The organism is Deinococcus marmoris DSM 12784 (assembly GCF_000701405.1).
GTDB classification, from domain to species: domain Bacteria; phylum Deinococcota; class Deinococci; order Deinococcales; family Deinococcaceae; genus Deinococcus; species Deinococcus marmoris.
On record NZ_JNIV01000030.1, the window covers coordinates 1 to 47,920 of the forward strand.

The window sequence follows — 47,920 nt, forward strand, 5'->3', positions numbered from 1 at the left end:
TTGACTCAAGAGAATGCGGCTGCCCTGCAATGGAAACCAGATGGCCCGGCTGAGAAAGTGATGGAATCTGGAGAATCCGGTTTCATCACTCAGGCCGAGCAAGGTCAGGAGGGCAGAGATGGTGCGCTTGCGGGTGGCAAGGATGGACCCGACAAGCAAGGTTTGAGCAGTGATCCAGGTGGGCTGGGTAAACATCTCGGCAAAAGGGGCGATAACATCGGTGAACCATTTTGGGACTTTGAACATCTCCAAATGGTTTCAGGCGGCGCTGAGATTTCTCTCAGCGCCGCCTGAAAAAATGGACAAAGTCGAACTTAGACCTGACCCTCAAAGGTGGCGAGGTGGACGGGCGCATCGGCGGCGTCTTCGGCGGCTTTGATGCGAATGGTGAGGTCAGTACCGAGCGGGTGGATGTGCGGCTGGGCGGACGCATCGACGGCGACAATGTGGAATTGAAGGTCAGCGCCGACAGCGTCACGGGCCGTTTCTCGGGCCGGATCGACGGCAAGACGGTGGACCTGCGGGTCGACGGTCAGAACCTGCGCGGACGCATCGGCGGCCATCTGGACGGCAAGGATGTGGAACTGGATTGCGGGGAAATTCCCGTGGCCCTGGCTGCCCTGGCCGCCGTCTGCGCGTTCAAGGCGCTGGAAGACGCGCAGAACGACGCCGATAGCGCCGACAGCGATTAAGCTCTGTGCACCTCCACACCGCCCTCTGGCATGATGCTGTCCATGAGGGATCTGGACGGACGCCTGGGCGGCCCCACGGTGGGCTACGACATCAAAGCGGACTGGGACGGCGAACATCTGCGCGGGCGTATAGGTGGGGAGCTGATCGGCAAGGACATGGACCTGGCCCTCCGGGACACCACGCTAGGAGGACGAATCGGCGGTGCGTTCGGCGGCTTTGACGCGCGCGGCACGGTAAATGACCAGCGGGTGGAGGTGAGGCTGGGCGGCGAGTGGGAAGGCGATGACCTTCGGCTGACCCTTACCTCCGGCGAGATCACGGGCCGGTTTTCCGGGCAGACGATGGGCAAGGACGTGCGGCTGCGGGTAGAGGGAACGGCGCTGCGGGGGCGCATCGGTGGCCCGGTAGACGGGAAAGATGTGGACCTTCAGTTCGGGCAGATACCGCTTCAACTTGCCGCGCTGGCCGCCGTGTGCGCTTTCAAGGCGCTGGAAGACGATCAGGGCAGCGCGGCGGCAGGAACGGGTTCCTCCTGAAGCCCTGGCCCGCGCGCCTGCCTTGCCCAACACCTCATTCTTCAGCAACCCGCACATTCCGCTTTCGGGCACCGTGCTACGGTTTTTTGGATATGACCGCTGCAAATATGACCGCCACCAGAGCCAGAACGCTGGGTGAACTGCTGGAACTGCCCGGTTATGCCGGACGCACCCCCTTTGACGGAAAGATCCGACTGGTGCAGGATGAAGTCCGCGAGAACCTAACACGCAAGCTTCGTAGCGGCGAGGAACTTTTCCCCGGCGTGGTGGGCTACGACGACACCGTGATTCCGCAACTGGTCAACGCCCTGCTGGCGCGGCAGAACTTTATTCTGCTGGGGCTGCGCGGCCAGGCCAAGAGCCGCATCTTGCGGGCCATCACCGAATTGCTGGACGACGTGGTCCCCGTGATTGAAGGTGTGGACATGCCCGACGATCCCATCAACCCCATTGGCGCGGAAGGCAAGCACCTGCTGGAAGTCCACGGCATGGAGCTGCCCATTCGCTGGCTGCCCCGCGCGGACCGCTACGTGGAAAAGCTGGCGACGCCCGACGTGACCGTGGCCGACCTGATCGGCGACGTGGACCCGATCAAGGCCGCCCGCCTGGGCACCAGCCTGGGTGACACCCGTTCCATGCACTTCGGGCTGCTGCCGCGCGCCAACCGGGGCATCTTCGCCATCAACGAGCTGGCCGACCTTGCACCCAAGGTGCAGGTGGCGATGTTCAACATCCTTCAGGAAGGCGACGTGCAGATCAAGGGCTACCCGATCCGCCTGGAACTGGACGTGATGCTGGTCTTCAGCGCCAACCCCGAGGATTACACCGCGCGCGGCAAGATCGTCACGCCCCTCAAGGACCGCATCGGCAGTGAAATCCGCACCCACTACCCCACCGACGTCAAGCTGGGCATGGGCATCACCGCGCAGGAAGCCGTCAAGGACGACGCCGTGACCGTTCCCGCCTTCATGGCCGAGCTGATTGAGGAAATCGCCTTCCAGGCCCGCGAGGATGGCCGCGTGGACAAGATGTCGGGCGTCTCGCAGCGCCTGCCCATCTCCCTGCTGGAAGTCGCTGCTGCCAACGCCGAACGCCGCAGCCTGATCGGCGGTGATGAAGCCGTGGTGCGCGTCAGTGACGTGTACGCGGGCCTGCCAGCCATTACCGGCAAGATGGAACTGGAATACGAGGGCGAGTTGAAGGGCGCGGACAACGTCGCCAAGGAAGTGATTCGCAAGGCCGCCGGGGCCGTCTACGGACGCCTGTGCGGCAGCATGGACACCCAGGCGCTGGAAAAGTGGTTTGAGGACGGCAACGTCTTCCGCTTCCCGCAGTCCGGCGATTCCGGCGCGGCCATGAAGGCGACCAAGGAAGTGCCCGGCCTGAGCGATATTGCCAGGGAAGTCGCGGACAGTAGTAGCGACGCCGTGCGCGTCAGCGCCGCCGAGTTCGTGCTGGAAGGGTTGTATGGGCGCAAGAAGCTCTCGCGTGCCGAGGAACTGTACGCCGCCCCCGAAGCCGAAACCCGTCAGCAGCGCGGCGGACGCTGGAACTGAATTCAGCAAGCAGGATAGAAAGTGGAGCCACTGGATTTTTCCTGGTGGCTCCACTTTCTGTCCCGGCTAGAATCGCCCCCATGCCCTATATCAACGTCCGGCTGACCCGCAAGGACATCACCACCGAGCAAAAAGCCCAGATCGTCCGGGAAATCACGGCCACCATGCAGAGCGTGCTGGGCAAGAAGCCGGAGAGCGTGCATGTGGTGATTGACGAGATTGACCCGGAAAACTGGGGCTACGCGGGCGAGTTGACCTCCGTTCACCGTGAGCGGCAGGGGTAATTTAACCGTGTTGCCCCCTGCGCTCACCGAACTGACTGACTACTTCGCGCCGCTTTCTACCTTTCAACGGGAGGAGGGCGGCGCACTCACGTTGCTGACCCCCGGCGTGAACGTACTGGGTCTGAACGCGACGTATCTGCCCGAAGTTGTGCCAGATCTGCGTTCTGCGCTGGCATGGCACGAGATGCAGGAGCTTCCGCCGCTGCTGGCCTCGCTCTCGCCTGTCGCTGGCGCAGAGCAGGTAGCGGCGCTGGAGGTGGGCACCTTCACGCCTGTTGAATTGCAGGACTCCGGCATCGTGGTGGAGCAGATCAGCCGCCTGCACATGCAGAAGTGGGCTGATGTTCTGACTGCGGCACACAGCACGCCCGAGTGGGCTGCGCCGCTGGCCCGGCATCTGGCGGCGCGGCTGGAAGGGCAGCGCGACTACCTGCCGTTGCTGGCCTACGACAGCGCAGGCGCAGCGGTGGGAGCGTTGCTGTGGCGCGGCGTCAATGGAGCGGGGGCGGCACATCTATGGGGCGTGACCGACGAAACTGCCCGTCTGCCGCTGCTGAATGCTGCCTGGGCGCTGGCGGAGGGTTTGCGGGTGTCGGCCCTCCCCGGCGCTGTGACTCTCTCGGAGACCACGGGGGTGTTCTTCGGGGTGAGCGGTGACGAATAAATCCCAATCGCCCGCGCCCATTCCCGCTTTAATGGGGGCGAGATGCGCCCCCTTCCCTTCATCGTCCTGAGCCTGAGCGTCCTGACCCTTGCTGCCTGCGCGCCCCGCACGGCCCAGACCACGGTGATTCCTGGCCCAATCCTTGAGCCAGTCCAGGCCGGGGCGCGCCCTGTACGCCTGGGCGTGGGGCAGGACATGCAGCTTGAGGTCAGCCTGAACGGACGCAGGGTGCCGCCCAGTGAGCTGAACTGGACCAGCAGCGATCCGCGTGTCGTGTCGGTGTCGGGGGGCGGACTGGCGCGGGCGGCCACGGCGGGTCAGGCGTCCGTGCGGGCCACCCAGACCGAATCGGGCCGCATCCTGGCGGAGTTCCTTATGCAGGTCACGGCCCCGCCGCCCGCCACCCCACAGCGCCTGGACGCGCTGACCGGGCAGGTGCTGGAGCTGACCAACGCTGCGCGGGCCAGGGGCCAGAAGTGTGGCGCTCAGAACTTTCCGCCCGCACCCCCGCTGAACTCCGAGGCCCGGCTGGGGGCGGCGGCCCAGGCCCACGCCGCCGACATGGCCGCTCGCAACTACTTCAGCCACGTCGCCCAGGACGGACGGGTGCTGAAGGCCCGCGTCGAGGCTGCCGGATACGGTTGGCGCGCGATTGCCGAGAACATCGCTGCCGGGCAGACCAGCGCCCAGGAAGTGGTCACCGGCTGGCTGAACAGCGAGGGCCACTGCCGCAACCTGATGAACGCCGAGTACCGCGAACTGGGCATCGGACTGGCGCAGAACACGGGCGGCAAACGGTACTGGGTGCAGGATTTCGGAACGCGCTGAGCGGGCGCGGGTTGCTCCGGCGTTGAACCCCCCAGCGTTGCTTCTCGTACCTCCTGATATGCCTGCTGTCTCGCTGCGCCGCTTTGCCCTGGGCCTCCTCGCTGTGGTCCTGCCCGCCGCGCAGGTCGCGTGCGCGCAGGCTGCACCGACGTCCTCCACCGCTGTCCAGTTGCCTTCTCCGGCGGTCTGGCTGGCGTCGGAAGGGTCGCAGGTCTATGCCCTTACCGCCCAATCCGAATTGCTCACCGTTCTGGACGGCGGGGCGAAGGTACTGGCAAAAAACTTCTCCAGCACCTTCATCACCGCCTGTTCGGGCCGGGTGGTGGGTATCAACAATGCGGGGCAGTTGCAGGTGTGGAACGGCAGAACCATCGAGACCGCCCCCAAGACCGATCTGTCCCCACTGGCCCACCCGGTCTGCCTGCCCTCCGGCGTCGTGGCCGTGTCGCGTGCGGGCAATCTGGTGCGGTTTGATCCGGCCACTGGCGGCTGGCGCGAGGCGGCCCGGACAGCCGCCAATGCTCTGCCGGACGCACAACTGACCCTGGCCGATCTGGACGGTCAGGGTGACGCGGTGGTGGCCCTGACCCAGCCCAGCAGCGTGCGTTATAACCACGGCATCCTGGGCGATACGGCAGAGGCCACTGGGATCACCGTGTTCGAGCGTCATGGCCTGGGCGTCTTGGCCCGTCTGAGTCTACCCACCCCATTCGTTTTTGAGGACTTGCAGGCCCGTCCCGTGCGGCTGACCGGGGGCAAGGATGCGCTGGCGGTGGTGCGTTCCAGCCCACGCGGCGGAGCGGCACTGGCGCTGGTCTCAAAGGAGCCGGACGGATTGGGAGTGCAGGCCATCGGCCCGGACTTCGGGCAGCCGAACCGCTGGCTGGCCCCAGCAGTCGGTTTTGGGCAATTGTGGGCCGTCAAAACGCCGCATATTGGGGGGCTGCTGGCGCAGTACGCACAAGCGGGTGACACGCTGAAAGTCTCTCCTCCCTTTGCGGGCGTTTCCAGCCACAGCATCGGCAGCCGCAATCTGAACGCGGCGGTGCTGACCGCGCCGGGCCAGCTTGTCGTCCCGTCTCAGGACCACCGCACCTTGCTGGCGCTGGACTGTCGGGCGGCCTGCCAGGTCACGGGCAAACTGGCGCTCGGGGGCACGTATTCCAGCAACCTAGTGCTGTCCGGTGGTCAGGTCTGGGTGGGCGACAGCAGCGGTAAATTGTATGGCTGGACCGTTAACTGACGCCGCATTGCTGCACAGTGGCGATAGCAAAAGGGGAGAGGCCGAAGTGAAATCAGCCTCTCCCGTGTGCCTGAAAGCTTACTGAAAGAGTTTGGCGTATTCGCCGTAGCCCTCGCCCTCCAGCTTCTCAGCCGGAACGAAGCGCAGGGACGCCGAGTTGATGCAGTAGCGCAGGCCGCCCTGCTCCTGCGGGCCGTCGGGGAAGACGTGGCCCAGGTGCGAGTCCGCGCCCCCGGAACGGACCTCGGTGCGGGCGTAACCGATCTTGTAGTCGGTGTTCTCGGTCAGATTGGCATTCTGGATCGGGCGGGTGAAGCTGGGCCAGCCGCAGCCCGCGTCGTACTTGTCGGCGCTGGAAAACAGCGGTTCGCCCGAGACCACGTCCACGTAGATGCCGTCTCCCTCGGTGTCCCAGTATTCGCCGGAAAAGGCCCGCTCGGTGCCCTCGTGCTGGGTCACGCGGTACTGTTCGGGCGTCAGGCGCTCGCGCAGTTCGGCGTCGCTGGGCTTGCTGTACTGGGGTGCCTTTGTGGTCTCGGTCATCTTCAGAGTCTAGAAGGGGGAGGCGTTTGCAACCGTGGCAGGCCAAACGCTGGGGGCTTGAGACGATCTTGGGACTTCCTGTTCACGGCTACCGGGTCAGGCCAGCGTTTCCAGATTGTCCGGGAGCGTGCCGCCCAGCGCTATCCACGCGCTCAGCAGATCATCCGGCGCAGGCGCGTGCAGATGCAGGGTTTCGCCCGTCATCGGGTGCGGCAATTCCAGAAACTGCGCGTGCAGGGCCTGTCGGGAGATCACTTCGCTGGCGCGGCCATAGACCGTGTCACCCAGAATCGGGCTGCCCAGGTGCGTCAGATGCACCCGGAGCTGGTGCGTGCGGCCTGTACGCGGCTGGGCGCGGACCAGCGCCAGCGTGCGTCCATGCCCGTCCGGGTGGGCGGCCAGCGGCGTGAACAGGGTCTGGGCATCGCGGGCATTCGCGCCGCCCACGGTCATGCGCTGGCGCTGGACTGGGTGGCGGCCCACGGGCGCGTCCACCTGAAGCGGCCCGCCCGCCTTCCAGCTTCCGGCAGCAATCGCCAGATAGCTCTTGCGGGTGTCGCGGTCCTTGAAGGCGGCGGCCAGCCGGGCGTGGGCCTCCACCGTCTTGGCCACCACGATCACCCCGCTGGTGTCCTTGTCCAGCCGGTGGACGATGCCGGGGCGGTAGCCGCCCTCGCCGTCGAAATCCAGTTGCCGGGGCAATTCCATGCGGCCCAGCAGGGCATTGACCAGCGTGCCGCTGCGGACCCCCGGCGCGGGGTGGGTGATCATGCCGGGGGGCTTGTTCACGGCGATCAGGGTATCGTCCTCGAACAGCACGTCCAGCGGCACCTGTTCGGCCTCCACTGCCGCTTCGGGTGGGGGCGGCACCTGCACCGTCAGTTGTTCGCCGCCGCGCAGCTTCAGGCTGGATTTGAGGACTGCGCCGCCGTCCACCTGCACATGGCCGCCCGCGATCCAGCCCGCTACCTGCGAGCGGCTGTGGTCGGTGAGTGCGGCCAGCACGGCGTCCAGACGTCCCGGCGTGGCCTCCAGGTGCAGCGGGGAAGGGGGAGGAGAAGCGTTCACGCCTGACAGTCTAGGCGCTGCCCCGAACTGTGCCCCGGATTGTCAGGCCGGTCTTCATGTGGTCTTTAGGCTCCTGGCAGGGGTGATCCAATCCCCGCAGGCGTGCATATACCCGATTGAGCAATGTTCATGCGGAAGGCCCCAGCGGTCATCCACGGGAACTGGACCCCTCCCGGACTGCCAAGGTCAGGGAGGACGAAGAGGCGATCAACGCCGCTCAAGGGAGGAGTTTCATGCCGGAGAAAGTGGAAATGACGAACGCAGAGATCAGTGGGGGCCAGGCAACGTCACGCCGCAAGTTCATGGGCTATATCGGTCTCGCTGGTGCAGGCGCAGCCCTGGTGGCGTGCAGCCCCCAGGAAACGCCCAAGCCCGTAGAGCTGACCCCTGCCGAGAAAGCTGCCAAGCAGGATCTCGAAATCCTGAACTACGCGCTGGTCCTGGAGTACCTGGAAGCGGATTTCTACCGCCGCTTCGATTCAGGCGACCTCAAGGGCACTCTCAGCGACCCCACCGTCAAGAAGTTTGCTGCTGAACTGGCCTTGCAGGAAAAGGCGCACGTCGATGTCCTGATCGCGACCATCAAGAGCCTGGGCGGCATCCCCGCCGTTCTGCCCAAGTTCGACTACTCCTCGCTGATTCCTGATCCCAGCAAGCTCAACGACGCATTCTTCTTGCAGTTGGCTGTGACCTTCGAGCCAGTCGGAACCCGTGCCTACCTGGGTCAGGCCAACAGACTGACCAATCCGGCTTTGCTGGCCGCCGCCGCCTCCATTCTGGCGGTCGAGGCCAACCACGTTTCGGCCATTCAGGAACTCCGCACCAACCTGGGTCTGAACAAGAAGCCCACCCGCATGACCGATATCGCGCCGCAGACAGACATTAACAACACTGCTGCGTCCTCCTTTGACGCCGATTTCTCCCCGACGCCCACCTTGCTGTGGAAGCCATTGACGATGGCCCAGACCCTGGCAATTGTCGGGCCACTGATCGTCAAGTAGTTTCTGAAACGCGCGCAGTGTTCCTATAAAGTTCTAAGGAACTGAGAAACACAGCGTCGTTCCAGAGTCCCTGAAGCCGGGCTGAGATTCAGCCCAGAGCTATCCACCCAAGACACGAGAGGAGAATTCCACATGACTACCCCTGATCGCCGTTCTTTCCTGAAATACGCCGGAGTCGGTACGGGCGCAATGATGCTCGGCGGGCTGAATATGTCGGCCATGGCCGCCAGCCCCACCACCAAGAGCGCCAAGCAGGATCTTGAAATCCTGAACTACGCCCTGACCCTTGAGTACATTGAGGCCGAGTTCTACGCCGCTTTCAATGTGGGCGGCCCGTACGCCAGCAAGCTCAGCAATGCCCGCGTCAAAGAGTACGCCAAGGAACTGGCCGAACAGGAACAGGGTCACGTTGACTTCCTGATCGCGACCATCAAGAGCCTGGGCGGCACTCCGATTGCCAAGCCTGCGCTGACCTTCGCTCCGCTCATTCCCGACGAGAGCAAGCTGAACGACGAGATGTTCTTGCAACTGGCCGTCCTCTTCGAGCCGGTCGGCACCCGCGCCTACCTGGGTCAGGCCAACAGCATCATGAACGCCGACGTGCTGACCGCCGCCGCCAGCGTTCTGGCCGTGGAAGCCAACCATGTCAGCGGCATCCAGCAGCTTCGTACCTTCCTGGGCTTTAACAAGAATCCCACCCGGACGACGGCCCGCGCGCCCCAGAGTGTGGCCAAGCCCAACAGCACCAATGTCGCCGACTTCGACCCCGATTTCTCCCCCATGCCCACCGCCCTGTGGGAACCGCTGAGCATGGAAGAAGTGGTTGCCATGGTCACCCCCCTCTTCAAGAAGTAAATCACCAAGAACTAAATCACACAGAGCGGTGAATCATCCGTCCTCAGGGGACGCAGGCAAGCCTTCGGGCGGCCCGTCCCCTGTTCTGTTCTCCCACATTCTCACCTGACTGGAGGTTTTTCTCATGCCCAACATCGGCCCCGCAGAACTGATCGTGATTTTACTGGTGGCCCTGGTGGTCTTTGGCCCCCGCAAGCTGCCCGAGCTGGGCAAGAGCCTGGGCCATGGCCTGCGCGAATTCCGCAAGAGTACCCAGGGTCTCAAGGCCGAACTGGACGGCGCGAATATCGTTGCCACGCCCGTCATTCAGCAGCCCGTCACCGTGGCCCAGCCCGCTGCCCAGGTGGCTGCTGCTCCCGCCAGCCCGATGAGTGCCGCCGCCGTCACCCCCCGGAGCGTGGAAGCCTGAGCCGGGTTTCTCACGCCAGCGCCCCCGATCTATAAAGTTGTCCCAATGTAGGCAGCAGTGGAGGGGAGTTCACGTTTGCTAGGCTGATCCTCATTCCATGAATCAACCCCCCCTTCCCCCCGATTTTCCCGACGAGGCACTGATGCAGGCCATGGCGGGCGGGCAGGAAGACGCCCTGCGCGAGCTTCATGAACGGTATGCCCGCTTACTCTATGCTCTGGGTTACCGGATGCTTCGCCAGACCGACGATGTTGAAAGCTGTGTGCAGGACGCGTTCATGAATGCCTGGAAGCACGCAGCGCGCTTTGATCCGGCGCGGGCCAGCGTCAAGACCTGGCTGGTCAGCATCGCACACCACCGTTTTTTGCAGGAATTGCGTGACCGTCCAGAAACTTCGCTTGAAATTGAAGACTGGGACGCTCCCACCACCGCCGCCGATCCCACTGACCGCCTGATGGCGGAACAGGCGGTGCAGGGGCTGGAGCCGGAACACCGCAAGCTGGTCGAACTGGCCTACTACCGGGGTTACACCCACAGCGAACTGGCCGCGCTGCTGGGACTGCCGGTGGGCACCGTCAAATCACGCCTCCGCTCGGCCCTGGGCCGCATGAAGACCCTGCTGGGATCCTCCGGCACCCTCTGACCCTTCCGTCCTCTCTCTACGATTTCTCATTCCACATGCTCAAACTGGAACGCCCACGCTTGATCGTGGCGGTGCTGAGCAGAAGGCAGGTGAACACGCATGTCCATTCATACAGATGATCTGATCGCCCTGGCACTGGGCACCCTGTCGCCGCAGGACGAGGCGCGTGTTCAGGCGGCCCTTCAGGCTGACCCTGCCCTTCGGGCCGAGTACCGCAGCGATATGGCAACCCTGCACGCCCTGCCGGAGCGACTGCCGCCCGGTCAGGTGCCGCAGGGAGCGGCTGACCGGTTGATGGCCCGCCTGAGCGCCGAGAGGCCCGCGCAACTGGCCCGGATCACCGCCCCCAGTGCCAATGTGCCCTTCTCTGAGGTCCGGCCACCGTCCGGCTCAGAGAGTGCGGCCACCCCGAACAGGAACAACTGGACCCCGGGACCGGGTCTGTTGGGCCTGGGGACGCTGGGACTGGCCGCCGCGCTGGCGCTGTTCTTCGCGTTGCGCCCGCCTGCCGATCCACTGACCCGTTACGCGGGGATGCCTGGAGCCGTGAGCCAGCCATTGACTGGCGCGGACAAATCCCAGATCGGCCAGGTGGTGCGCTTGCGTGACGGCACCGCTTTCCTGTACCTGAGCGCCGCGCCGCCGCAGGGACAGGTCTATCAGCTCTGGAAGATCGAGGGCCAGACCCCAGTCTCGCTGGGCGTGATTGACGGTCAAGGCCAACTGGTGCAGGACGCCCCCGATGGCCTGACCCTGGCCGTCAGTGTGGAGCCGCCCGGCGGTAGTGAGCAGCCGACGACAACACCGATTCTGGTGCAGCAGTTGTAGCGGGAAGGCACGAATGGTCAACTTTGAGACCATTCGCGCCTTTCTGTACACCGCAGTCACGTTTGGCAGCGATCTCTGACGCCCGGAAGGGCGATTTTTCATGCACCGATCTCAGTGCAGCCAGTCCTCGCCTACTTCCACCACGTCGCGGCCCGCCAGATCGTCTACCTCGTCGCCGCGTGTGGCCCAGGCGGGGAAAGGGTAGTTGACCAGTACGGGGTTGGGCACGTCCGGCTGAGACACCAGCATGGTGCCGGGTTGCAGAATCCCGGCGCGGGCGCGGAAGCTCTGGGGCAGGAAGCGGTACTCGGGGCGCTCGGCCTCGGCCAGATCCAGGCGGCCCACCACGCGAATGGCGGCGTTGGAGACGATGCGCCGTTCTACCTCGGAAGCGGTCTGCTGCGCGCCGATCAGGATGATGCCCAGCGAACGCCCCCGCTCGGCAATTTCGAGCAGGATGTCCTTGATGGGGCTGCCGTCGTCGCGCGGGGCGTACTTGTTCAGCTCGTCCAGCACGACGAACACGGTGTCCTGCCGCCCGTACTTCTCCTTGTGGTCAAAGACCTGCCGCAGCAGCACACCCACCACGAACATCTGCGCCGGGCCGGACAGGTTGTGAATGTCCACCACGCTCAGTTGTGCGCCGCTCAGGAGATTGGGGCGGTAGCGGGTGGCCTCAGATTCGGTCAAGTCGCCGCGAATCAGGGGTGTCAGGTGCTTTTGCACGCCGCGCAGCCGCCGGGTAAAGGCGCGCAATGTTCCAGGGGCCTGCTTCAGCACCCACTTGGGATCGCCCTCGCCGTCGCGGTCCTCCAGCAGCTTGAACTCGATGTAGGAAATAAGCTGCTCGAAGGTGCGGAGGTTGACGCCGCCCAGATCGCCGAAGTCCAGGTCCTCGGGCGGGGTCTCGCTCAACTCCACCTGCCAGTCGTCCACCTTGAGGCCCGTTCCCTTGTCGGTCTGCGCCCCAGCCAATCGGAACAGTTTTTCCTCAATATTGCCGATCACAAAACCTAGATTCAGGCTGCTGCCGGCGTCCGAGAAGACGTATTGCAGCAGGCGGTTGGCGCAGAACTCGCGCAGGGTGAAGATGAAGGGGGTGATGCCCTCTGAGCGCTGATCGGTATGCGGGACAATCGCGCTGCCCGTGACTCCGGGGCGGGGCGGGGCCAGAAACTGGGTGTCGCGGAAGGGGGTCATCGGCAGGCCCAGCAGGGCGTAGCGGTCACGGCCAAAGCCCTTGCTTGCGCCCGCCTCCGCTTCCTTGTCGGCCACCTTGCGGTTGGGCTTGTCCAGAAACAGCAAATCCTCGCCCTTGACATTGAAAATGATGGCCCGCCCACCCGCGCTGCCCGCCATGCGCCCGCCGCTTTCCTGGGCCACGCGGTCCATCACGCCGCTGCGGAAGATGCTGTGCAGCAGAAAGAGTGCATACGAGGTTTTCGTTGCCACACCCGAAATGCCGGAGATGTTGATGTGGCCGCCGCTCTCGCCGTTGACGAAGCGGAAGTTCAGCGGCAATGGCTGACCGTCCGCGAGCAGGCCGCCGGGGAAGCTGGCCTGTCCCATCTTGTCGGCGCTGAGGGCCATCTTCAGATCGTCGCCGCGGGCGTGCCGCACCGTGTCGCCCGGCTGCGGCGGAATGAAATTCTCAGGGTCCACCCGCGTGACCAGCACCCGCGCCGCGTAGCTGACGCTGGCAGGGAGGATGCCGGCCACTACGTCCTCCACATCACTCTCGAAGGTGACGCCCTCATGCCGCTTACGAACGTTGTCCACCAGCCCGTAGAAGCGCACCGGGCGGCCATCGGGCTTCAGGGTCTCCACCACGATCAGGTCATCCAGTTGCACGCTCGCGCCCGCGCTGACGGCGAACCAGAAGACGGTGGGTGTCACGTCCTCGGTGCCCAGCACCATGCCAATGCGGGCGGCTGAGGTTCCGGTCATGCCACGGCCTCCCCGATTTCAACCCGGCCCAGTTCGCGGGCCAGATGCGAGCGGATGCGGCGCGTAACCAGTTCGGCGCTGCCCATCGCGCGGCCCATCGCCTGCTCCAGCGCGGCGGTGGGAATCAGGTTCTGCGGCGCGCGGGCGTCTTTATGGGGCTGGCTGGCCAGTTTGCACAGCAGCCGCCCCGACAGGTTGGCAATGTCCAGCACGCCACGCGGCACAAAATCGCTGTCCTCCGGCGCGTGCATTTCCAGGCGCATCACCCCGGCCAGCGGGTGCTGGTAGAACGGCGGATCGCACAGGCGCACGTACCACGTAAAGCGCTGCTCACGGCCCTCCGAACTCCTCTCGTCGCCCTGATCGCCCACCCGGAAGCGCAGGACCGGGGTGCGTTCGCCGGGCTTCAGCGTGCCCAGCAATCCAATCCGGTCCGCACCCAGGTAATCGGTGTGCAGGGTCTTCACATAGCCCAGCACCGCGCGCCCCGCGCCGCCGATCCGCACCGGGCCGTCCTGCAAGACCAGGGTGTCGGGCAGGGCATTCGGATCATGCTCGTCCAGCGGCAGGGCAGAGGCCAGCCTGTGGCTCAGCTCGGCCTCGGCGTCCAGCATTAGGCGCTGCACCTTGCTCTTTGCGCCTTCCAACTGACTGCCGCTAAAGACGTGCGGCGTGTATTCCAGCCGCCCGGTGTGCGGATTGCGCGGGCTGAGGCGGGTCATTTCCACCGCCGCGCCGCCCTCGTTGCTGTAGGCCAGCACGCGCTGGGCGGCCACTTCCAGCAACTCGGCCTGCCGCGTGCCGTGTGGGCACAGATCGACTGCGCCCGCCACGAAGGCCCCGAAGCCGGCCAGACTCAGGCCACCGGCCTCGTCGTCCAGCAGCAGGCGGGCTTCCATGCGTGGCTTGCCGTCCACCACCAGCACGCGCCGGAGCCGCGCCGGAATATCGCGCGGCGCAATGGCGGCCCATACTTCCGTTTCTGCATTGAAGACCAGCCCGGCGAAGGGCTTCAAAGTAAGCTGTCCATCCTGGGTATCCACAGGCCAGGGGTCGAGACGAATCCGCATGGGGGGCATTGTAGGGCGGGAAAGGGAAACCCCTCAGTCTGCTTCGCAGCCAGCTCCCCTCAAAAGGGAGCCAAGGAACGCTGCTGGCCGGGCAATTTCGCAACTCTTGCCTCCATTCCAAGGGGAGGTGCCCCAAAGGGGCGGACTTGCAAAGCTGCGAAGCAGAGGGGTTCGCCTTCCATCGTAACGTCTGGCTACCGCCCGCTCGGAGAAACCAGGGCCAGCAGCGCGTCCAGACTCAGGGCCAGCAATCCGGCCAGCACCGCGCCGATCAACACCAGTCCCGTATTTTGCTGAGATAGCCCATTGATGATCAGGCTGCCCAGGCCGCCCGCGCCCAGCGCCGCGCCAATCGTGGCCGTGCCGACGTTGTAGACCGTGCTGGTGCGGATTCCGGCCATCAGTACGGGGAGGCTCAGGGGCAACTCCACCCGCATCAGCCGCTGCCGGGGCGTCATGCCCACGCCGCGCGCCGCGTCCAGCACGCCTTTGTCCACCGCCAGCAGCCCCGCGATGCCGTTGGACACCACCGGCACCAGCCCGTACAGCACCAGCCCCAGCACGGTGGGCGGCAATCCCAGCCCCAGCGTCGGCACCGCCAGCGCGAGAATGGCGATGGTGGGGACGGTCTGGCCCAGGCCCGTCACCGTCTCGGTCAGGCGCATCAGGGCGGCGCGGCCCGGACGGGTCACGAACACGGCCAGCGGCACCCCGATCAGCAGCACGATCAGTTCTGCGCCCAGCACCAGTTGCAGGTGGATCAGGGTCAGCCGCCACAGGGGGCGGTCTCCAGTTTCAGGCGGAATCCCTGCCGATAACGGCGCGAACAGGTTCGACAGCACCCCCGGAATCAGGCAGATCATGAGCAGCGCGGGCCACAGCATCGCCAGCCACAGCGCGGAGGCGGGGCTGTGCGTCCTGGCAGCGCGGGCGACAGTCATCCCGCCTCTTCCAGCGCCTGCCAGGTCAGGACGCCCTCAATCTGCCCATTCGCGTCCAGCACGGCCAGAGCGTCCGAACGCTGGCCCAGCATGACACTCAGGGCGCTACGGACATTCAGCGAACCGCTGATCTGCGACAGGCCCGTGGCGTCGCCCGGCTGGGCCAGTTGAGAGGCGGTCAGGCCAGCCAACTGGCGCAGCAGCGCGTCCTCGCCCAGGAACTGTCGCACGAACTCGCTCTCGGGGTGGCGCACCAGATCGTTGGGCGTGCCGAACTGCGCCAACTCCCCGCCGTTCAGCAGGGCCACCCGGTCTCCCAGGCGCAGCGCCTCGTCGATGTCGTGCGTGACCAGCACAATGGTTTTTTGCAAGCGCCGCTGGATATCCAGAAACGCCTCCTGCAACTTGTCGCGGGCCAGCGGGTCCAGCGCGCCGAAGGGTTCGTCCATCAGCAGCACCGGGGGATCGGCGGCCAGCGCCCGCGCCACGCCCACCCGCTGGGCCTGCCCGCCGGACAACTCGTGCGGATGTTTGTCGGCAAATTGCCCCGGCTCCAGGCCGACGAGGTCCAGCAACTCGCGCGCCCGCTCCCGCGTCTGCGCCTTCGGACGGCCCAGCAGATCCGGCACGGTGGCGACGTTTTGCAACACGCTCAGGTGCGGGAACAGCCCGATCTGCTGGATCACGTAGCCGACCCCCCGCCGCAGGTCTTCCGGGCGCTGGGCCATGATGTCCTGCCCGTTCAGCATAATTTTGCCGCCCGTCGGCTCGGTCAGGCGGTTGATCATCCGCAGTGTGGTGGTCTTGCCGCAGCCCGAAGGCCCCAGCAGCGCGGTAATTTTGCCGTCTGGAAAGACGAGACTCAGATTCTTGACGGCGTAGAAGGTCTCGCCGGAGGTCTCGTTGACGTACTTCTTTTCCAGGTTTTGAAGTTCAATCATGGCTGGCTCCGGGGAGTTGGGGGGTGCTTGGGAGGAACCTGGGCAACTTGTGTGATGTGGCGGCCTGCCCGGTGGCCCCCCCTCCCAGCCTCCCCCACGAGGGGGGAGGAGCTAACAACCTTAGACCCTCAGACCCTTTGACCCTTAAACCGCGCCCGCGCCTCATCCCCGCCCCCACTGCCGGGTCAGCAGGACTTCCAGGCCGCGCAGCAGGGCGTCCACGCCAATCGCCAGCAGCGCGGCGGGAATCGCGCCCAGCAGGATCAGGTCGCTGGCCGCCGTTTGCAGGCCGCTGAAGATGAAATAGCCCAGTCCACCCGCACCGATCAGTTGCGCGATGCTGGCCACACCCACCAGCAGCACCGCTGCCTGCCGGATGCCAGACAGCCACACGGGCAGCGCCAGCGGCAACTGCACCCGCCAGAAGCGCTGGTTGTCGGTCATGCCCATGCCACGCGCAGCGTCCAGTGCGCCGGGTGAGACGCCACGCAGGGCCACTAGTCCGTTCCTCAGCACGGGCAGCAGTGCGTACAGGGTCAGCGCCGTCAGCGCTGGGGCCGTGCCGATGCCGCTCACCCCCACCTCGCGCAGGAACGGGAACGCGTTCGCCAGTGCGCCCAGCGGCGCGATCAGCAGGCCCAGCAGCGCCAGACTGGGAATGGTCTGGACCCCATTGGCAAAGCCCAGCACCGCCTCCGCCGCGCGGGGCCGCCGCGACGCCCACACGGCCAGCGGCGCACCGATCAATACTGCCAGCCCCAGCCCCGTCAGCACCAGCTTCAGGTGCTGCCCCACCTCCTGCAAGAAGCGGGCTTGCTGGGCATCCAGCTCGCGCAGCACGGACCAGTCGGCCAGGTGTCCGGTCAGGGCCAGCACAATCAGAACCGGAACCCACAGCCACGCCAGCCATCTCCACGAGCGCTCCGGCAGTGTCAATTGACTGGCCCCGTACACGGCAATGCCCGCCCCCAGCAACCACACCCACAGCCCGCTGCTGGCGCTGGCCCGCGCAAATTCCGGCTGGTCCAGCATGGCGGCGGTCATCTGTGACCCCAGCAGGTAAAAGCCCAGCGCCAGGGCCGCGCCGCTCAGGAGGGGCGTCAGCCGGGGCCACAGCCGCGCCGAGAAGGGAACCGCCAGGGCCAGTATCAAGCCAGCCACCATCCACAGCACGTCCAGCCGCAGGTATTCCCCCGCCGCCAGACGGTTGGGCCGCAGCAGCGCCCACGGCAGGAAGGAGGCCACCAGCATCAGCGCGCCGCCCAGCCAGAAGATCAGTTGCACATCCGGCTGGGCGGCTACGCGGCGCGGGTTGGCCTGCGGAGACAGGGTAGAGGTGGTCATGCGTTCAGAACGGTCAAGAGGAAACTCCTCGGCGTTGGGATCAGGGGCACAGGGGCAGGGGCGGGCAGCAAACATTCCCATCATTGAGGAGGACGGGGTGCTTTACGGCCCCATCCGCTTTACCTCTTGTTGAAGGATGAAGAAGAAGGCATAGAAGAGGGGCGGTGGAGTGCCGCTTGCTCCGGCCTCTCCACCGCCCACGCCGCGAACTCTGCTTACTTGATCAGGTTCTTGGACTTCAGGTATTCCTGCGCCACGGCCTGCGGGGTGCGGCCTTCCAGCGCCACCTTGGCGTTCAGTCCTTGCAGGGTGCTGGCGTTCAGTCCTGCGAAGACCTTGTTCAGCGCCGCTTCCACCTGCGGGTTTTCCTTGAGGGTGCTGGTGCGGATGATCGGCGCGGGCTGGTACACGAACTGCGCGCCCTTGGGATCGGTCAGGGCCACCATGTTCAGGGCCGCCAGTGTGCCGTCGGTGCCGTAGGCCATCGCTGCGTTGACGCCGTTGGTGCCGTTAGAGGCAGCCTGCTGCGCCTGAGGAGGCGTCGCTCCGGCCAGCACCAGCTTCTGATCGGGCTTGAGCTTGAAGTCGTAGGCGGACTCGAAGGCCGGGAAGGTGTCGGGGCGGTTGAAGTACTCGGGGCTGCCCGCGATCTTGAGCTTGCCGCCCTTGTTGACGTATTTCGCCAGATCGGCCACGCTCCTGAGCTTCTCTGCGGTGGCCAGCTTCTGCGGCACCGAGATCACCCAGGTGTTGTTGACGTTGGCGGGCTTGAGCCAGGTGATGCCGTTCTTGCTGTCCAGTTGCCGCGCCAGCCCGTAAATGGTGCCGGGGTTCCCCGCCTGCTTGGCCGTGATCTTGGACGCCGGGAACAGGTAGACCGCGTTGCCGGTGTACTCGGGGTACACGTCAATTTCTCCGGCCAGGATCGCCTTGCGGTTCACGCCGGTATCGCCCAGATTGGTCTTGTCGGTGGTCTCCAGGCCCGCGTTCTTGAGGGTCAGGAGAATCATCTGCCCCAGAATCTGCGCCTCGGGATCGAGTTTGCTGCCCACGATAATGGGCTTGGCGGCAGCGGCAGCCAGCAGTGACGCGGCCAGCACGGCCAGGGTGGAACGGGTTAAGGTGGATACTTTCATTGAAAACCTCCGGGGAAAATTCAGGGGGATGTGGAACCGTCACCGAGTGTATTTCGGTGTTCCAGATACGAAAGAAAGGCTAACGCCAGACAGAGGCAGGACTTTGTGCCTCTGTCTCTCATATCTCTCAGACTGGGATGCGGGGGCTGATCCACGTTTTGCCTTTCCCTCAGCCAGCCTTTATGCAGACAATAAATGTCCGCTACAGTCTCTGTTGATTTTCGGCAGGCGTAAGGCTTCGAGGCTGCGCTGCACCACGTTGCCAGATGAATTCCAGAATGTTGTCCAATGCAGGCTCATAGCCGCTGGCGGTGTCCACGGTCATGCTGGGGATGTCCAGTTGCACAGGCTGCTCGAAGTGCGCCCAGCGGGATGGGTTTTCCTCCATCTGCCGGAAGTTATCGGCGTCCGTGTAAGCCGGGTGGCTGCGGCGGCCCACGCCTGCGCGACTGCGGAACCGCTCGTGGCTGACCGCTTTCGGAACCGCGCAGTGAATGACCACCGCGTCGGCTTTCGGCAACAGCGCCCCGATTTCATCCGCACCACGCCTGCTGTGGACGCTGCCCTCGACCACCACGCTCAAGCCCGCGTTCAGCAGGGCATCCACCGTGGCGTAATACGCGGCCCAGTGCGCCCTGGGAACCTCGGGCAGCAGGTCCGGCTGATCCTGCCAGAGATTCCAGAGCCGAACCTGAAAGTCGTCGCGGGAGAGGAGGACGAAGCCCAACTTCTCCCTCAACGCCGCCGCCAGCGTGGTTTTGCCGCTGCCTGGAACCCCGGTCACCAGCACCAGCAGCGGCTTCTGACTCATTTGCCGACGAACACCGCTGTCGTCAGGCCCGGCACGGTCACGCTGCTTCCAGCGTACTTGCTCGTCTTGACCACGCTGTCCGTGCTGGCCGCCAGGGCCGGATGCAGGCTCAGGTTCAGGCCCGCCAGTTTCGCGTCCGTCATGGTCACATCCTTGCCGCTGCCGTTGAAGACCACCACGATATTCTTATACGGGTTGCCAGCACTGACCGCGCCGCTGAGTTTCATGGCGATCACGCCGGGAAGCTGTCCGGGGCCGGTGTTCAGGAAGGTCAGGTTCTGCTGCACCTGCGCTGCCGTTCCCATGCGGAACAGCTCAGAGGAATAGCGCACCCGCAGGAATTCGCGGTAGGAGTCGGAGGCCCGCCGGATGTCTGCCGGGCTGGGTTTCAGCGTTGCGTTGCCCAGAATCGGGCGGTACAGGGTCCAGTTGTCGGCGTTCTTCTCGGCGGGGGGCAGGCCCCGTCCAAAGCCGTTGGTCTGGCCCGTCCAGTCGATGGTATTGAACCAGTCACCGCTGTTGTAGCTGTCGGTGTCGAAGCTCTTGGAACGCAGCAGCTCGTCGCCGGAGGTGCTGAACGGCAGCCCCTGGCCCAGCAAAATCAGGCTGCCCGCGAGGTTTTGCATCCGCGTGCGTTGCGCCCCTGTCGCGTTCTGCGGGGCCTTGAGCAGCACGGCGTCAAACAGGGTCTGGTTGTCGTGGGCGCTGGCGTAGTTGATGGTTTCCTGTGGGCTGGCGGCGTATCCGGCGGGTGAATCGCCGTACTTGATGTCCGCGCCCGTGACCGTCTGTCCCGCCGCGTTGGTCAACCTGTAGTCGCGCAGGTTGCCCGTCAGGCCCACCCGGATCAGGTCCGAGAGTTGCAGCAGCTTGGCCGTGTCGGTGTTGCCGTTCTGGCCGTTGGGCAGGCCCACCAGTCCGGTGGCAAAACCCTGTTCCTGGAGGCCGCCAAACGGATTACCGCCGCGCACCGCGTCCCGGATACGGTCATTGAAGGTGCCGATGCCCTGGCCGTACATGTTGATCTGCGTGGCATTCACGCCGCGCTTGTTGCCCTGGACCTCGCCAAAGTCCCAGCCCTCGCCGTAGACGTAGAGCTGCTTGCCGTCCACACCGTCTTTCTGTACGGTCAGGGCGTCCAGGGCGGCCCGCACCGCCTTCATGTCGGAAACGAGGTGGTGGCCCATCAGGTCAAAGCGGAAGCCGTCCACCCTGTACGCCTTCGCCATCAGCACCAGCGTGTCGGTCATCAGCCGCCGCATCATGCTGCGTTCGGTGGCGGTGTTGGAGCAGCACGTACTGTTTTCCACGCCGCCGTCCACGTTCAGGCGGTGGTAATAGCCGGGCACGATCCTGTCCAGCACGCTGCGCCCCTCCTGTCCCGCCGCGTTGGTGTGGTTGAACACCACGTCCTGAATCACGCGCAGGCCAGAGGCGTTCAGCGCCATGACCATCTGGCGGTATTCCTTCGTGCGCTCGTCCGCCTTCACCGCGTAGCTGCCCTCCGGCACCATGTAGTGGTACGGGTCATAGCCCCAGTTGTAGGCGTCGGCTTCCTTGATGGCCGTGACGGCTTTCTGCTGCTCGTCGCTGTTGGGCGGGAATTTGCCCAGATCGCCCGGTGACTTCCACTGCGACTTGTCCTCGTTGATGGTGGCGATATCGAAGGTGGGCAGCAGGTGGATGGCCTTGAGGCCCGCGTCGGCCAGCGCTTTCAGGTGCTTCATGCCGTCGCTGCCGCTCTGGGTGAAGGCCAGATACGTGCCGCGCTGGGCTGCCGGGACACTGGCATCGGCGGCGCTGAAATCGCGCAGATGCAGTTCGTAGAAACTGAGGTCATTGACGGAGCGCAGCGCAGGCTTCTTGAGGGCGTCCCACCCGGCGGGCTTGTGCGCGGCGTCGTTCAGGTCCGTCAGGAGGCTGCGCGTGCTGTTCAGGGTCAGGGCCACGGCATACGGATCGGTCACGAGGTTGGTCTCGATCTTGCCGGTGCTGGGGGCGAACACTCTGGTTTCAAACCGGTAGGCACGGTTTTTCCAGCTCGCGTCGCCCGCCGCCGTCCACACACCGCCCTGGTCACGGGTCATGGCGACCGTCTTCTCGTTCTTGCCGTCCGCGTCGCTGATTCGCAGCTTCACGTCCTGGGTGGTGGGTGCCCACACGCGCACGGTGGGTTTGTCCGCTGCCCACGTCACGCCCAGCGGCCCGCTGTAAGCGTACAGGTCATCCAGCGCCCAGGCGGTCTGCACCCCGGTCGCGTCCAGCACCGTGCCGTCCGGCATCACGGAGGACACCGCCAACTGCCCCTTCAACGCGGCCTCGATCCTGCCCCGGTCTTCCTGGCGCACGCGCAGCAGCGTGTAATTGGCCAGATACGGCACTCTGGCTCTCAGTTCGGGGGTCAGGCCGCCGTCTACCTCTTCCAGCGTCAGCGTCGTGCCGCCGTCCACCCCTGCCGGAGTCAGCTTCAGCGAGGCGTCGGGAGCGGTATGCAGGGTCAGGAACGCGCCCGGCTGCACGAATCCCGGCTTGACCGCCACCGTATCGCGCCCCAGCATGATCGCCTGTTGCTTCATCAGGTCGCCTGTCTGCCGCACGCTGGTGTCCGGTCTGGTGGTGTTCACCGCCGGGCTACCGCTGACGATCCACGCCTGGACGCCCTGCGCCGCGTTCAGGGTCTGGTCCGGGCCAGGGTCTTTCTCATCGCCCTTGTGGACGATAAAATTCAGTTTCTTCCAGTCGGTTTTCATTGGCACGTCCCAGTACACCCCGAAATCGCTCTTGCCCGTCTGGTTCAGCGGCACAGTCCACTCGGTGGGTTTGCCAACGTCTTCCCAGACGTGCAGGCCCCAGCCATCATATTTGCCGTCCGGGCGGTAATAGTTGATGCGGGCGGTGTTGGCGGGGACGGGTGGGGCGGCCACAGGCGGGGTCTGGGCCAGCAGAGGAGGCGGGATTGGCAGGGCGGTCTGCGCCGCTGCCGAGGCTGCCAGCGCGAGGGTCAGGAGTGCGGCCAGATTCTTCATCGCTGTGGGTTTCATGATTGCCGTCAGTGTAAAACGCTGTGGCTGAACCCGTCTTGGCCTTTGACACACCCAGCCGCCGGCCACGCCGCCTAACCTGACCGCATGACCGGACATACCAGTGATGAACACTTTGACGAAGTGCCCGAACACCACAGCGACGCCGAGAGCCTGCGTAAGATCCCGGCGCGTGACCGCAAAGACCCTGCCGTGGTGCAGGACGGCCCCGGCAACCCGGATGTGGGTTTTGAGGAACCGGAAGAACCGGCAGAGCTGCCTGGACGGATTTCGATCTGAATTCGGCGTGAGCAAAAAAGGGGAGGCTTCCAAACGGAATGCCTCCCCCTTGTTTTGCCCAGCGGATTACGGCACCACCACCTGCCCCAGCGTGCCGTAGTCGGCCAGCACCGCCGCGCCCACCGCCGCCGCCGTTCCTTCTCGCACCAGCGCTACCACCGCGCCGCCAAAACCTGCCCCCGTGATTCGCGCGCCGAACACGTCCGGCTGGGCTTGCAGCAGCGCCACCAGATCATCCACCAGTGGGTGAGACACGGCGTAGTCGTCGCGCAGACTGGCGTGCGTGGCGTTCATCAATTCGCCAAAACGGGTGGCATCTGCTTCCAGTCCTTCCAGAACTCGCGTGTTCTCGCTGACCACATGGCGGGCGCGTTCTTTCAGCGGTGAAGGCAGCGTTTCCACGACGCTGATGTCGGTCACGTCACGCAGTTCCTTGACCCCCAGCAGCCGGGCCGCTTCCTCCACCTGGGCACGGCGCTCGTTGTAGCCGCTCTCGGCCAGACGGCGCGGCACACCCGAATCCATCACCAGCACCTCGGCCCCCGCCGGAAACGGCACGGCGCGGCGTTCCAGGCTGCGGGTGTCCACCAGCAACATGGTGCGGGTGTCGGCCAGACTGCTGGCCAACTGATCCATCACGCCGCACTTGACGCCCACGAATTCGTGTTCCACCTGCACGCCCCTCAATGCCAGCTCAACGTCGTCCAGATCGAGGTTGTACAGCTCCCGCAAGGCCCGCAATGTCGCCACTTCCAGAGCCGCGCTACTGCTCAGGCCGCCGCTGGGCACCTCGCTGGAGATGTGGACGTTCAGCCCTTCCGTCACGCCGCTCAGCTTCAGGCAGCCGGTCAGGTAGGGCGCGAACTCGGTCCCCACCTCGCCCACCGGGACGCGCAGGGTCTTCTCTAGGTTGGCGCTGTACAGCACGTGACTGGGTGTTCCATTCCTGCCCAGGCCCACAGTGGCCCGCTGCGGAATGGCGGTGGGCAGCACGAAACCGCCCTGATAATCGGTGTGTTCGCCCAGCAGATTGACTCGGCCCGGTGCGGAGGCCGTGACCTCTGGCGCGTTTCCGAACACGTCTTCAAACGTCTTCAAGGGTCACCGCCCGCAGTTCCGCCGCCGCCACTTCGGGGAATTTGTCGTTGGCGAACTCGCCCGCGCCCTGCTCGGTTCCGGCCAGATATTTCATGCGGCCCGCCGCCCGCAGGTACGGGTAAAGCTCGATGTGCAACGGGAATTCGGGATGGGGTGCATCAAGCGGCGCTTGATGCACGGTCATCAGATACGGCATCCGCACGCCGAACAGCGCGTCCAGACGCAGCAGGGCGTCTTTCAATGTGCGGGCGAAGGCGTCGCGCTCGTCATGGGTCAACTCAGAGAGCAGGCCCACCGGACGCGCCGGGAGAATCCAGGTCTCATAGGTGTAGCGGGCGAAGGGCGGCACGATGCTCAGCGCCGCGCCCTCATCGTGGACGACGCGTTCGCCCGCTTCTCTTTCGGCAGCCACGAAATCGGAAATCCAGGCATTTCCCGTCTCGGCCTGATGCTTCTGTGCCATCTCCAGCATCCGCGTCGCCACGGGTGGAAGGTGGTCATAGGCGTAAATCTGGCCGTGTGGGTGATGCAGGGTCACGCCCACCTCCACGCCCCGGTTCTCGAAGGCCAGCACGCTCTTGATCACACCGCCCGCCGCGAAACGGGAGGTTCTGTCGGCCCAGACGGATAGCAGCAAGCTCATCTGCGCGTCCGAGAGATCAGAGAGTCGCCCCGCCGCGTTCTGGCTGAACACCACGACTTCACACGCGCCCACGCCCGCCCGCGTGTCTGCCGGGCCGGGCGGAGGCTCCGGGGCATTCAACGTGAGGCTGGGAAAACGGTTGGCAAAGACGGCCAGATCGTATTCACCACGCGGCAGTTCGGTGGGGTGTGCCGGGTCAGAGGTGGGTGCCAGCGGATTGTATTCGGGTGGCGGCAGAAAGGTGCGCCCCAGACGGTGTGCGGCGTACATCACCCACTCGCCGCGCAACGGGTGCCAGCGCATGACCGGGCGGGCGTCCACAGGGTCTGGGCTGGGGCTGGGAATCTCGGACGTGACCACGATGGGACGGAGGCCGTACAGGGTCAGCGGGCGGCCATCGGGCTTGGTGAACTCCTGCTGATACGTCTGGCTGGCGGCGGTAGAGGTCATAACGGCCATTTTGCGCCATGCGCGGGGATGTCACTGACACCCGAGTCAGTCAGGTTGAAGGTGGCCCGCGTGAAGTGCGTGACTGCGCCGCCAAAACTCTCGGTCAGGGTGAGGGGCCGGTCCGGTGTGCTGATCTCCAGACAACGGCGCAGCAGCGCCAGCCCTTCGGCGTCCAGCATGGCAATCGGGTCACTGCTGGCGCGCAGGCCACCCACCACGTCCAGCATGGCGGCGATGGCGTGGCGCTCAGTAGAGTTCAGCAGGCTCAGTTCGCGGCGGCAGATCGCCACGTCCGGGTCCGGTTGATACCACGAGTGCTGATACCAGCGCGAAAGGGACGTGTGCAGCGCGTTGCGGGCGCTGGGGCCAGTGGCGTCGCCCAGCCAGACCCGGCGCGATTCCTCGTCCCACAGCGGGGCCACGTCCGGCCCGGTCCGCATGGCGTCCACGATGCCGATGCTGCCCGCCAGCGGTGCGCCGCAGCCCAGCAGGAAAGCGTCGTCTCCCGCGCCGTCGCGCAGGGCCTGCAAGCCGTTGCGGTACGCCGCCGCCCGGCCCACCGACGGGTCGTGCCGCACCCCAGGCAGCGCCGCGCCGTACAGGAAGTCCAGCTTCAGGTACGGATAGCCCCAGCCCCGCACGGTGGCGGCCAGATCGCGCAGCCACTCCAGCACTTCGGGGTGCGTGGTGTCCAGCGCGTAATACGCACCGCCCCAGTTGTAGCCCACCGCCAGCGGCTTATCGTCCCCGCCGCGCAGCATCCACTCAGGATGGTCCTTGAACAGTTGCGAGGTGGGCGACGCCAGAAAGGGGGCCAGCCACAGCCCCGCCGTGAAGCCCAGTTCTTTCAACCCTGCCGGAAGGTCCCGCGCATGGCCCCCAAAATGGTCCGAGGCGGTGAACCAGTCGCCCAGACCCGCCTGAAAGCCGTCGTCCAGTTGGAACACGTCAAAGGGGAGCTTGTGTTCGCGGGCCAGCCGGGCGTTCTCCAGCATGGCGTCCAGCGTCACGTCGCGGTAATAGCTGTACCAGCTACACCAGACCCGCTGCGGCGCGGGCGTGCGGGCGTGCATGGTCTGTCCCAGTTCGGCGGCGCGGCTTTCCAGCGTGCCGATCACGTCGCCCGTTTCATCCCAGGTCAGCTCCACCTCCGGCCCCTCCACCGTGCCGGACACGCGCACCCTGCCACTGTCTACTGAGTCGCCTTCGGCCCGCGCTTCCCAGTGGATAAAACTGTTCGTGGCGTCCCGCGCTGCGCCCACCCAGCCGCCGCCGTCCGGGCGCACTAGGGCCAGCACGGTATGGCTGCGCCACACGCCCGCCTCGCCGCTGGGAAGGAAGGCCGGATCGTGGCCCTGCTCCTGCCGCCATTGCATCAGAGGCGTGGCCTGCACGTCGGTCAGCGGGCGCAGTTCGGCCTCGCTCCAGGACTGGTAGCCGCTGATCAGCACGCGCACCTGCGCCGGATTGACATCAAGGGTCCATTCAGACATGCCCATACTCCAAAACGGTAAAGCTGACCGCTTCCAGCGTTTGTCCGTTCCACTCCACCGCGTCCGGGTTCCAGTTCTGAAGCAGGACTTTCCCCGCCCGGCGGCTGAGGCGCACGCCACCAGGCAGAGGCGTCACGGTCACTTCCGCGCCCCTCAGCACTTCTGCCAGCACGCTGCCGATCAGTTTCTCGCTGTGTGCGCCGATCACGGTCACGCCGCCGTTGCGGATCACCGCGCTCTGGCCGTCCAGCGGGCCGCCGGAGTAGCTGTAAAGCGTTTCGGCGTTCTGCGTGCGGTAGCTCTCGGCCCAGGCGTGCGCTTCAAAATCGCCGCCGCCCCCGGTCACCTTCTGGGAGAGGGTGGGGCGCAGCGAATCGTATTGCAGCAGCTTTGCGCCCACCAGTTCGGACAGCGGGCCGAATTGCCCGTCCGCCCAGGTCTCGCCGCCCGGTGTGCGGAAGGCAGTGCGTGGGCCGCAGACCAGCTTCGCGCCAGCTTCCACCGCCGCCGTCCAGTGCGCCGCCCGCTCCTTGGAGACGAGGGTAATGGCGGGCGCGACAATCACTGCATAGCCACTCAAATCGGCGTCGGCGTGAATCACGTCCACATCCACGCCCAGGCCACGCAGCGCCATGTAGTAGGTCAGCGTCTGCGTCCAGTAGCTCAGGCTGGCGCTGTGTTTCTGCTGATCGTAGAGCCACAGACTCTCGTAGTCGTGCAGCAGGGCAATTCTGGCGGATACCTTGCCCACGGGGAATTGCGCGGTGTCCAGTTCGGCCACCTCCGCAAAGCCCCGGTCCGGCGTCTCGTCGTGCCTCAGCAGGCCAGAGTGCATGACCTCCTGCGCCATCGTGGCGGCCCGCCAGCGGAAATAGCTGACGACATCCACGCCGTGCGCCCAAGCCTGCGCGGTCCACAGTTGGACGGCTCCGTCGGCGGGCAGCGGGTTGAAGGGTGCCCAGTTGACCTGCCCGCACTGCTGCTCCATGACCCAGGGGCCGTTCGGTGTGCCCGCGCCGTCGCGTCCCAGCGCATTCTTTCCGCCCAGCAGGCCCCGGTACAGATCGTGATTGAAGGCGATCAGGTCCGGCTGCCCGGTTCGCGCAAAGTGCGTCTTCACATCGTCGCCGCTGCCAGACGGGGCAAAGAATTCCAGCATCCCCAGCGGGTAATTGTCCCAGGTCACAAAATCCAGACCCTTTGCCACCTCGTAGTGGTCAAAGCCAGTCTCAAAGATCATGAAGTTGTGCGTGACGAAACGGCCCGGCGACAGCTCCCGCAGGATCGCCACCTGCTCGGCCTGAAATTCGGCCACCATAGCCGAGGCGAAGCGGTAAAAGTCCAGCACATGCGACGGGTTCGGCTCCGTGACCGTCAGGTTGGGCGGTCTGATCTGACCCCAGCCGTCATATTCCATGCTCCAGAAGACGTTGCCCCAGGCCACGTTCAGAGCCTCCAGCGTGCCGTATTTCTTTTCCAGCCAGACCGGAAACGCCTCGGCGCTGGCCCCACCGTAACTGCGGGCCGTGTCGTGGCAGCCGAACTCGTTGTCGGTCTGCCACCCTGCCACCGCCGGATGCTCGCCGTAGCGCTCGGCCATCGCCCGCGTGATGCGGCGGGAATGCTGGCGGTAAATGGGACTGGCGAAGTCGTACTGCCGCCGCGAACCGAACTCGCGCACGCGGCCCTGCGCGTCTACCGGCAGGATCTCGGGGTGGGCGCGGATCAGCCATGCGGGCGGGGTGGGTGTGGGCGTACACAGCACCACGCGCAGACCTTCTGCGTGGTAGGCGTCAATGGCGGTGTCCAGCCACTCCCAGTCGTACTCGCCGGGGCGCGGTTCCATGCGGCTCCAGGCGAACTCGGCAATGCGGACGTAGGTCAGGCCCAGCTCTTTTTGCTGCTTTGCGTAGGGAACCCAGCGGTCCTGGGGCACATGCTCCGGGTAATCGCAGGAACCGAGCTGGAGGTGTGGGGTGAGGCCAGATTTTGGTTGGGTCATGGGAGTGTCCTGGGGAGGGGAGAGGGGTGTGGAGTTGAGAGTCAAGGCGTTTGATCCTCCGCGTCTGACTGCTGTCCGCGCCCATTTGTGACTGGCGCAGTCCGAACAGGCTCAGACTGGAGCGAGTTCGCTGGTCACGACATGCACGTCACTGGGTGCGACAGGGCGGTCATAGCGCACGAAGCGCGCTTCCAGCGGGGCAAGGTCCAGACGCGGGGCCACGTTGCCCGCGCCGCCCAGTTCGTGGCCGCCCTCGGGAAGCTGAAGGTGAAGAGTTTCAGTGCGGTGAAAATTGAGCAGGGTCAGCACGTGGCTGTCCTGGCTGCTGGAGACGCCGACATCCAGTTCCAGTGGCAGGTCACTGACAGCCACACCCGCCGCCAGAAGCGCGCGGCGCAGCACCCAGGCGATATCCTCGCGTTCAAAGTCGGCGGCGAGGTAGTACGCCCGCCCCTGCCCGAAGGCGTGTTCGGAGATGGCTGCGCCGCCTGCCAGATAGTCCCCGGTAAAGTGCGCCAGGGCCTGTGCGCCGCTCAGGTGCAATTTCTCGGCCCAGGTTCGGGTCTGCGTCTCCTGACCATCCTCCCGGCGCACGCCCAGCGTCGCGCCAGGGGCCAGCGGCAGCCATTCCTCTACCCAGGCCCCCAGCACGTCCCTGAGCATTGCCGGATAGCCGCCCAGCCCGATCTGTTCGTGTTCATCCACAATCCCGCTGAACGCTCCCAGCACCAGATGGCCGCCGCGCTGCACGAAGGCCCGCAGATTCCCGGCAGCTCCTGCCGTCAGCAGGTAGGCGTTTGGCACGATCACGGCGTCGTAGCCGCTCAGGTCACCCTCTGGCCAGACCAGATCAACGCTTTGCCCCAGGCTCCTCAGCGCCGCGTAATACTTCAGGACAATCGGCATCTGGCGCAGGTCGGCGCTGGGCTTGCTGTCAATCTCCAGCGCCCACCAGTTTTCCCAGTTGAACAGCAGGGCCACGCGGGTGGGAACGCCCATCTGCGCCAGCGGCCTCAGCCCACGCAGTTCCGCGCCCAGCGCCTTGACTTCCTGCCAGGTGCGGGACTTTTCCCCCACATGCGGCAGCATTCCACTGTGGTACTTCTCGGCCCCGGCCCGCGAGGCCCGCCACTGGAAGTACATCACGGCGCTGGCCCCGTGCGCCACGGCCTGGAGGGAATCCAGCCGCATCAGGCCGGGCCGCTTGGGGGCGTTGCGGGTGCGCCAGTTCACCGCGCTGGTGGCTTGCTCCATCAGCAGCCAGCGCTGGCCACCGCCCAGCGAGCGCACCAGATCGTATTGCAGCGCCGCCTCCACATGGCCCAGTGGGTCAGCCGGATCGGGGTAGGCGTCCAGGCTGACCACGTCCTCCCGGCCCGCCCACTTGACGTAATCGACGTTCTTGAGAAAGCCCAGGAAGTTGGTGGTCACGGGCACCTGCGGCGTGATTTCGCGCAGCACTTCCACTTCCAGTTCAAAGAGGCCCAGCAGGTTGTCGCTGGAAAAGCGCCGCCAGTCAAGCTGCTGGGCCGGGTTGGCATAGGTGGGGGCCTGACGCGGCGGCTGAATCTCGGCCCACTCGCCGTACTGCTGGCTCCAGAAGGCCGTGCCCCAGGCGGCGTTCAGCGTTGCGATGTCGCCGTAGCGTTCACGCAGCCAGACGCGGAACTGTTCGCCGCACAGATCACAGAAACATTCGCTGATGTGACAGCCGTACTCGTTGTTGACGTGCCACAGCCGCAGCGCCGGGTGATCGCTGTAGCGCCCGGCCACCGCCCGCACCAACGTCTGCACCGCAGACCGGAAGCCCTGATGGCTGGGGCAGTAGAGCTGCCGCCCGCCGACTTCCAGCCGCACGCCGTCCCAGGTGACGGGCCTGGCATCGGGAAACTGAACAAAAAGCCAGGGCGGCGGGCTGGCGGTGGCGGTGGCCAGATTGATGCCGATGCCGCCCGCGTGCAGCAGCCCCATGACCTCGTCGAGCCAGCCAAAATTGAAGGCGGCGTCCGGCCCCGGTTGCAGTTTGGCCCACGAAAAGATGCCCAGCGACACGAAGTTGACGCCTGCCTCCTGCATCAGCCGCACGTCCTCGCGCCAGATTTCGGGGGGCCACTGTTCGGGGTTGTAGTCGCCTCCGTAGAGGAGTTGATCGGGTTTAAATCCGTTGGTCATGCGGGTCTCCAGAACGTCGGGTGATATGGACTCCGGTTGGAAAGTGTTGCAAACAGCCGGGAATCCGGGTCAGAGGAGGAGCGTTCCTTCCTGGGAAGCTCTGCAAGTCAGGAACGTCTGTCCATGACGGAGGCGAGAGGGGAAAAGTCGGGTTCCGGGCGTGGAAAGTAGAGACCGGAACTGTCCCGATCTCTACACTTTCCAACCGGAACTCGTCTCAGTCCTTGACTGCGCCGCCCGCGATGCCAGCCACGAAATGACGTTGCAGCTCAAGCAATCAACCTTTCGTCGCCCCGGAAGTCAACCCGCCCTGCCAGTATCGTCCCAGGCTCAGGAAGGCGATGATCAGCGGCAGAATGCTGACCAACGCGCCCAGCACGATCACGGTGTAAATGGGGTCCTGCCCGCTGCTGGAACTGGTCTGGTTCCACACTGACAGCCCCAGCGTCAGCGGAAAGAGGGTGTCCTTGTTGACCACCACCAGTGGCAGAAAGAAGTTGTTCCACGCGCCCACGAACGAGAATAGCGCCACCGTGACCAGCCCGCCGCGCACCAGGGGCAGCCCCAGTTGCCAGAAGATCTTGCCCTCGGACGCGCCGTCGATGCGGGCGGCTTCCATCAGGTCGGTGGGAAATCCGGCTTCCCAGAACAGGCGCATCAGGTACAGGCCGAACGGGTTGACCAGACTGGGCAAAATGACGGCCCAGTAGGTGTTGATCAGCCCAATCTGCTGCATCAGCAAAAAGATCGGCAGGGCCAGCGCGGTGCTGGGAACCATGATGGTGGCCAGAATCATGGTGAACAGCGCATCGCGGCCCCGGAACTGGAATTTGGCAAAGGCGTAGCCGCCCATCGCCGCGAACATCATGCTGCCTATCGCCGAGACCCCGGCGTACAGGAAGGAGTTGAGCAGCCAGCGCGCGAAGATGCCGTTTTCGCGGGTGAACAGGAGCTGAACATTTTCTGCAAAGTTGCTGGGCGAGGCGAACCACAGCCCGAAGGTGGAGTAAAGCTGGCCGTTGCTCTTGGTCATGGTGGTCAACACCCACCACAGCGGCAGCAGCGAGTAGATGCAGAACAGGAACAGCAGGCCCCATTGCAGCGGCGAAAAGCCCTCGCGCGGCGGTCTGGATGGGCGCGGGGCGCGGGCGGTTCTCGCGGTCTGGGGTTGCTCTATACCCGTGCTGGTCATGCGGTTTCTCCCCGGACGTTGCGTAAAAAGAAGCTGCTCAGAATCAGGGTCAGTACGGCCATGATGATCGCCAGCGCCGCGCCGTAGCCGAAGTTGCCGTCACGCGCCACCGCCAGATACAGGTAGGTGTTGGGTGTAATGTTGTCTGGCACGTAGCCCAGGGGACGCAGCACGAACGGTTCCGAGAAGATCTGCATGGTCCCGATCACCGAGAAGATGCCCGTCAGGGTCAGTGCCGGACGCAGCAGCGGCAGTTTGACGTAGCGGGTCACGTTCCAGTTGCTCGCGCCGTCGATGCGGGCCGCCTCGTAGATGTCGCCCGGAATGTTTTGCAACGCGGCATACAGCGTGATCATGTTGTAACCCGTCCAGGTCCACGTCACGATATTGCCGATGCTAAAGAGCAGAATGCTGCTGCTGAGAAAATCAGTGTTCAGGCCGGTGATCTGGTTCAGGGGCGACAGGTTCTTGGAGTACAGGTAGCCCCACAGCAACCCCGCGATGACGCCGGGCACGGTGTACGGCAGGTAAAAAGCGGTGCGGAAGAACTTCTGAGCGAAGCCTTTCTTCACGCTGTCCAGAATCAGGGCCATTGCCGTGGCCACCAGGATCATCAGGGGCACCTGAATGGCCAGAAACAGCAGGATATTGCCCAGTGATTGAAGAAAAGCAGTGTCCTGAAAGGCCCGGACATAGTTTTCCAGGCCGCCGAAGACGTTTTGTGCCGGGCCGAAGCCGACGCGCTTTTTGATGAACAGGCTCAGATAAATGGCATATCCCACTGGGGCAATGAAAAATGCGGTGAAAGCCAGCAGGAAGGGGGTCAGGAAAAACCAGGGCGTCGTGCGGTATCGCAAAGGCAAGCACCTCCTTAATTAAACTTGGTCAAGCTCAGTCAAAACCCGGCAACAATGCTTGAAACGAGGAGAGAGGGGTGCAACGTTCGCGCCCCTCTCTCCTGCCGTATCTGACCGCCCGTGCGCTGGCTGAGCGGTCAGACGGTCTGGCGTGCGGCTTGGAAGCACCCGAACATGCCCCGCTGTCCACACGTCATCCGCGCTACTTGACTGTGAAGCCGTTCTGCTTGGCGTAGGCCAGCGACTCAGCCTGCCACGCGTCCAGCGCCTGATCGGGGGTGAGCTGGCCCTTGAGCATCCGGTCGATCTGCTTGGTGTAGTTGTCGTTCACGAAGGGGAACCACGGTGCCCACTCGAAGTTCACGTTCACGCCGCGCGAAGCCTGCGCGTACACGGCGCTGATGTTCTGGCCGCCGAAGAACTTGCTGGGGTTCTTGCTGGTCACGGCCAGGGCGGGCAGGCTCAGGCCCGCGTCGCTGGCAGGGAACAGGCCTCCGTTGTTCCAGTCGGCGGTGATGGCCGTGGTGGACAGGTTGAGCCACAGCGCGAACAGCGTGGCTGCCTGCGGGTTCTTGCTCTGGGTGGTCACCACGTTGCTGCTGCCGCCCCAGTTGCCGCTCTTGATGGTGCCGCCTGCCGTCCACTGCGGCAGCGGGGCCACACGCCACATGCCCGCCGACTTGGTACCCAGGCTGCCCGCGTAGCCGCCCGGTCCCCAGGCCGCTTCCATGTTGGTGGCGAGTTTGCCCGCACCCGCCGCATTCCAGTAGTCGGCGCTGAAGCCCGCCAGCGTGCCGACCTCACCCTTCTTGATCATGGTGTTCCAGTAGTTCAGCGACTTCTTGGCCGCCGGGTTGTTCAGGGTCTGCACCCAGCCGTCGCCGTCGCGCTTGAAGAACTGCCCGCCGTCGGCCCAGGCCAGCGCCATGAACCACGGCGCGAAGGTGGCGTAGAAGTTGCCGAACTTGACGGCCCCGTTGCTCTTGGCCTTGACGGTGGCGGCGGCCTTGGCGTAGTCGGCCCAGGTCTTGGGGGCGGCGATGCTGTACTTCTTGAGAAGGTCGTCACGGTAGACCATCGCAAACGGGCCGGTGTCCTGCGGAATGGCGTACACGGCCTTGCCGTCAGGGCTGACCTGTCCCCAGGTCCACGGCACGAAATACTTCTTGTAGTCGTTTGCGCCGTACTTGCTGAGATCGGCCAGACCGCCGGTATCGGCGAAGGCGGGCAGGAAGCCGTATTCCACCTGTGCCACGTCGGGCGCACCTGCGCCGGCCTTGATGGCAGTCTGGAGCTTGGTGTAAGTGGCGGGGCCACCGCCCAGGTTCAGAATCTTGATCTTGATGTTGGGGTACGCCTTCTCGAAGGCCGTCACCGTTTTGTCCAGTCCAGGCACCCAGGACCAGACTTCCAGTGTGATCTTGTTGCTGGGGCCTTTGGGAAAGACGGGATCGGCGGCCAGGGCGGAACCGGCGAGCAGCAGGGCGGACAGGGACAGTACGAGTTTCTTCATGGAAAACCTCCGGTTGAGGATGAGTGTTGAATTAAGGTGGAAGCGGAGTCTAGACGATTCGAAGATCGGGAATGCAGTTCAGCAGATCGGCAGGCGGTCCGGTGCCGTACTTGTCAGTGATCAGGGTACGCACCGCCCCCGTGGCGGCCACCTGCGCCTGACTGATCTGGCCCAGTTTGCTGTGATCGGCCACCACCACGACCTCGCGCGACTGCTGGACCATGATCCGCTTGATCTCGGCTTCCTCGTGGTTGGCGTTGGTCACGCCTGCCGTGGCGCTCACGCCGTTGCAGCCCAGAAACAGCCGGTCCGCGTGGATGCGTCCCAGCACTTCCAGCGCGTAGGGACTGACCAGCGAGTGTTGCAGTGGGCGCAGCGTGCCGCCGGTCACGATGACCCGCACGTTGGGCAGCCGCTCCAGCTCCAGCGCAATGTTCAGTCCGTTGGTAATGATGGTCACGCCGCGCAGGGTGGGCGACAGGGCGCGGGCGACTTCGGTGGTGGTGCTGCCCACATCCAGAAACACGGTTTCATCGTTCTGGACCAGTCCCGCCGCCGCCCGCCCGATGCGCCGTTTGGCTGCCGAATGCCTGCGGCTGGTTTCTTCCAGAGAGGTCTCGCCCAGGAGGGGCGGACGCTCGAGATCCAGGGGAAGCCGCGCCCCGCCGCGCGTGCGCCGCAGTTGCCCGGAATCCGACAGGGCCTTCAGGTCGCTGCGAACCGTGACTTCCGAAACCCCCAGAAGTTTTGAAAGGTCTGAGGCGGAAACTTCGCCATTTTGTTGTGCCAGCGACAGAATCTCGCCCCTGCGTGCCTGAATCAAGGTCACCTCCTCCTGATCTTAGTTTTCGTTGCTTTCGGAGTTTACGATATAGATACCCACAGGTCAAGAGTGCAAAGTGGCCCTATTCTGGGTGTTGTGCTGTTGCTGCCCGCCGTTCGCGCGGCGTCCTGTGCCAGCAGTTCGCCCCCAGACCACGCGAGCGGCTGGGGGCGAGAAGTTGGGGCGATGGGTGCGGGGGGCAGGAGGTCCAGACTCAGCGCACGTCCACCAGTTCCACATCGAAGATCAGGGTTGCGCCGCCGGGGATCACGCCGGGCACGCCGGCCTCGCCGTAGCCCAGAGAGGCCGGGATGGTCAGTTTGGCCTTGTCGCCCACCCGCAACTGCGCGATGCCCTGATCCCAGCCGGCAATCACGTAGCCCACGCCCAGCGGAAACTCGATGGGTTCGCCCCGGTCCCGGCTGGAATCGAACTTCTGGCCGTTTTCCAGCATGCCGGTGTAATGCACCCGGACCATCTTGCCGGTCTGGGCGGGGGTGCCGGTTCCCTCTTCGTACTTCTCGACCTGGAGTTGGGGCTGTTCGGAGGCGCTCATGCCACGCAGGGTAAAGCCTGTCCCTTGGGTTTCCCCCAATCTCTGAAGTGACGGTAAATTCCAGAGATGCCGGAAACCGTTTGCTATATGCGATAGGAGGCCAAATGAAGCCGTGCAGGAGCGTTCGTACGCTCTGTATGGGAAAAATGAGACAATTTCCGGGATCGCACCGCCCAGCGGGCGCGCCTGCTACCCTGGGCAGCCGTGAACCCGGCATCGGCTCCAGTCCCTCTCAGTCCCTGGCAACGGGCCTGGCGCACCTGGATTCTGGGGGCGTTGTTGCCTGTCTATCTGCTCACCACTTTCGGGGGCACACTGGCGCGGGTGAACGGCGACTCGATGCAGGAAACGCTGGCCACCGGGGACGTGCTGCTGCTGCTGAAATACCCGCGCTGGCTGCGTGCCTGGGGCCTGCCTACCCCTTACCCGAGGCGCGGCGATCTGCTGATCTTCAAGGCCCCGGCGGACAGTCCGTACAGCTATGAAAGCGTCTGGGGTCTGCGCCACCGCCCCTACAACGTCAAGCGGGCGCTGGCGCTGGCGGGTGACACGGTGGCCATTCAGGACGGGCAGGTCGTCCTGAACGGTCAGCCACTGGCCGAAAGCTACGCCAGCGAGGGCTTCCTGCGCGATCAGCCCGCGCTGACGGTGCCGCCGGGCAAGGTCTGGGTAATGGGCGACAACCGCCGCCTGGGGTCCAGCCTGGACAGCCGCGTGTACGGCCCGGTCGACCTGCGCGACGTGGCCGGACCCGCCGACCTGCGCCTGTGGCCCCGGCCAGGCCCCATCCGGCGCTGACGGTTCCCCGACGACGCCCTCCTGATGACGCGGTGGGGCAAGTCCTCACCCTGGGTTGCTACCGTCCTGAGTATGAAAGCTTCCTCTCTTCTTGCCGTCGCCGCGCTCACTGTGGGCACCGCCAGTCTTGGCCCCATCAGTCTGGGCACGGCGGGCGCACAGACGCTGGTGCCGTTCAGCGACTCCAAATTGCCCTTCAAGGTCAGCTTGCCGCAGGGCTGGCTGGGCGCGGATTTCGCCGACGGCACCTCCGGCGTCAGTCTGGTGTCGGCCAAGGCCCCGCCTGCCACGCTGATCCGCCTGCTGTTCATGCCCAAAGAGGGCAAAGCCGTGGACCTGAACACCGAATTCGGCAAGTTCGAGACGGGTCTCAAGTCCAGCGGCGTGACCATCAAGCAACTGTCGAGCAAGGACGCCCGTTACGGCGGCGTGGGCGGCAGCGAGCGCGAGTACAGTGTGACCCACCCCCAGGGCCAGCTAAGAATTCGCGTGTGGTACGGCAACGGCGCGCGAAACCTTTACTCCTTCCAGCTCACCGACTCGCCCGCCCGGTACGCGGCGGCAAATGCGCTGTTTACCAAGGTGTTGGCGACGTTGCGCTTCCAGTAGGGTTTTCCATTCAGGGAAATGGTCTGACCGCCAGGAAGCTATTCCCTGGCGGTTAAATCTCTGTCTGCACCTTGCCGCCCTCCACCACCCATACCCGCGTCGCCACCCGCCCAATTAGCGTGCGGTCATGGCTGGCCAGCAGGACCGTGCCGGGAAAGTCCAGCAACATGTCCTCCAACGCCTCAATGGCGCGAATGTCCAGATGGTTCGTCGGCTCGTCCAGCACCAGCACCTGCGCCCGCGTGACGCTCAGGCGCGCGAGGCTCAGGCGGGTGCGCTGGCCACCGGACAGGCCAGAGAGGGCAAAGGCGGGGCCGCCTGGCAGGTCCAGCCCCGCCGCAATCTCGTGAAGTTGGTGCGGTGTGAGGTCCGGGTTGGCGTCTAGCAAGGCACTTCCTACCGTGGACAGTCCAGACAGTTCCTCGCCGTGCTGCCCCGCCGCGTAGACGGTCAGGCCCGGCCCCCAGCGAAGTTCCCCTGTATGCCGCAACGTGCCCAGGAGTGCGCCCAGCAGGGTGCTTTTGCCACCGCCATTGGGGCCGGTCAGGGCGACACGTTCCCCGCGCCGCACATCCAGATGAACGTCACTCAGAATCCTGTTCTCACCGCGCCAGACCCTTGAAGCCCGAACGCTCAACACTTCGGAAGGGCCGTGCGGAGCCGGGGGCAAATCCAGGCGCACGGTGCGGCGGTCCTGAAAGGGCTTGGTGGTGGCATGGGAGTCCAGACGCTCCACCGCCTTTTCCAGCATCCTGGCGCGGGACGAATTGACGTTCTCGGCGTTCTGTGCTTTGCCTCTGGAGAGCAGCTTGTCGCCGTCGCTGGCGCGCTTGGGGTTGTAGCTGCCCGCACTCCGGGCCTTGCTGGCGCGGCGCAGCCGTTCTTCCTCCAGCGCCGCCCGCTTGCGCCTGAATGCGGCGTAATCGCGCTCCTGGGCCTCGCGCAACGTCGCCTTGAGGTCTATCGCCTCCGTGTACGCGCCGGGATACGTGGTCAGGGTGCCGCGCTCCAGTTCCGCTGTCCGCCCTGCCACCGCGTCCAGAAAGGTGCGGTCATGGCTCGCCATCACGAACGCCGCATCCGATCCCTGAATCCAGTCTTCCAGCCACGTCGCACCGTCCGCGTCCAGATGGTTGGTGGGTTCATCCAGCAGATACACGTCAGAAGGGGAGAGCAGCAGACGGGCCAGCATCACGCGGCGGGTCTGGCCGCCGGACAGCGCCCCCGCATTCAGCTCTGCCGACAGTCCCAGACCGTCCAGCACGCCTGCCGCCCGCGCCTCAAAATCGTAGCCGCCTGCCAGCCGGTACGCTTCCTCGGCTTCCGCAAAGGCGTTCAGGGCGTTGTCGTCGGCGTTGCATAGTGCGGCGGAGGTCACCCTGAACACCTGCCGCGCCCGTCGCAATCCCGGCGGGGTCACGGCGTCCAGCAGCGTCCCTGCCTCCGTCCGGGTGTGCTGGGTCAGCAGGGCCAGCCTGCCCATTCGCGTCACTGTTCCCGCATCTGGCGCGTCCAGCCCCGCCAGCACGCGTAGCAGCGTACTCTTGCCGCTGCCGTTTTCTCCGATCAGGGCGAGGCGTTCGCCCGCTCCGATCTCTACGTTCACACCTTCAAAAACCGTCTCGTCGCCGTAAATCCGGGCGACTTCCGTGGCACGCAACAGCATTCAGCAACCCCCTGTGGGTGAAGGCCGTCCCAGACAACGTGGGCAGGCAATTCAAACCGTGATTACAGGAGGTTGGGGCGCAACTTGGAACATCCTTTGAGTGGACGGAGGGCCGAACGCCGGGAAGCCCGGAAGCGTTGGCGTGAGTTTATCGCGTGGGGGCGCGGCTAGGCCAGATGGCGCACCTACCCGCGCTCACTCCTTGCGCCGGAACAGCAGCACCAGCAGAAAGACCGCCGTGTTCACCAGCACAATCGTTGCGCCAGTGGCCGTGTCCAGGTAATAGCTGAGGTACAGGCCCACCACGCCGCCCCCAATACCCAGCGCGGCGGCCAGCGCGATCATGCGCGGCAGACTGCGGGCCAGCAGGCGGGCCGTGGCGCTGGACGTGATCAGCAGGCTGACGCTGAGGGTGGTGCCCACCAGTTGCACGGTCAGCACCACCACCAGACCAATTAGAATGAGGAGCAGGCTTTCCAGCCGCCTCACGGGCAGGCCCACCGCCCGCGCCTCGGTGGGATCGAAGGAGGCCAGCAGCAGTTCTTTCTGCACCGCGTACAGCACCGTGCCCACCACCAGCGTGACCACCAGTGCGCTCCACAGGTCGGCGGTGGTGACCCCTAACGGGTTGCCGATCAGAAAATGGCTCAGGTCCGAGGTAAAGGTGGGCACCCGCGAAAGCATCACGATGCCCAGCGCGAACATGCCCACGAACACGATCCCAATGGCGCTGTCCTGCTTGAGGCCGCTGCGCTGCCCCACCACGCCGATGCCCAGGGCGGTCAACACGGCGGCCACCAGCGCCCCCAACAGCAGGCTGCCGCCCGACAGGAACGCCCCCACGATGCCCGGCAGCACTGCGTGACTCATGGCGTCCCCGATGTAACTCAGGCCGCGCAACACCACCCACGCGCCTACCAACGCGCACAGCACGCTGACCAGCGACACGGCCAGCAGCGCGCGCACGAAGAAATCGAATTGCAGGGGATCAGTCAGGAAGTTCATGGATTGGGTCTGAGGCTTTCGAGCAGGCTCCAGGAGTCGTCCCTCATGCCCTCAAGCCTCGGCATGGGTATGTCCCAGGTGCGAGGTGCTGAACGTCGCCTCGATATTCTGCGGTGTGTAGACCTCGGCGGGGGTGCCGTCGGCCACCACGCGCCTGTTGATCAGGATCAGGTGATCGCACCAGCGCCGGGCCTGTTCCAGATCGTGGGTGACCATCACCACGGCGCGGCCCCTGTCGGCCTGGGCGCGCAGCAGGGCCATCAGTTGTTCCTGCGTGGTGGCGTCCACTCCTGTCAGCGGTTCGTCCAGCAGCAGCAGATGGCCGTCACGCACCAGCATGCGGGCCAGCAGCACGCGCTGGCGCTGGCCCCCGCTGAGCGCGCCGATGTGGCGATGTCTCAGGTCATACACGCCGGTTTCCTTCAGCGCTGCCGCCACCCGCTCACGGTCCGCGCGGCCCGGCCAGCGCAGCCAGCCCAGGCGTCCGGTGCGGCCCATCATCGCTGCGTCCCAGACGGTGACCGGAAAGCCCCAGTCTAGCGTCTGCTGCTGTGGCACATACGAAATGCAGTTCTGTGCGGTGTGGCCCGCGTCGAACTGCACGGCGTCATTGTGGTCCGGCAGCAGGCCCACCAGCGTCCGCAGCAGCGTGGATTTGCCTGCACCGTTGGGACCGATGATGGCCGAGAAGGTTCCGGCCTCGAAACGCACGGTGGCGTCTTCCAGGGCCACTTGCGAGCCATATTTGACAGTCAGATGTTCAACGCCCAGCACGGCGGCAGCTTACTCCTGTCGGGCTGATATTGCGAGTGGGTTATCAAGAAGCAGAGGAGAGGTCTGGGCGAATTAGGAATTAGGCTGAGGCATGGACGCTGACCTCCGAGCAAGCCTGCTGACCGCCTACGACGCCCAGTTGCGCGAGGGAACCGAGATGCTGTCTGCCGACAGTGTTGACCGGAACGGCCCGCTGTGGCGCGGTAAGTTTGGGGACCGGGGGTTTGTTTCTTACCGTTCGCTGGCGGGTCTGGAAGGTCAGGCACTGGATAATCTGATCGCGCAGACCATCGCGCATTACGCTGCCGATACGCACACCACGTCCTTCGAGTGGAAGACGCGTGGACATGACGCGCCCGCCGATCTGCCGCAACGCCTCATCGCGCAGGGTTTCAAGGCCGGGGATGCCGAAACCGTCATGCTGGGTGAGGCCCAGTTGCTGGCCCAGCCTGTCCCGCTGCCGGAAGGGGTCACTCTGCGCCGCATCGACAATCAACCTGATCCTCAACCGGATGTGGTGCGGGCTGCCAGAGCGCAGGAACTCGCCTTCGGGCACCCATCTGACGAGGATGATCTGATGCGCCGCATCGAGCAGGGCGCGGGCCGGGTGGAACTGTGGGTGGCCGAAACCGCGCAGGAGATGGTCTGCGTGGGCCGCCTTGAAGTTCTCCCGAACACTGAATTTGCTGGGTTATGGGGCGGCGGTACGCTTCCAGAGTGGCGTGGGCGGGGCATCTACCGCGCCCTCACCGCTGCCCGCGCCGGGTCTGCACTTGCCAGAGGCGTGCGCTACCTGCACAGCGACTCCACCGAATTTTCCCGCCCGATTCTGGAGCGTAGTGGTCTGCTGGCGGTCACCACCACGACGCCGTATGTCTGGCGTCGCTGACCTGTCCTATTTCAGCGCCCCTACCATCTCATCCACGTTGAAGCGCAGCGCCTTCAGGAACGTTTCGCCCGCGCCCCCTTTCGGTCCCAGCGCGTCGGTGTACAGGGGCGGGGCAATCTTTGCGCCAGTCTCTTTTGCCAGCGCCTGCGCCAGACGGATGTTGACCGTGTTCTCGGTAAAGATGACCTTTGCGCCGCTCTTTTTAACCGCCGTGATCAGCGTTGCCAGTTCGCGCGCACTCGGCTCGCGCTCGGTGCTGAGGCCGGGAATTACTGCGCCCACGATCTTCAGGCCGTAGCGGGCGGCAAAATAATTCAGCGCGTCGTGGTTGGTCACGATCTGGCGTTTGCTGGCGGGCAGGGTGGCAAATTGCTTTTTCGCGTAGGCATCGGCCTCGCTCAGCTTTTTCAGGTACGCGGCGGTGTTCCCCGCATAGCTGGTTTTGCCTGCCGGATCAAGGGCCGTCAGCGCGCTCTGGATATTTTTCACGTAGCCCGCCGCCAGTCCCAGATCCCACCACGCGTGCGGGTCAAAGTCGCTGTGTTCTTCCCCGGCATGGTCTTCGCCTTCCTCTTCCTTGCCGCCCTCACGCAGCTTCAGACCGCTGGTCAAAGTCTTGACCGGCACCGACGGCGCAGAGGCGCGTACCTGCGGCAACCACGGCTCCAGCCCCGCCCCGTTGACGAACAGCACCCGGCTGCCCGCCAGACCCCGGATCACGCTGGCCGTGGGCTGGAAGCTGTGTGGATCGGCCCCGACAGGCACGATCTCGTTGACGCTGACCCGCGCGCCGCCGACATTCCGCACGAAATCGGCCAGGATGCTGTTGGACACGCTGACTTGCAGGGGCGCGGCCTGGGCACTCGCCAGACCCAGGAAAGCCAGCAGCAGCAGACCCCTCACAGCAACTCCACTTGCGTAAAGCCGCCGCGCACCAGCGTCCGCAGGGCGTGGGCGCTGAGCCAGACGGTCTTCACCACGCCGCCCTCGCGGATGGTGCGCTTTTGCAGATTGGCCTTCTGTACCCGCTTGCTGACGCCCGTGACCTTGCGGCCCACGCCGCCCGCCGCCCGCGCCTTGCCGCGCCGGATCACACTGTTGACCACCAGATTCTTCTTGCCTGTCAGATAACATTCACGGCTCATTTGAAACTCCTTTGGAGATGTTGGGTAAGGGGAAAAAGGGCGGCGGAGGTCAGGGTGAGATAGCCCCTTCCAGCAGCCCATCGATGGCCGCGCCGTCCAGGTTATGTCCGATAAACACGATCTCGCTGAACGCCTCGGCGGGATCGTGCCACTCCCCGGCCCCCTCCAGCGCCAGTTGCCGCCCGGTGTGGTTCCACAGGGTCGCCAGTCCGTCGCCCAGATCCACCCAGCCCTTGCTGCGAATCACGTTTCTGGGCAGACCGCCGATCAGCACTTTTTGCAGTGCCGCCGAATCGAAGGGCTGGGCCGCGCGGTAGATGTGGGTGCCCAGGCCGTAGGTCTCGCTTTCAGGGGTGTGTTCTTTTTCCAGTTCGGCCATCCACGCGTCCATCTGGCTGGCCTGATCAAAGTCAAACAGATGGGTGTCCAGCACCTCGGTCACGTCTATCTGACCCTGCTGGGCGTCCAGCACGCGGGCGCGGGGATTGGTGATGCCCACCAGTTCGCGCAGTTGCTGCACGTCGTCTGCTGCTGCCAGATCGGTTTTGTTCAGCACCACGATGTCTGCGAATTCGAGCTGTTCGGCCAGTAGTTCCCCGAAGCCCCGCTCGAAGTCGTCGCCGGGAATGCTGTCCTGGCGGTTCCACAGGTCAAAGAACTGGGCGCTGTCCACCACCGTCACCATCGCGTCCACATGCACCCGCCCCAGCAGGTTGGGAATGGCGTCCTGGCCGGGTTCGGGTTCGATCTCCAGTTCCTCGGGGGTCAGGCAAAAGCTCTGGGCGATGGGCAGCGGCTCACCGATTCCGGTGGACTCGATCAGGATGGCGTCCAGCGTGCGAGTGTCCAGCAGGTCTTCCACGGCCAGCAGCAGATCGCCGCGCAGCGTGCAGCAGATGCAGCCGTTGGACAGCTCAATCGTCTGCTCGTCGGTCTTTACCACTAGGCTGGCGTCAATGTTGACCGCGCCGAATTCGTTGACGATCACGGCAATTTTGCGTCCGCCGGACTGTCGGATCAGGTGGTTGAGCAGCGTGGTCTTGCCTGCACCCAGAAAACCGCACAGCACGGTGATGGGTACAGATGGAGAGGCAGGAAAGGTCATCGATTGGTAATGATATACTATTATCAATAACATGACAAGAGTTGATCTCCGGCCCGCCTGTCCCCTGACCGTCCAGTTCTGGCTGCTGGGCCTGGACGCCCGGCAGGGCCATCTGCTGCTGCGCGGCTTTCAGAAACGTCCAGCGTCCCAGGGCAGCAGCGCGTATGTGCTGGACACGTTGACCCTGCACAGCTCTGGGCTGTGGGTGCGGCGCGGGGGGGAAGTGCTGCACTTTAACCGCCGCACCCACCTGTACACCCTGGATGACCGCCTCGTCCCAGCCCGTTTTGCCTGTCAGCTCCTGCGTTCCGCCCTGCAACAGCACGAGGTCTGGATCATGGAGCGTTTTGGCCCGGCGCACCGTCGGTCACAGTTCAGCGCCCAGCGTCCGCCCCGCCCGGTGGCCCGGTCCCTGGAGGTGTGGCGCGCGTATGTGCGGCCATCTCTGGATCGTGCGCTGCCGCCTGAGCGCTGATTCTTCAATCACTGATGCTTTAAAAAGTAAACTGTGCGTGCTTAACCAACTTTCAGAGTGGGCGGTGGTACGCTTTTCTCATGACCAGCACCCTCCCGCAAACACAGGATTACGACGTCGTGATCGTCGGCGGCGGCCCCGCCGGACTGACGGCGGCCATCTACACGGGCCGCGCCAGCCTGTCCACCCTGATTCTGGAAAAGGGCCTGCCCGGCGGCCAGATCGCCCAGACCGAGGAAGTCGAGAACTACCCCGGTTTCCCCGAACCCATCAGCGGCATGGAACTCGCCGGGCGGATGCAGCAGCAGGCCGAGAAGTTCGGCGGCAAGATCGAGATGGACGAGGTGGAGGCCATCGAGCAGACCGGCGATCACCACTACCCATTCCTGGTCAAGGGCTACAGCGGCAACTACCGTGCCAAGAGCGTGATTCTGGCAACGGGCGCGAACCCCAAACGCCTGAACGTCCCTGGTGAGGAAGCGTTCTGGGGCCGGGGCGTCAGCACCTGCGCCACCTGCGACGGCTTCTTTTACCGGGGTAAGAAAGTGGTGGTGATCGGTGGGGGAGACGCCGCCGTGGAAGAGGGCCTGTTCCTGACCAAGTTTGCGGATGAAGTCACCCTGATCCACCGCCGCGACAGCCTGCGCGCCAACAAGGTTGCCCAGGCCCGCGCCTTCGCGAACCCCAAGATGAAGTTCATCTGGGATACGGGCGTGGAGGAAATCCAGGGCGACGGCGCAGTGAGTGGCGTGCGCCTCAAGAATCTCAAGACGGGCGAGGTCAGCGACATGACCACCGACGGCGTGTTCATCTTCATCGGCCATGTGCCCAACACCGAGTTCGTCAAGGACACCGTCAAACTGCGCGAGGACGGCTACGTGGACGTGACCGACGAGATCTACACCAGCGTGCCCCTGCTGTTCGCGGCGGGCGATGTCAGCGACTACATCTATCGCCAGTTGGGCACCAGCGTCGGCGCAGGCACCCGCGCGGCCATGAGCGCCGAGCGTGCGCTGGCGGCGCTGGAAGTGGCCGGGGCGGAAACGGCAGCCGACTGAACTTCATGGCTCGAACGGATGGGAGGCGGCTGATCGGGCTGGCCTCCCGCTCTTTTCTTGCGGTTCCAGGGGCCGCTTTCCACTATCCTGATGCCCATGAAACCCCTGCGCCTGTCTGACCGCATAGGCCGCAAGGCGCTGGGTTACGCGGCCAAGGTGCGGCGGCTGGCGCGCAGCGTGCGGGCCGTGGACGCCCACCCGGACGACGCCTGGGCGTTGACCCACCTGACGCAGGGCGAAGCGCGGGTCTACGCGGGTATGGACCCCCGTGACCGCGAACACGCCTGCCGCGTCACCCTGCACCTGTTGCGCGAACATCCTGGCGCGGCCCCTGAACTGGTGGCCGCCGCCCTGCTGCACGACTGCGGCAAGAGCGTGCGCCCGTACCGTGTGGCCGAGCGTGTGCTGGTGGGGCTGGTGCCCACCCGGCTGGCGCGCCTGCTGCCGCCTGTGGGGGCGCTGGGCATCCGCGCCCAGCACCCGGAACTGGGGGCCACACTGCTGACCCACGCTGGGGCCAGGATAAGGGTGGCCCGGCTGGTGGCCCTGCACCACCAACCCGGCAGCGAACCCGACGCGGCCCTGCTCCACCATTACGACGATCAGGAATGAGGGGCGCTCGCTAGCGGATCAGCGGTTTTGAAACGACGTTCTGGCTCCGGGCGTCGCGCAGCCAGTAGGTCTTGCCGCTGGCGTCCCTAAGCTGGGCGATCACACGCACGTCCTCGCCCGCCGTGAAGCCGTTTGCGCTGCCACTTCCCCAGGCACACACCTGCGTGAAGCAGTTGCTGGCTCCCGAGAAATCGCTGAGCCGGGGCGAATGCCACAGGCCCGCTCCGGTGAAGACGTAAATGCCTGTAACCTTCAGTGGATCAGTCGCGGCTGGGTTGCTGGCCGGGGCGCTGGCCTCCACATTGACGCGCACACTGAAGCGGTCGGCCTCCCGGACCAGTTGTGGGGCCGCCGTGAGCCGCAGCAGTTGCCCACCCAGATTCAATGTGGCAGGAGCATTCAGCAGGTCCCCGGCCAGCGGTGTGGGCGCGCTGTCCAGCGAACCGCAGCCCGCCAGTCCCAGACCGCACAGCATCATTCCGATTCGCGCCAGTCCGGGTGGTCTCATGCCCCCATCTTAAAGGAAGGCCGCTGATCTGGGACTGACAAAGGCCCTCTGCCCATCGCCCTACGCCAGCAGGCTTTTTGCGATGATGATCTTCTGAATCTCGCTGGTGCCCTCGTAGATTCGCAGCAGGCGCTGATCGCGGTAGTAGCGCTCCACCGGGCTGTCTTTCATGTAGCCCATGCCCCCGGCCACCTGCACGGCCTTGTCGGCCACCTGGGACAGCGCCTCGGTGGCGTGGTACTTGGCAACGGACGCCATGCGGCGCACGTCCTGGCCCTCGTCCACCATCCAGGCCACCTTCTGCCACAGCACGCGGCTGGTCTGCACGGCAATTTCCATCTCGGCCAGCATGAACTGCACCGCCTGGAATTCACCGATGGGCTGCCCAAATTGCTCGCGGGTCTTGGCGTGGGCCACCGAGAGGTCCAGCAGGCGCTGCATGGCCCCGGTGCTGCGCGCGGCAATCCCTACCCGCCCGGCGGTCAGGATGCCCAGCGCCTCGCGGTAGCCCATATGCTCCGGCCCCAGCAGGTTCGCGGCGGGAATCTCGGCGTCCTCGAAGATCACCTCGGCGGAGAGCGCCCCCTTCTGCCCCATCTTCTCGTCGATCTTGCCCACGCGCACGCCGGGGGTGGTCTGCGGCTCCACCAGAAAAGCACTCATGCCCTTGGTGCCGCGCGCCGGATCGGTGATGGCGATCACGGTCAGCAGTCCGGCAATCGGCGCGTTGCTGATGTAGTGCTTGGTGCCGTTCAGCACGTACACGTCGTCTTTTTTAACGGCGCGGGTGCGGATGTTGGCCGCGTCCGAGCCGCTGCTGGGTTCGGTGATGGCAAAACCCGCCACGCACTCGCCGGAGGCCATGCGTGGTAGGAACCGCCCCTTCTGTTCCTCGGTGCCCAGCCGGACCAGACCCGACGTGCCAATCGAGGCGTGGGCGCTGATCACGCCGCCGAAGCCCATGTGCCCCTGTCCCAGCGCCTCGTAGACGGCACAGCGGCCCAGCATGCCAAGGCCCACGCCGCCGTATTCCTCGGGAATGCTCAGGCCGAACAGGCCCAGCCCGGCGGCCTCCTTAAACAACTCAGGTGGCACGCTGTTGGTGTCCTCAATCTCGTGGGCGCGCGGTTCCACGCGGGACAGCATGAAGTCACGAATAGTCGCCTGCACCTCGCGCAGGTCATCGGGCAGATTGAAATCCATTTGGGCCTAGCCTAGAGCATCTGGCCCACGCTGTCTGGACGGCGCAACCCACTGTTCCCAGGCGACGCACGAATTGATGAACCAAAAAAATCTGCGAAAGCGTTTGACGGCTTCCGCAGATCTGATCAGGAGGGACCCTGTGAACTCGATGCTGGTCGAGGCGGCGAGATTTGAACTCACGACCCCTACCACCCCAAGGTAGTGCGCTACCAGGCTGCGCTACGCCTCGATTCCCAGCCTCAGAACTATAAGTGTTCAGAGGGCATCGGTCAAGGGTGCGAATCTGAGTGGGTGCATCCCGCTAAGCTGGGATCGGAAAGGCAGCGTGGCGAACGTCATCCAGACTCACCAGGGGATTGATGTTGTTCAGGTTGGCACGAAGCGAGGCCATGCCACTGGCCCCAGGACGGGACCAGTGCATGCCCGAACCCTTCATGCGCCAGCCAATCACACTTTTGTTGATGCCTTCGATCTGCCCTGAGCCAATCGGCCAGCCCTGAGTGCGGTAGTGGGGATAGTTCATCAGGTGCGTGCGCCTGAACAGATAGTTCAGGGCCTGTTGTGCTTCTGAACTCCACTGCCTCTGCCCCACAGGGGCAGAGGCAAAGGTTTG

General features: G+C 65.0%; 48 protein-coding genes, 1 tRNA gene and 1 pseudogene. 20 read left to right on the forward strand and 30 right to left on the reverse strand.

Going from position 1 to position 47,920, the window contains the following annotated elements:
- The 8 genes from Q319_RS27865 to Q319_RS0108950 all read left to right on the forward strand — a co-directional run.
- Positions 1–294: hypothetical protein (locus tag Q319_RS27865; RefSeq protein WP_211252341.1), on the forward strand; the 294-nt coding region annotated here is incomplete at its 5' end.
- Between the two features lie 47 nt (positions 295–341).
- Positions 342–692 carry a hypothetical protein gene (locus Q319_RS0108920; protein WP_051655232.1) on the forward strand — a complete coding sequence of 117 codons (351 nt, stop codon included), beginning with the start codon at positions 342–344 and terminating at the stop codon, positions 690–692.
- A 42-nt stretch (positions 693–734) separates the two neighbouring features.
- Positions 735–1,229, forward strand: coding sequence for a hypothetical protein (locus tag Q319_RS0108925; protein WP_029481971.1), 495 nt, complete (start codon positions 735–737; stop codon positions 1,227–1,229).
- Between the two features lie 107 nt (positions 1,230–1,336).
- Positions 1,337–2,785 carry a sigma 54-interacting transcriptional regulator gene (locus Q319_RS0108930; protein WP_415813009.1) on the forward strand — a complete coding sequence of 483 codons (1,449 nt, stop codon included), beginning with the start codon at positions 1,337–1,339 and terminating at the stop codon, positions 2,783–2,785.
- An 80-nt stretch (positions 2,786–2,865) separates the two neighbouring features.
- A complete protein-coding gene (locus Q319_RS0108935) occupies positions 2,866–3,069 on the forward strand; it encodes a tautomerase family protein (protein ID WP_029481974.1) in 204 nt (67 codons plus the stop codon).
- 7 nt (positions 3,070–3,076) lie between these two features.
- The gene (locus Q319_RS0108940) at positions 3,077–3,733 is read left to right on the forward strand and encodes a hypothetical protein (RefSeq protein ID WP_156039245.1); all 657 of its coding nucleotides are present in this window, start codon (positions 3,077–3,079) and stop codon (positions 3,731–3,733) included.
- A gap of 42 nt (positions 3,734–3,775) precedes the next feature.
- The gene (locus tag Q319_RS26160) at positions 3,776–4,561 is read left to right on the forward strand and encodes a CAP domain-containing protein (protein WP_081845955.1); all 786 of its coding nucleotides are present in this window, start codon (positions 3,776–3,778) and stop codon (positions 4,559–4,561) included.
- 58 nt (positions 4,562–4,619) lie between these two features.
- Positions 4,620–5,804 (forward strand): hypothetical protein, encoded by a 1,185-nt coding sequence (locus Q319_RS0108950; RefSeq protein ID WP_029481977.1) that lies wholly within the window; start codon positions 4,620–4,622, stop codon positions 5,802–5,804.
- Positions 5,805–5,882: 78 nt separating this feature from the next.
- Here Q319_RS0108950 and msrB read toward each other — a convergent pair whose 3' ends face one another.
- Positions 5,883–6,347, reverse strand: a complete 465-nt coding sequence (gene msrB / locus Q319_RS0108955; RefSeq protein WP_029481978.1) for a peptide-methionine (R)-S-oxide reductase MsrB — start codon at positions 6,345–6,347, stop codon at positions 5,883–5,885.
- A gap of 96 nt (positions 6,348–6,443) precedes the next feature.
- Complete coding sequence (locus Q319_RS0108960) at positions 6,444–7,415, reverse strand: RluA family pseudouridine synthase (protein WP_245619068.1); 972 nt, start codon at positions 7,413–7,415, stop codon at positions 6,444–6,446.
- 251 nt (positions 7,416–7,666) lie between these two features.
- Here Q319_RS0108960 and Q319_RS25465 point away from each other — a divergent pair, with 251 nt between their 5' ends.
- From Q319_RS25465 to Q319_RS0108985, 5 genes are all read left to right on the forward strand, one after another.
- Positions 7,667–8,416: a ferritin-like domain-containing protein gene (locus Q319_RS25465; protein WP_081845960.1), complete on the forward strand. Its 750-nt coding sequence runs from the start codon at positions 7,667–7,669 to the stop codon at positions 8,414–8,416.
- Between the two features lie 132 nt (positions 8,417–8,548).
- A complete protein-coding gene (locus tag Q319_RS25470; protein WP_081845956.1) occupies positions 8,549–9,271 on the forward strand; it encodes a ferritin-like domain-containing protein in 723 nt (240 codons plus the stop codon).
- A gap of 124 nt (positions 9,272–9,395) precedes the next feature.
- On the forward strand, positions 9,396–9,680 hold the full coding sequence (locus Q319_RS0108975; RefSeq protein WP_029481985.1) for a Sec-independent protein translocase subunit TatA/TatB: 285 nt from the start codon (positions 9,396–9,398) through the stop codon (positions 9,678–9,680).
- 97 nt (positions 9,681–9,777) lie between these two features.
- Positions 9,778–10,323 (forward strand): RNA polymerase sigma factor, encoded by a 546-nt coding sequence (locus Q319_RS0108980; RefSeq protein WP_029481986.1) that lies wholly within the window; start codon positions 9,778–9,780, stop codon positions 10,321–10,323.
- Positions 10,324–10,422: 99 nt separating this feature from the next.
- The gene (locus Q319_RS0108985; protein ID WP_029481987.1) at positions 10,423–11,151 is read left to right on the forward strand and encodes an anti-sigma factor; all 729 of its coding nucleotides are present in this window, start codon (positions 10,423–10,425) and stop codon (positions 11,149–11,151) included.
- Positions 11,152–11,262: 111 nt separating this feature from the next.
- Here the strand turns inward: Q319_RS0108985 and Q319_RS0108990 are convergent, their stop codons facing one another.
- The 8 genes from Q319_RS0108990 to pulA form a co-directional block, all read right to left on the reverse strand.
- Positions 11,263–13,098, reverse strand: a complete 1,836-nt coding sequence (locus Q319_RS0108990) for an ATP-binding protein (RefSeq protein ID WP_029481988.1) — start codon at positions 13,096–13,098, stop codon at positions 11,263–11,265.
- Positions 13,095–14,168, reverse strand: coding sequence for a DNA double-strand break repair nuclease NurA (locus Q319_RS0108995; protein ID WP_029481989.1), 1,074 nt, complete (start codon positions 14,166–14,168; stop codon positions 13,095–13,097). The genes Q319_RS0108990 and Q319_RS0108995 overlap by 4 nt, the downstream gene beginning before the upstream one ends.
- Positions 14,169–14,362: 194 nt before the next feature.
- Positions 14,363–15,109, reverse strand: coding sequence for an ABC transporter permease (locus tag Q319_RS0109000; protein WP_029481990.1), 747 nt, complete (start codon positions 15,107–15,109; stop codon positions 14,363–14,365).
- Entirely contained in the window at positions 15,106–16,050 is a 945-nt protein-coding gene (locus tag Q319_RS0109005) for an ABC transporter ATP-binding protein (RefSeq protein ID WP_029481991.1), read from the reverse strand. The genes Q319_RS0109000 and Q319_RS0109005 overlap by 4 nt, the downstream gene beginning before the upstream one ends.
- A 162-nt stretch (positions 16,051–16,212) precedes the next feature.
- Complete coding sequence (locus Q319_RS0109010) at positions 16,213–17,394, reverse strand: ABC transporter permease (protein ID WP_034414417.1); 1,182 nt, start codon at positions 17,392–17,394, stop codon at positions 16,213–16,215.
- A gap of 215 nt (positions 17,395–17,609) precedes the next feature.
- Entirely contained in the window at positions 17,610–18,530 is a 921-nt protein-coding gene (locus Q319_RS0109015; protein ID WP_029481993.1) for a glycine betaine ABC transporter substrate-binding protein, read from the reverse strand.
- Positions 18,531–18,732: 202 nt separating this feature from the next.
- Positions 18,733–19,341: an AAA family ATPase gene (locus Q319_RS0109020; RefSeq protein ID WP_029481994.1), complete on the reverse strand. Its 609-nt coding sequence runs from the start codon at positions 19,339–19,341 to the stop codon at positions 18,733–18,735.
- Entirely contained in the window at positions 19,338–22,382 is a 3,045-nt protein-coding gene (pulA, locus tag Q319_RS0109025) for a pullulanase-type alpha-1,6-glucosidase (RefSeq protein ID WP_245619070.1), read from the reverse strand. The genes Q319_RS0109020 and pulA overlap by 4 nt, the downstream gene beginning before the upstream one ends.
- Positions 22,383–22,469: 87 nt before the next feature.
- On the opposite strand from pulA, the gene Q319_RS0109030 reads away from it, so the two are divergent.
- Positions 22,470–22,661 (forward strand): hypothetical protein, encoded by a 192-nt coding sequence (locus tag Q319_RS0109030; protein ID WP_029481996.1) that lies wholly within the window; start codon positions 22,470–22,472, stop codon positions 22,659–22,661.
- A 66-nt stretch (positions 22,662–22,727) separates the two neighbouring features.
- Here the strand turns inward: Q319_RS0109030 and galK are convergent, their stop codons facing one another.
- The 10 genes from galK to Q319_RS0109080 all read right to left on the reverse strand — a co-directional run bounded on the left by galK (position 22,728) and on the right by Q319_RS0109080 (position 35,460).
- Positions 22,728–23,759: a galactokinase gene (gene galK, locus Q319_RS0109035; protein WP_029481997.1), complete on the reverse strand. Its 1,032-nt coding sequence runs from the start codon at positions 23,757–23,759 to the stop codon at positions 22,728–22,730.
- Positions 23,746–24,852 (reverse strand): galactose-1-phosphate uridylyltransferase, encoded by a 1,107-nt coding sequence (galT, locus tag Q319_RS0109040; protein WP_029481998.1) that lies wholly within the window; start codon positions 24,850–24,852, stop codon positions 23,746–23,748. The genes galK and galT overlap by 14 nt, the downstream gene beginning before the upstream one ends.
- Complete coding sequence (locus Q319_RS0109045) at positions 24,849–26,345, reverse strand: glycoside hydrolase family 36 protein (protein ID WP_245619072.1); 1,497 nt, start codon at positions 26,343–26,345, stop codon at positions 24,849–24,851. The genes galT and Q319_RS0109045 overlap by 4 nt, the downstream gene beginning before the upstream one ends.
- Positions 26,338–28,347 carry a beta-galactosidase gene (locus tag Q319_RS0109050; RefSeq protein WP_029482000.1) on the reverse strand — a complete coding sequence of 670 codons (2,010 nt, stop codon included), beginning with the start codon at positions 28,345–28,347 and terminating at the stop codon, positions 26,338–26,340. Before Q319_RS0109050 ends, Q319_RS0109045 begins: the two co-directional genes overlap by 8 nt.
- 111 nt (positions 28,348–28,458) lie before the next feature.
- A complete protein-coding gene (locus Q319_RS0109055) occupies positions 28,459–30,519 on the reverse strand; it encodes a beta-galactosidase (protein ID WP_081845957.1) in 2,061 nt (686 codons plus the stop codon).
- 277 nt (positions 30,520–30,796) lie between these two features.
- Positions 30,797–31,711 carry a carbohydrate ABC transporter permease gene (locus Q319_RS0109060; RefSeq protein ID WP_029482002.1) on the reverse strand — a complete coding sequence of 305 codons (915 nt, stop codon included), beginning with the start codon at positions 31,709–31,711 and terminating at the stop codon, positions 30,797–30,799.
- Positions 31,708–32,568, reverse strand: a complete 861-nt coding sequence (locus Q319_RS0109065; RefSeq protein WP_029482003.1) for a carbohydrate ABC transporter permease — start codon at positions 32,566–32,568, stop codon at positions 31,708–31,710. The genes Q319_RS0109060 and Q319_RS0109065 overlap by 4 nt, the downstream gene beginning before the upstream one ends.
- A gap of 202 nt (positions 32,569–32,770) precedes the next feature.
- Positions 32,771–34,081 carry an extracellular solute-binding protein gene (locus Q319_RS0109070; protein ID WP_029482004.1) on the reverse strand — a complete coding sequence of 437 codons (1,311 nt, stop codon included), beginning with the start codon at positions 34,079–34,081 and terminating at the stop codon, positions 32,771–32,773.
- Between the two features lie 49 nt (positions 34,082–34,130).
- Positions 34,131–34,910, reverse strand: coding sequence for a DeoR/GlpR family DNA-binding transcription regulator (locus Q319_RS0109075; RefSeq protein ID WP_245619074.1), 780 nt, complete (start codon positions 34,908–34,910; stop codon positions 34,131–34,133).
- A gap of 208 nt (positions 34,911–35,118) precedes the next feature.
- Entirely contained in the window at positions 35,119–35,460 is a 342-nt protein-coding gene (locus Q319_RS0109080; protein WP_029482006.1) for an FKBP-type peptidyl-prolyl cis-trans isomerase, read from the reverse strand.
- Positions 35,461–35,664: 204 nt separating this feature from the next.
- Between Q319_RS0109080 and lepB the strand changes: the two genes are divergently transcribed.
- Both lepB and Q319_RS0109090 read left to right on the forward strand, forming a co-directional pair.
- Positions 35,665–36,258, forward strand: a complete 594-nt coding sequence (gene lepB / locus Q319_RS0109085; RefSeq protein WP_029482007.1) for a signal peptidase I — start codon at positions 35,665–35,667, stop codon at positions 36,256–36,258.
- A gap of 72 nt (positions 36,259–36,330) precedes the next feature.
- A complete protein-coding gene (locus Q319_RS0109090) occupies positions 36,331–36,867 on the forward strand; it encodes a hypothetical protein (RefSeq protein WP_029482008.1) in 537 nt (178 codons plus the stop codon).
- Positions 36,868–36,919: 52 nt separating this feature from the next.
- On the opposite strand, the gene Q319_RS0109095 is transcribed toward Q319_RS0109090, so the two are convergent.
- The 3 genes from Q319_RS0109095 to mntA form a co-directional block, all read right to left on the reverse strand.
- Complete coding sequence (locus Q319_RS0109095) at positions 36,920–38,533, reverse strand: ABC-F family ATP-binding cassette domain-containing protein (RefSeq protein ID WP_029482010.1); 1,614 nt, start codon at positions 38,531–38,533, stop codon at positions 36,920–36,922.
- Between the two features lie 195 nt (positions 38,534–38,728).
- On the reverse strand, positions 38,729–39,538 hold the full coding sequence (mntB, locus tag Q319_RS0109100; RefSeq protein ID WP_029482011.1) for a manganese ABC transporter permease MntB: 810 nt from the start codon (positions 39,536–39,538) through the stop codon (positions 38,729–38,731).
- Between the two features lie 51 nt (positions 39,539–39,589).
- On the reverse strand, positions 39,590–40,312 hold the full coding sequence (mntA, locus tag Q319_RS0109105; protein ID WP_029482012.1) for a manganese ABC transporter ATP-binding protein MntA: 723 nt from the start codon (positions 40,310–40,312) through the stop codon (positions 39,590–39,592).
- A 91-nt stretch (positions 40,313–40,403) separates the two neighbouring features.
- Between mntA and Q319_RS0109110 the strand changes: the two genes are divergently transcribed.
- Entirely contained in the window at positions 40,404–41,201 is a 798-nt protein-coding gene (locus tag Q319_RS0109110) for a GNAT family N-acetyltransferase (protein WP_029482013.1), read from the forward strand.
- Between the two features lie 6 nt (positions 41,202–41,207).
- Here Q319_RS0109110 and mntC read toward each other — a convergent pair whose 3' ends face one another.
- The 3 genes from mntC to Q319_RS0109125 are packed head-to-tail and all read right to left on the reverse strand — an operon-like array spanning position 41,208 to position 43,451.
- The gene (gene mntC, locus Q319_RS0109115) at positions 41,208–42,104 is read right to left on the reverse strand and encodes a manganese ABC transporter substrate-binding protein MntC (RefSeq protein WP_029482015.1); all 897 of its coding nucleotides are present in this window, start codon (positions 42,102–42,104) and stop codon (positions 41,208–41,210) included.
- Positions 42,101–42,346, reverse strand: coding sequence for a 50S ribosomal protein L28 (rpmB, locus tag Q319_RS0109120; RefSeq protein ID WP_029482017.1), 246 nt, complete (start codon positions 42,344–42,346; stop codon positions 42,101–42,103). The genes mntC and rpmB overlap by 4 nt, the downstream gene beginning before the upstream one ends.
- Before the next feature lie 49 nt (positions 42,347–42,395).
- Positions 42,396–43,451 (reverse strand): CobW family GTP-binding protein, encoded by a 1,056-nt coding sequence (locus Q319_RS0109125; protein ID WP_029482019.1) that lies wholly within the window; start codon positions 43,449–43,451, stop codon positions 42,396–42,398.
- Between the two features lie 31 nt (positions 43,452–43,482).
- On the opposite strand from Q319_RS0109125, the gene Q319_RS0109130 reads away from it, so the two are divergent.
- The 3 genes from Q319_RS0109130 to Q319_RS0109140 all read left to right on the forward strand — a co-directional run bounded on the left by Q319_RS0109130 (position 43,483) and on the right by Q319_RS0109140 (position 45,596).
- Entirely contained in the window at positions 43,483–43,926 is a 444-nt protein-coding gene (locus tag Q319_RS0109130; RefSeq protein WP_029482021.1) for a hypothetical protein, read from the forward strand.
- Positions 43,927–44,006: 80 nt separating this feature from the next.
- The gene (trxB, locus tag Q319_RS0109135) at positions 44,007–44,984 is read left to right on the forward strand and encodes a thioredoxin-disulfide reductase (RefSeq protein ID WP_029482022.1); all 978 of its coding nucleotides are present in this window, start codon (positions 44,007–44,009) and stop codon (positions 44,982–44,984) included.
- Between the two features lie 96 nt (positions 44,985–45,080).
- A complete protein-coding gene (locus tag Q319_RS0109140; RefSeq protein WP_029482024.1) occupies positions 45,081–45,596 on the forward strand; it encodes an HD domain-containing protein in 516 nt (171 codons plus the stop codon).
- 10 nt (positions 45,597–45,606) lie between these two features.
- Here Q319_RS0109140 and Q319_RS0109145 read toward each other — a convergent pair whose 3' ends face one another.
- The 4 genes and pseudogenes from Q319_RS0109145 to Q319_RS0109160 all read right to left on the reverse strand — a co-directional run.
- Positions 45,607–46,104 carry a hypothetical protein gene (locus tag Q319_RS0109145; protein ID WP_156039246.1) on the reverse strand — a complete coding sequence of 166 codons (498 nt, stop codon included), beginning with the start codon at positions 46,102–46,104 and terminating at the stop codon, positions 45,607–45,609.
- Between the two features lie 60 nt (positions 46,105–46,164).
- The gene (locus tag Q319_RS0109150; protein ID WP_029482027.1) at positions 46,165–47,307 is read right to left on the reverse strand and encodes an acyl-CoA dehydrogenase family protein; all 1,143 of its coding nucleotides are present in this window, start codon (positions 47,305–47,307) and stop codon (positions 46,165–46,167) included.
- Positions 47,308–47,459: 152 nt separating this feature from the next.
- Positions 47,460–47,536 (reverse strand) — tRNA-Pro (locus tag Q319_RS0109155).
- A 72-nt stretch (positions 47,537–47,608) separates the two neighbouring features.
- Positions 47,609–47,920: pseudogene (locus Q319_RS0109160) on the reverse strand (hypothetical protein); the annotation flags it as partial.

Bases quoted from the DNA above. Each gene is read 5' to 3' on its own strand.
- Q319_RS25470 (WP_081845956.1), top strand. From the start codon at position 8,549: ATGACTACCCCTGATCGCCGTTCTTTCCTGAAATACGCCGGAGTCGGT.
- rpmB (WP_029482017.1), bottom strand. From the start codon at position 42,346: ATGAGCCGTGAATGTTATCTGACAGGCAAGAAGAATCTGGTGGTCAAC.
- Q319_RS0109095 (WP_029482010.1), bottom strand. From the start codon at position 38,533: ATGCTGTTGCGTGCCACGGAAGTCGCCCGGATTTACGGCGACGAGACG.
- Q319_RS0109030 (WP_029481996.1), top strand. From the start codon at position 22,470: ATGACCGGACATACCAGTGATGAACACTTTGACGAAGTGCCCGAACAC.
- Q319_RS0109045 (WP_245619072.1), bottom strand. From the start codon at position 26,345: ATGTCTGAATGGACCCTTGATGTCAATCCGGCGCAGGTGCGCGTGCTG.
- Q319_RS0108930 (WP_415813009.1), top strand. From the start codon at position 1,337: ATGACCGCCACCAGAGCCAGAACGCTGGGTGAACTGCTGGAACTGCCC.
- Q319_RS0108950 (WP_029481977.1), top strand. From the start codon at position 4,620: ATGCCTGCTGTCTCGCTGCGCCGCTTTGCCCTGGGCCTCCTCGCTGTG.
- Q319_RS0109125 (WP_029482019.1), bottom strand. From the start codon at position 43,451: ATGACCTTTCCTGCCTCTCCATCTGTACCCATCACCGTGCTGTGCGGT.
- Q319_RS0109020 (WP_029481994.1), bottom strand. From the start codon at position 19,341: ATGAGTCAGAAGCCGCTGCTGGTGCTGGTGACCGGGGTTCCAGGCAGC.
- Q319_RS0108990 (WP_029481988.1), bottom strand. From the start codon at position 13,098: ATGACCGGAACCTCAGCCGCCCGCATTGGCATGGTGCTGGGCACCGAG.
- Q319_RS0109015 (WP_029481993.1), bottom strand. From the start codon at position 18,530: ATGAAAGTATCCACCTTAACCCGTTCCACCCTGGCCGTGCTGGCCGCG.
- Q319_RS0109060 (WP_029482002.1), bottom strand. From the start codon at position 31,711: ATGACCAGCACGGGTATAGAGCAACCCCAGACCGCGAGAACCGCCCGC.
- Q319_RS0109145 (WP_156039246.1), bottom strand. From the start codon at position 46,104: ATGAGACCACCCGGACTGGCGCGAATCGGAATGATGCTGTGCGGTCTG.
- Q319_RS0109130 (WP_029482021.1), top strand. From the start codon at position 43,483: ATGACAAGAGTTGATCTCCGGCCCGCCTGTCCCCTGACCGTCCAGTTC.
- Q319_RS0109110 (WP_029482013.1), top strand. From the start codon at position 40,404: ATGGACGCTGACCTCCGAGCAAGCCTGCTGACCGCCTACGACGCCCAG.
- Q319_RS0108975 (WP_029481985.1), top strand. From the start codon at position 9,396: ATGCCCAACATCGGCCCCGCAGAACTGATCGTGATTTTACTGGTGGCC.
- Q319_RS0108980 (WP_029481986.1), top strand. From the start codon at position 9,778: ATGAATCAACCCCCCCTTCCCCCCGATTTTCCCGACGAGGCACTGATG.
- mntB (WP_029482011.1), bottom strand. From the start codon at position 39,538: ATGAACTTCCTGACTGATCCCCTGCAATTCGATTTCTTCGTGCGCGCG.
- galT (WP_029481998.1), bottom strand. From the start codon at position 24,852: ATGACCTCTACCGCCGCCAGCCAGACGTATCAGCAGGAGTTCACCAAG.
- Q319_RS0109010 (WP_034414417.1), bottom strand. From the start codon at position 17,394: ATGACCACCTCTACCCTGTCTCCGCAGGCCAACCCGCGCCGCGTAGCC.
- trxB (WP_029482022.1), top strand. From the start codon at position 44,007: ATGACCAGCACCCTCCCGCAAACACAGGATTACGACGTCGTGATCGTC.
- Q319_RS25465 (WP_081845960.1), top strand. From the start codon at position 7,667: ATGACGAACGCAGAGATCAGTGGGGGCCAGGCAACGTCACGCCGCAAG.
- Q319_RS0109005 (WP_029481991.1), bottom strand. From the start codon at position 16,050: ATGATTGAACTTCAAAACCTGGAAAAGAAGTACGTCAACGAGACCTCC.
- Q319_RS0109150 (WP_029482027.1), bottom strand. From the start codon at position 47,307: ATGGATTTCAATCTGCCCGATGACCTGCGCGAGGTGCAGGCGACTATT.
- Q319_RS0108985 (WP_029481987.1), top strand. From the start codon at position 10,423: ATGTCCATTCATACAGATGATCTGATCGCCCTGGCACTGGGCACCCTG.
- msrB (WP_029481978.1), bottom strand. From the start codon at position 6,347: ATGACCGAGACCACAAAGGCACCCCAGTACAGCAAGCCCAGCGACGCC.
- pulA (WP_245619070.1), bottom strand. From the start codon at position 22,382: ATGAAACCCACAGCGATGAAGAATCTGGCCGCACTCCTGACCCTCGCG.
- Q319_RS0108935 (WP_029481974.1), top strand. From the start codon at position 2,866: ATGCCCTATATCAACGTCCGGCTGACCCGCAAGGACATCACCACCGAG.
- Q319_RS0109090 (WP_029482008.1), top strand. From the start codon at position 36,331: ATGAAAGCTTCCTCTCTTCTTGCCGTCGCCGCGCTCACTGTGGGCACC.
- Q319_RS0109050 (WP_029482000.1), bottom strand. From the start codon at position 28,347: ATGACCCAACCAAAATCTGGCCTCACCCCACACCTCCAGCTCGGTTCC.
- Q319_RS0109140 (WP_029482024.1), top strand. From the start codon at position 45,081: ATGAAACCCCTGCGCCTGTCTGACCGCATAGGCCGCAAGGCGCTGGGT.
- Q319_RS0109055 (WP_081845957.1), bottom strand. From the start codon at position 30,519: ATGACCAACGGATTTAAACCCGATCAACTCCTCTACGGAGGCGACTAC.
- Q319_RS0108995 (WP_029481989.1), bottom strand. From the start codon at position 14,168: ATGCGGATTCGTCTCGACCCCTGGCCTGTGGATACCCAGGATGGACAG.
- Q319_RS0109080 (WP_029482006.1), bottom strand. From the start codon at position 35,460: ATGAGCGCCTCCGAACAGCCCCAACTCCAGGTCGAGAAGTACGAAGAG.
- Q319_RS0109000 (WP_029481990.1), bottom strand. From the start codon at position 15,109: ATGACTGTCGCCCGCGCTGCCAGGACGCACAGCCCCGCCTCCGCGCTG.
- Q319_RS0108925 (WP_029481971.1), top strand. From the start codon at position 735: ATGAGGGATCTGGACGGACGCCTGGGCGGCCCCACGGTGGGCTACGAC.
- Q319_RS0109070 (WP_029482004.1), bottom strand. From the start codon at position 34,081: ATGAAGAAACTCGTACTGTCCCTGTCCGCCCTGCTGCTCGCCGGTTCC.
- Q319_RS26160 (WP_081845955.1), top strand. From the start codon at position 3,776: ATGCGCCCCCTTCCCTTCATCGTCCTGAGCCTGAGCGTCCTGACCCTT.